Genomic DNA, 57671 nt, shown 5'->3' with positions numbered 1-57671 from the left:
GCGCCACAACGGCTCGGGCGCCGACGCGAGCGCGTTGGCCGAGCCGTCGTTCGACGTGAGGCTCGTGTCGTGGCCAAGCACGCGCTGCGCGATCTCGCTGCGGATCTGCGCGTCGCTCTTGGTAATCGCGTTGCCATACGTGGGCGCCCAGCTCGCGTCGTCGAAATAGACGGTGCGCTCCCACGCGGCGTAGCGCGACGCCGACAGCGTGCGGTCGCGCGCGTCGCTCAGATGGCCGAGCATATGCAGCGCGAGAAACGCGATGATGAGCGCACTGCCCGCCACCACGAGCACTTCGACCATCGCCTGACCACGCGCAGCGCTGCGGCTGCGCGAACGCGAGGCGTACATGTTGCGATGCGCTCTCATGGCGCCCCCGCCGATTGCGCGACGTCCGCCGCTTCGATTGCCGCGAGATTGGTGTCCACGAGCGACGATTGCCAGTAAGGGTTGAACAAGCTCGGGTATTCCCATTTGTTGTCGCTGCGCCGCCAGTGCGCGAGATTCATCAACGCGCCTGCCGCGCTGCCTGAGGCGTCGGCGGGGCGAATGAAGTACGCGCTCGCGCTGGAAACGGCACGCATCTGGTTGTTCGCGGTGCCGTCCGCAACCTGCAAGCGGCCACTCGCAATGCGAAGCTGGTCCGTGGTGGACACCGTGGACGACGCGCGCTGCACTTCCACCGTGATGGCCGGTGCGCGGTTGAAGTCCGCGCCGTCCGTGGGCGTCTTGAGCGACGCCAGCTCGCGGTAAGGTTGCAGCCCTGCTTCGCTCGACGAGAGCGAGCTGCCCGGTCCCTTGTAATACTGCTCGCGCGCGGCGATGCCCGTGAGCGCGCTGGTGAGCGAGCCGCCGAAGTTATTGAAGCCGCCATATCCGCGCTTGCCGGAATACGAACTACCGGGCCCGGTTGCCGCGCCGCCCGACCCCGCGGCGTCGATGATCGGGCCGCCTACCGCGCCGATCTCGAAGTAGCAGAGCCAGCCGCCGTTCACGTCGGTCGCGTCGAGACTCTCCCAGCCGCGCTTGTCCTGCCGAAGCTGCGTGCCGCCCAGGTGATTGTTGTCCGCCGCGATAAAGCTGGCGCCGGGGCACCATTCGATGATGCTGGCCACGAACGGATCGCGAATGTTCGCGCCGCGCTGTTGCACGAACTGATCGAGCGTCGTCTTGTCGGTCACGACGTCGGCGAAGCGGTCCTTGCCGGTCGTACCGGCGGGCGTGTTGGACTGCGAGAAGTTCAGCGTCGAGAGCAACGCGGGCGCGCCGCGCGTGGCGAAATACGTCTTGGTGACGTGCGAGTTCGGCTCATTCGCCTGCGCGACTTCCTCCGCCACCACCGGAATTTGCAGGATGATCAGATCGTGATAAGCCGCCTGCTCGAGGCTCAGGATCTTGTCCAGCCCGTCGAGCGCGACGGACGCGAGGCGCGTGCCGGTGTCGAGCGCGCTCTTCGCGACGTTGAGCACCGTGGAGCCCGTTTCTTTCGGCATGATCCACGGCTCGGAAAGCACGGCCGAGGACTCGATGAATTCATCGAACCAGTGCGAGTTCGAATAGGTGCCAGCGAGTTCGTCGACGTACGACTTGATGCTGACCATTTGCGCGACCGCCACCTGGTTGGCGATCATCGCGCGATTCGTATAGGCCGCGAAATTGAGGTCGCGCGCCTGTAGTACGCCAACGCTGTACGCCGCCGAATCCGCCGTATCCTGCTCCTTGGTTTTCGCGTGAGCCAGTTGGGCTGCGTTGAACGCCAGATACAACGCGGCCGCGCCGACCACGAGGAAAACCAGGGCGAACGGCAGCGCCTGCCCACGCTGCCTGCGTCGACCGCAATGCCGTTCGGAATGGAGTTTCATCGCTGTGCCGCACTCTAACGGATTAGTGACGGCTTAGTGGTTGCCGTTGTTATACGTGCTCAACGTCTTGTTCTGATTCGCCTTCGAGCTCGCATTGCCCGCCGACGTGTCGGCGTTCTTGATGGCGTTTGCCGAATTCGAATCGCCGGCCATTTCGAGTGCGAGGCCAGCCGTCTGGTTGCGGATGGTCTGGCCGAACGCTGCGTACACCCCAATGGCGGCGACCGCGATCAGCGCGACGATGATGATGTACTCGGTCATGCCCTGACCGCGTTGGCGGCTGCGGCGGCCAGGAAGTTGACCTGCGGGCTTAACTGCGCGACTGGTTTTAATCATGATGTGCTCCTACCGTTGGTTGACAGATGACTTTTTCGTTAAAACCGCCGTCACCCTGAGTCATTGCTTTATGCTTTAAATAGAGCCCTTCATCTAATTCGCTTAGTAGTGCAATTTAAAAAGGCAATATTTTCCCCTGCCCATAATCAAGGCATTGAAATTACCGGGTCGCGAGACAAACAGGACTACGTGATAGCGGGGCCGCGTTCAGAGCGGGAATTATTACCGCTCTACCTGGCTCCGGCGCGCAGATCATGCAACTATTTCTTGCATGGAGTGCAACGATCGAAATCGTCGTAAGAATAACGAGAGCGATTGGCCCCGGTCAACGGAATAATTTGTAACAAATGTTAATGATCAGACGAATTTTTGCATTACGGGATGAATGTTAAATACGCCATCAATATCAAGGTAATTGAAAGGTTTGGCGGAACGGGAAATTATTTAAAGCGGAATTATTTTTTTTATTTCACTGCCGTTTAACGCGACCTTGAATGTGCAATGCGCGCTTTGAAATTCGTGACAGTTCGACTCGCAAGCGCATCACGCACTATTTTTTGGTGTGCCGCTATTGCGCGGTGATGCTGAGTCCTGTCGCTTCCTTGATCGACAAGGAAAAGCGCGGCGCGGCAGTGGTTGCCGCGCAAGTGCGAGCGCCGTCGAACGCGGCGCTCGCTGTGCTCACAATCGTCAAATGCCGCGCTGGAGCGCGGCAATCGACTGCCACATCGCCACGGGATTCGAATACATCGGGAAATGTCCGCAGTTCGCGATCTCGGCCAGAACGACGCCCTGCTCGCCAATCGCGTCGAGGTACGAAAGCGATGCGTTTTGCTCGCCGTACATGAACATGCGCGGAAACGGCAAGCCGAGGAATTTATCCATCAGATCGCCGTGATCGGAAAGCGCGACCATCGAGCGGAAAATCGGCCCCACCGCTTCGGCCCTCACCTTGTGACGCAAACTCGCCGCATAAAGCGCGCTCGCGTAGGCGGGCGCGTGCCGCGTGCGTTCGATGAAGTCGCTGAAGAAGCGCTCCGCATTCTCCCGCGGATAATCAGCGATCTGTCTGCTGAGAAAACAATCCTCGGGTGCGATATTGCCTTCGATATCGACGAAGCTGAGAACCCGCTCGCGACACCGGTGCGCCAGCATCAACGCCGTCAACCCGCCCATGGAATGCCCCACCAGATGAAAGCGTTCGAACCGCACGCGTTCAAGCACGGCGAGCGCCGTTTCCACCAGAAACGCGATATCGATCTTCGCGAGATTCGCACAGCGCGTTTCACCACAGCCCGGCGCGTCATAGGCGACGAACGGATGGCCATCGAATTCAGCATGCCGAACGATATCGGCATAGTCCTCTTTCGTTGAACCGAAGCCGTGGAGAAACACAATGGGCGCTTTATCGCCTTCACGATGAATGGCCGAAATCTCGAGCGCCGTGCCCGCGACGGCGAATGCAAACGTCGACCCGCTAAATTCCGGTTGTGTCATGTCGCTCACTCACGCCTTCAGTACCTGGCAAAAGTTCTGGATCGCGGCGCACGCTTGCAACAGCGAGGCATCGTCCAGCGCATACGCTATACGAATATAGGGCCCCAGGCCAAACGCGCTGCCATGCACGGTCGCCACACCGGCTTCGTCGAGCAACGCGTTCACCACGGCTTCGTCGTCGCCGAGATGCGTCCCCGCCTTCGTCGTCTTGCCAATGAGGCCCGCACACGACGCGAATGCATAAAACGCGCCCTGCGGCGCTTCGCAGCGCAGGCCCGGCGCAGCATTGAGCTGCTCGACGACAAGGTCGCGCCGACGCTGAAACTGCTCACGCGAGCGCGCGATGAAATCCTGCGGTCCCGTGAGCGCGGCGAGCGCGGCATGCTGCGAGATGGTCGATGCGCCCGACGTCTGCTGCCCCTGGAGCTTCTCCATGGCGTCGATCAACCAGCGCGGGCCCGTGCCAAAGCCGATGCGCCAGCCCGTCATCGCATACGCCTTCGAAACGCCGTTCATCGTGAGCACGCGTTCGCGCAGTCGCGGCTCCACCTGGGCGAGCGTCGAGAATTCCAGTCCATCGAAGATCAGGTGCTCGTAGATATCGTCGGACAACACCAGCACCTGTGGATGCGCGAGCAGCACTTGCGCCAGTTCGCGCAGTTCGGCGCGGCTATAGACGGTGCCGGTCGGATTGGACGGCGAATTCAGAATGAGCCAGCGCGTGCGCGGCGTAATCGCGGCCTGAAGCGCGTTGGCGGTCAGCTTGAAGCCGCTCTCGACGCCGCACGGCACGATCACCGATTTTCCGCCGCACAACTGCACGATCTCGGGGTAGCTCACCCAATACGGGGCCGGCACGATGACTTCGTCGCCCTCGTTGAGGGTCGCGGCCAGCGCGTTGAAAATCACCTGCTTGCCGCCGTTGCAGACGAGCGTATCGCGCCAGTCCACGTCCAGGCCGTTCTCGCGCTGAAACTTCGCGGCGATGGCTTCGCGCAGGGCGCGCAGCCCCGCTACCTGCGTGTAGCGCGTATGACCGCCGCGAATGGCGGCGATGGCGGCGTCGCATATGTGCGCGGGCGTGTCGAAATCCGGCTCGCCCGCGCTCAGCGAAATCACGGCAGCGCCGCTCGCGCGCCGTGCGGCCACTCGATCCATCACCTTGTAAGTGGCCGAAGGCTTTGCGGCAGCGAGGAAGCGGTTGAGTGCATACCCGGTTGCGCTCATCGTGCCTGCCTCCACTGCGCAAGGCCAAGCAGGTCTATCGTCGTCTTGCCTTCGCGAAGCTGTTCCATGATCGCGGCCTCCTTGTCCGCCCTCGCCTGCCCCTTCGCAAGCGTCGCCTCGACATGGGCGGCGGGCAGAACGAGCACGCCGTCGTCGTCGGCCACGAGCAGGTCGCCCGGTGCAACCGGCGTACCCGTGAAGTTGATGGGCCGCCCCACCGAGGGCGCGCTGGCCTTGATCGTGCCGCGCATCGAAACCCCGCGCGTGAACACCGGAAAGCGGCGCGCCTTGAGCGCCGCAATGTCGCGCACGCCGCCATCGATGACCAGTCCGGCCACGCCCGCGGCCTCGGCGGCCACGGTCAGCACTTCGCCCCAATAGCCCGCGACGAAACCGCCTGTCGCCACCACGAGTATGCTGCCGCGCGGCGCCTGCTCCATGGCGATATGAATGGAGAGATTGTCGCCAGGCGAGCATTCGAGCGGATAGGCCGGGCCGGCGACGCTGGCGCCCGCCCAGACGGGACGAATGTCGGGATCAACCGAACTGGTTTGCAGTCCGCAGGATTCGAACAACGTGGAAGTACCGAGCTTGCGCGCCTGCTCCAGCCAGGCCGCGTCATAAGTGTTCATCGTTTCCATTAGCGCTTCCTTTGCAGCGTGTGGTAGCCGAGCACGGCGCGCGCCTCGCCCAGCGTCTTGCCCTGCGCGAGCAGTTCGCGAATGCGCGATTCGCTTTGTTCGATTTCGCGCGCCGTTTGCGCCACTTCGCGGGCACGCTCGCGCGGCACGATGACGACGCCGTTCGCGTCCGCCACCACGATATCGCCTGCCGCGACGCGCACCGTGCCGACTCCCACCGTGGCGTTCACCGCCTCGACCTGCACGCGGTCCTTGCCGGTGCGCATGAAGCGCCCCGCCGTGAAGAGCGGATAGCCGTCGCCCAGCGCCTTGTTCACGTCGCGGCAAACGCCGTCGATCACCGTGCCCGCTATGCCGCGCAACCCCGCGTATTGGGTCATGATGTCGCCCCAGACCGTGCAGTCGGTCCGACCGGCGTTGTCGATCACGATGACGTCGCCTTCGGCCACGTCATCGATGAAGTCGCCCACGGTGCCGGGCGGCACGCTGGCCGGTGCATAGCGCACGGTGAATGCGGGGCCGACCACGACCTTCGTGTAATCGGCCAGCGCCATGACACCCAGGACCTGACCGTGCAGGCCGAGCTTGTCCATGGCGTCCGACACGCCGGGCGTGTCGAGGCCTGCGAAGCACGCGACCAACGCCTGATCGTCCGCGCTGATCTTTCGGGGATTCGTCATATAAAGAACTCCTTATTGAAATGCGCCGCTCAACGAACGGCAATCGCCTCGAATTCCTTGTCGTGCATGACGTCGGCCACCGGCCGGCCGGCGCGCACGGCCGCCACCATGCCGTCCTGGCGTCGCGCGATCCGCTCGCCCAGGTCCAGCACCGCCTCGATATGAGCGGCGGGAACGAACACCGTGCCGCAGCGATCGGCGATCACATAGTCGTCCTCATGCACGGTGACGCCCGCCACCTGAACCGGATTACCCGAGTCGATCTGGACCACGCGGTTGCGCGCGCTGATCATCGTGATGCCCCGGCCATAAACGGGGTAGCCGATCGACTCGCTGCCTTCGATATCGCGGCTCAAGCCGTCGATGACCGAGCCCCGAATTTGCTTCGCGCTTGCGGCATTGGCGAGAATGTCGCCCCAGCACGAGATGCCCTGTGCGCCGCCTGCGATCACCAGCACGCGGTCGTTCGCGGTGACGGCGTCGATAACGGGCGAGATCAAGTGCACAGTGGGCTTCGCATCGGTCTTGGGGCCGAGCTGGATGGTGCTGGCGCGCCCGACGATCTTCGGGCAATCCCACAGCGGGCGCAGACCGTAGGTCGCGCCGGGCAGACCGAGAAAGTCGAGGGCGTCGGAAACCGTGTTGGTGTCCAGCGACGCGAGTCGATCGAGGGTGGAAGTCGGATTCATGGCGCTCAGTTCCGTTGAAAAGTGCGACAATCCTCGCGCTGCCCTGCTGATATGTAAATTTCGTATCAATTATCTTGCTGATACGATTTTCGGAACAGCACTCCGCCCTTCACGCAACGAGCCCGGCATGAACAATACGATCGACTTCCGGCTGATCCGCCAGTTATGGATGTTCCTTGCCGTCGCCGAGGAGCAGCATTTCGGGCGCGCGGCGCAACGCCTGAACATGTCCCAGCCACCGCTGACCGAGCAGATCAAGGTGCTCGAACAGTCGCTCAAGATGCAACTCTTTTACCGCTCCCGCCAGGGGACGCAGTTGAGCCCGGCAGGCGCGGCGATCCTGCCCGCCGTGCGGCAGTTCGCCGGGCAGGTCGAGCGGCTGGAGCGGGTCGTGCGCGAAGTGGCGGCGGGTCAGTCGGGCGTGCTGCATGTGGGCGCCATCACGTCCGCGATGCTCGAAACCGTGCCGCCGGTGCTGGATGCGCTCAAGCGCGCGCACCCGCAACTGACGGTGTTCGTGCAGGAAATCGACAGTGTCGATGCGATTCACATGCTGGAAGCCGGCGAACTCGATCTCGCGTTCGTGCGTATCGACGGCCAGGTGGGCGGCGCAATCGCCACGATGCCGCTTGCGGAGGATCGCCTGGCCGTGGCGCTGCCGCGGGACCATGCGCTCGCGGCGCTGCCGCGCGTGCGGCTACAGTCGCTGGCGAACGAGCAACTGGTGATGTCGTCTCGCCAGGTGAGCCCGGTTTATTTCGATCTGCTGACTTCGGTTTGCCGCTCGCATGGCTTGACGCCGCGCGTCACGCACGAAGTGCGCACGGTCACCTCGCAGATCGCCTATGTGGGTTGCGGCCAAGGCGTCGCGCTGGTGCCCTCGTCGATGCGCAAGCTCGCGCCGGCGAATGTGGTCGTGCGCCCGTTGAAGGAGAAAATCACGGTCGTCACGGCGGCGCTGCTGTGGAATACGCAACGCCATCACCCGATGGTCGATGAGGTCGTTGCGTGGTTGAAGAAGCGCAAGTCCGGCGGAAAGCAGGCGACTCAGGCAGCAGGTGCCCAAACGCCCCCGCTTTCCGCAGACAAATAGCGCGAGAAACCGCAATGCAGCCGGGAGCCTGAGTTTATCTCTCCGCCACCATGACCTCATGAAAACGCTGCCCAATAATCTGCCTGGCTTGAAGCATGATGCGATCGATGAGTTCCTTCACGCTCGGGATATCGTGGATGAGACCCGCGACCATCCCGCAGGACCAGGCGCCGGCGTCCAGGTTACCCTCCTTCATCACACGCGGGTAGACACCGCCGACTTCATCCGCGATATCGGCAAAGGTAATCTGCTGGCCAAGCCGCTCCTCCTTCTCCAGCAAGCGTTCAACGCCCCGATTGTTCAAGACGCGCTCCGTGTTGCGCAACGGACGCATCACAAGCCGGGTATCCAGTTCGGATGCCGAAACGATCGCGTCCTTGACCTTTTGATGGACCGGCGCCTCACGCGTCGCGACAAAGCGCGTACCCATGTTGATGCCCGCCGCACCCATCGCCAGCGCAGCAACGAGCGAACGCCCGTCGGCCATGCCGCCGGAAGCCGCGAACGGAATGTCGAGTTCGTCGGCGGCGCGCGGCAGCAGAATGAAGTTGGGCACATCGTCCTCGCCGGGATGTCCACCGCACTCGAAACCGTCCACGCTCACGGCATCGCAGCCAATGGCCTGCGCCTTTAGCGCGTGCCGAACGGAAGTGCACTTGTGGATCACCTTGATCCCGGCGTCGTGGAGCACGGGCAGCCACTGTTGCGGATTATTCCCGGCGGTTTCGACCACCCTCACGCCGCCCGTGATTATGGCTCGCACATAACCCGCGTAGTCGGGCGGATTGCGCGCGGGCAGAAACGTGAGGTTCACGCCGAACGGCTTGTCGGTCATCTCGCGGCAACGCTCGATCTCGCGCGCCAGTGCCTCCGGTGTCGGCTGGGTCAGCGCCGTGACGATACCGAGCCCCCCGGCGTTCGATACGGCGGAAGCCAGTTCCGCGAACCCGACGTAGTGCATGCCGCCCTGAATGATCGGGTGCTCGATCCCGAAGAGTTCAGTCAGTTGTGTTTTCACGAATCATTTCCTCTCAACCATTGGCCAAAGCCCGCGCGAATCAGAATTGGTCGGCGGGGAGACTCATCAGGCACGCCGAGCCCGTTTTCACGCGCTGCCCCAGCGCAGCCACCACGGGCAGTTCGCGTTCGAACCAATAGCGCGCGAGCGCGAGCTTGCGATCCAGGAACGAGGGATCTGCCGTTTCCGGCAACAAGGCCAGCGCGCTATCCGCGATGCGCAGCCACATCCACGCGCAGGCAACCACGCCCATCATCGTCAGAAAGTCGTGCGACGAGCCACCCGCGTCGTAGGGGTTGCGCGCCGCGTCGCGCAACCAGTTCGCATATGACCTGATTTCACCGGTTGCCTCGTGCAACGCGTCGGCGTGGGCGCGCAGCGCTTCCCGCCGCCCCGCTTCTCGCGCCGTGGTTTCCACGAGTTCAAGGAAGCCGGCCAGCGACTGCCCTTCGGCGGCCGGTAGCTTCCGCAGCACGAGGTCCAGCGCCTGGACGCCATTCGCCCCTTCGTAAAGCTGGAAGATGCGGCAGTCGCGCACGAGTTGTTCGACGCCGTTCTCGCGGATATAGCCGTGGCCGCCCATGAGCTGCATGGCGTCGTTGGCCGATTCGAATGAGCGGTCGCTGAACCACGCCTTGACGACCGGTGTCAGCAGGCTGCCAATCGCAGTCCGTTTCGCACGCAACGATTCGTCCGGCTCGTCGAGCAGCGTTCTCACGCTGAGCGCAAGCGCTCGCGCGCCTTCGATAAACGCGGCCTGCTTCAACAGCAGGCGGCGCACGTCGGGGTGGACCACAATCGGGTCCGCCGCGTCGCCCGTGCGGTCGGTCGGGTTGGCGGCGCGACCCGCCACCCGCTCGCGCGCATAGTTCGCGGCGTGACCGTATGCGCGATTGGCCGACGAAAGCGCCTGCAAGCCGGTGCCGAGACGCGCGGAATTCATCATGTCGAACATGCCGCTCATCCCCGCCGACGACTTCCGCGCCGACGCGCCCGGCTCGCTGGACTCTTGCAGCGGGAACGCCCGCGCATTCTCGAACGCCAGCGTGCAGGTGGCGCTGCCCTTCAACCCCATCTTGTGCTCGATGCCGGTCACGCTAACGCCGTTCGGCTCGCCCACTGCGCCCGTGGCGGGATCGACAGCCAGCTTGGGCACGAGGAATAGCCTGATTGTCGATAGATCGTCGAGCACGCGCCCGCTTTCATCGGGCACCTTGGCGAGCACCAGGTGAATGACGTTGCCGGTCAGATCCTGGTCGCCGCCTGAGATGAAGATCTTCGTTCCGCTCAAGCGCCAACTGCCATCGGCCTGCGGCACGGCACGCGTCTTCATCAGGCGCAGGTCCGTGCCGCAATGCGGCTCGGTCAAACACATCGTGCCCGCCCAGCGCCCTTCCACCATCGGCGGCACGATGTGCTTGAGCATCCACTCGTCGCCGGTGCGCCGGATCGTTGCATGCGCACCGTTCGTGAGCCCGGTGTAAAGCCCCAGCGAATTGCAGGCCGAGGCAGAAAACTCGCGCACGGCCTGGCCGATCGTATCCGGCAGGCCTGCGCCGCCAAACGTCTCGGGAGCCGACACGCTGTTCCAACCGGCCTCGCACTGCGCCGCGTGACCCGCTGCATAACCGGAGGGCGTCTTGACCGCACCGTTTTCCAGCCGGCACCCCTGTTCGTCGCCGGGAGCATCGAGCGGTGCCCAGACTTCCTCGAAAAAGCGCGCGGCCTGCTCCAGGACCTGGCGCGTATCGTCTCGCGACAGTTCGCCGGTCGCATGGGGCGCGTGCGGGCCGATCACGTCATGCAGCAGGAACAGATAGTCGGCAACAGGGGCGTGGTAGTTCGTAGGCACAGCGATTCTCTCCTGATTGATGCAATTTTTTCGCCGGGGCGTCACACATTGGTGCGCCGGATCGAATAGGGAATGGTGAAACTCCGCAACGCGTCGATCAATTCGTATTCCTCCATGTTTGGATCGCTCACGCTGACTTCCGCGAAGAACCCGCCGTTGCCCCGGTCCGTCGCGCGGACCGACGCGTTCGCGCCAATGCCCGCCTTGTCGAGCGCGGCGTGGAACATCCGCTCGATCGCGTCGAGACGCAGCACATTCTTCTGGATCTTCCCCACCGAAGTCTTGGGCATTTCCTCGAGCACATAGCAATGCTTCGGGACGGCTGCGCGCTCGGGCACGTGCTCGGCGGCATACTGCAAGACTTCCTGAGCGGCGGCGAGCGCGCCAGGCTTGATCACCACGTAGGCGACCGGCACTTCGCCCGCATGCGCGTCCGGTGCGCCGATCACCGCCGCATCCTGGATGGACGGGTGGCCGAACAGCGCCTCTTCCACCATCTTCGGGTCGATGTTGTGGCCGCCGCGAATGATGAGGTCTTTCGAGCGGCCCGTGATCCAGAGCCAGCGATCCGCGTCGAGATAGCCCAGGTCGCCCGTGTCGAGCCAGTCGCCGTCCACCCAGTGCGCGCTCTGGTTGTCGCCCAGATAGCCGGGAAATACCGAAGGACCGCGCACGATCACGAGGCCGGGCTCACCCGGCTCGCAGTCCGTTGCCGTACGCCCTTGCGCATCCAGCCGCACCACGCGCACCTGCTGGTACGGCAGTCGCACGCCGGAACTCCCCACCTTGATGTCCTCGACCGGCGGCGTGATGCAGGTGACCGCCGTGGTTTCCGTCATGCCCCAACTCTCGCGAATGCGCAGGCCCGTCATGCGATGGAAAGCCTGCGCGACCGTGGTCGAAAGCGGCGCCGTGGACGACGCCACATAGCTCAGCGTGGAAATGTCCGCACCGTTCAACGGGATCGACAGTACCTGGTTCACCAGCGTCGGCACGAAGGTCAGCATGTTGGCCTCGAACGCCTCCACGATGCGCCAGATGTTGGGCAGCACGGTGGGATTGCGGAATCCGGCCGAGGTCATCAGCACCACCGTCGAGCCCTTCGCCAACGGGCCATAGCAGCCCACCACGGCGCCCGCCACATGAAAAACGGGCACGCCGACCAGTCTCACCTCGTCGGCGCCGAACCCGGTCAGATACTTCGAAGCCCAGATCCAGAACACCTGGTTGCGGTGCAGATGGCGCGCGAGCTTCGGTGCGCCGGTCGTGCCGCCCGTGTGAAAGAGCGACGCCGTGTCGTCGGGAGAAAACACGCGGCCCGACACCAGCCTGTCTCCGGGAAAGCGCGCCATCGCCTCGTCGAAGTCGATCACCGGTACGCCGTTCACCGTCGCGGGCCCCGCTGCGCGCCCGCCCACGCGAATCAACGCGACGAGCGAGGGCACGCCGCGCGCCACCGCTTCGGCCTTGGCCCAGATCTCCGGATGTTCGTCGCCCGCAAAGGCGACGAGCACCTTCGCGCCCGCCGAGCGGAACATTTGCGCCAGGATATCGGGCTCCAGCATCCAGTTGGCCGGATTGACAATGCCGGCCGCCTGCGCGCCCCACAGCACGAACTGCGATTCGGGCACCGCCGGCAACATCACAGACACTACGTCATCCTTACCAATTCCCAGATCGGCAAGTAGATTCGCGGTTTGATGGACCTTCGTGCGCAACTGTGCGAACGTCACCTGCACGGCCGTCTCCAGCGGGCGCGCGCCGTCGCTGAAAAACTGGATCGCCACGTTGTCCGGGTCGATGCCGCACCCATCCATCAGCATTTCATAAGTCGACGCCGGCAGACCGCGCTCCGCCAGGGGAACGCGCTCGAAGCGCTCGACGTCGGCCTCGGTCAGCAGCAGATCCGAAGTCCAGTAAGCGGGCAAGCGGGATGACACGGAAGCCATTTGTCTCGTCTCCTGTTCCTGCATGTGTTATGGAAGCCAATGCTGGCGCGCAGGCTTGTCCCGCGCGCCGCATCCGTGTTCAACGACCCTGGAAGCGGGCCTCGCGTCGCTCGACAAAAGACTGAATGCCTTCCTTGAAATCTTCCGAGGCGAAGACCTCCTCGCGCACATGCGGAATGACTTCAATGGCCGCCTTCTCGCCGTGCTCGATATAGGTCAGCGCGGCAGCCTTGGTCGCGCGCAGCCCGATGGGCGCGACTTTGCAGATCAAGCGGGCGATCTCCATCGCGCGTTCGCGATGCTGGCCGTACGGAAGCACTTCCTGCACGAAGCCGCAGCGCAACGCTTCCTGCGCCGAAAATTCGTCGCACAGGAACAGGTGGTACATCGCGTTGCCCCAGCCCGTGCGGGTCAGATAGCGAAAATGCGCGCCACCGAGCGGCGCGATGCCGCGTTTCGATTCGAGCTGGCAAAAGCGCGCGGTGTCCGCTGCGATCACAATGTCCGACGCGAGCATCTGTTCGATGCCGATCGTGTAGGTAATGCCGTGCACCACGGAGATCAGCGGCTTGCGGCAGCGCTTGCGCAGGCCGAACGGATCGACCTGGTCGTCGGGAATGGGCTTGGCCGTCGCGGTCGGGCCGAAGAACTTCGGCATGTCGAGGCCCGCTGTGGTGTGCTCGCCCGCCGGATCGAGCACCGCAACCCACAGGTTGTCATCGTTGTCGAATTCGGTCAGCCGTTTGGAAAGCTGCTGCATCAAGTCGGGCGTGATGGCGTTTTTCTTGGCGACATTGTCGAGTGAAATAACGGCGATGTGGCCTTCCACCGTCATGCGGACCTGCGGCGTTTCTGCGTCGTGGCTCATGGTGTGCTCCTTCATTTCGAATTGGGTTGTTGCTTGCGGGTTCATACCGCCGTGATGCCGCCGTCGACCGCCAGAATCTGCCCGGTGATGTGCTTGCCGGCGTCGCTTGCGAACAGCAGCGCCGCGCCCTTCAGGTCGTCGTCGTCGCCGATGCGCTGGAGCGGCGCGCGCTCCGAGAGTTTTTCCACGCCCATCTTTTCGATGGTCCCGCGTGTCATCTTCGAAGGAAAGAAGCCTGGCGCCAGCGCATTGACCGTCACGCCGTGCTGCCCCCACTCGCCCGCGAGCGCGCGCGTGAAGTTCACGACGGCGCCCTTGCTGGTGTTGTAGGCGAGCGTGGCTTGCGACTTCGGTCCGTTGCCTTTGAGCCCCGCGATGGAGGCGAGATTGATCACACGCCCGTGGCGATTGGGAATCATCGAAAGCTTGCCGATCTTCTGCGTGAGCAGAAAGATCGAGCGCACGTTCAGGTTCATGACCTTGTCCCAGGCGGCCAGCGGATGATCCACGGTCGTCGAACCCCAGGTCGCGCCCGCGTTGTTCACGAGAATGTCCACCCGCCCCAGGCGCTGCATGGCCTCGTTGGCGAGGCGCTCGACATCCTCCTCCGCCGCGCTGTCGGCGGCGATCCAGCTCGCGTCCACGCCGAGCGCCGCCAGATGCTCCTGCGCCGCCTGAAGCGAGTCCGCCTTGCGCGCGGAGATCACCACGCGCGCGCCCTGGGTGCCCAACGCCTCGGCAATTTGCAGGCCGAGGCCGCTCGAGCCGCCCGTTACCAGCGCGGTGCGTCCCTTCAGGTCGAAGAGCTTTGCCACAGCAGTCATTTCCATCTCCTTGTCTAAAGAACTTCGAACAGGCCTGCGGCCCCCTGGCCGCCGCCGATGCACATGGTCACGACGACATACTTCGCGCCCCGGCGTTTGCCTTCGATGAGCGCGTGACCGGTCAAGCGCGAACCGGTGACGCCGTAAGGGTGTCCCACCGCGATCGCGCCGCCATTGACGTTCAGACGTTCGTCAGGAATGCCAAGCTTGTCGCGGCAATACAGAACCTGACACGCAAACGCCTCGTTCAACTCCCACAGGCCGACGTCTTCGAGCTTCACGCCCGCCCGCTCCAGCAGCCGGGGAACGGCGAACACGGGGCCGATACCCATCTCGTCCGGCTCGCATCCGGCGATCGCGAATCCGCGGAAGATGCCGAGCGGTTCGATACCCCGCTGCTGCGCGAGCTTTGCGTTCATCACCACGCATGCCGACGAACCATCGGAGAACTGGCTCGCGTTGCCTGCCGTCACGACGCCGCCCGGCAGCGCCGAACGGATGCGCGCCACGCCTTCCAGCGTGGTGTCCGGGCGAATGCCTTCGTCGTGTGCGATCGTCACCTCGCGGGTCACGACGCGCCCCGCCGCATCCACCACGCCCATGGTGGTGGTCATGGCGACGATTTCGTCAGCGAATTTCCCGGCCGCCTGCGCGGCGGCGGCGCGTTGCTGGCTGCGCACTCCATAGGCATCCTGATCTTCCTTGCTGATGCCGTAGCGGCTCGCCACCTGCTCCGCCGTCTGCAACATGCTCCAGTAGATCTCAGGCTTGTGCTCGACTAGCCACGGGTCGCGCCGCATGTGGGTGTTCGCCTGGTTCTGCACGCAGGAGATAGACTCCACACCGCCCGCGACAATCGCGCTCGCGCCTTCCACCATCACGCGCTGTGCGGCCATGGCGATGGCCTGAAGGCCCGACGAGCAGAAGCGGTTGACGCTCACGCCGCCCGTGGTCACGGGCAGCCCGGCGCGCAGGGCGATGGCGCGGGCGATGTTGCCACCCGTCGTGCCTTCGCCGAACGTGCCGCCCATGATGCAGTCCTCGATCTCGCCAGGATCGAGCCGGGAGCGTTCCACGGCGTGTTTGACCGCGTGCGCGCCGAGCGTCGCGCCGTGTGTCATGTTGAAGGCGCCCTTCCAGCTTTTGGCCAGCGCGGTGCGGGCGGTCGATACGATGACGGCCTCGTTCATGATGTCGTTCCGTGAGAGTGAGTGAAAAATCAGGCGTTGAAGGCGCCGCCTTCGTCGGCGAGTCGATCGATCAGCGACGCGGGTTTCCAGCTCGCGTCGGCGGCGGCGAATTCGCGCAACGCGCGGCGCACGTTGTAGACGCCCACCGTGTCGGCATAGAACATGGGGCCGCCGCGCCAGGCCGGGAAGCCGTAACCGTGCAGGTACACGGCGTCGACATCGGATGCGCGCGCCGCGATGCCTTCTTCCAGAATGGCGGCGCCCTCGTTCACCAGCGCGTAGATCAGGTGCTCGACGATTTCCGAGTCGGAGAAGCGTTTGGGCGTCACGCCCTTTTCCCGCCACCACGTCTGAAGCATGTCGCGCGTGCGCGCCGAAGGCTTCGCCTTGCGCTCGCCGGGCGCGTAGTCGTACCAGCCCGCGCCCGTCTTCTGGCCAAAGTGTCCGGCCTCGCAAAGCCGGTCCGCCAGTTCGAAGCGCGGCATCGACGGATCTTCGGCATAACGCCGCTTGCGAATCGCCCAGCCGATGTCGTTGCCCGCAAGGTCGGCCATGCGGAACGGCCCCATCGCCATGCCGAAGCGTTCGACCGCCTGGTCCACCTGCTCCGGCAGCGCGCCTTGCTCCAGCAACTCGCCGGCGCGCCGCGCATAGCGGGCCACCATGCGATTGCCGATGAAGCCGTCACACACGCCCGACACCACGGCCACCTTGCCGATACGGCGCGCGAGCCCCATGGCGGTTTGCAGCACATCCGGCGCGGTGGCCGCGCCGCGCACGACTTCGAGCAGGCGCATGACGTTCGCAGGACTAAAGAAGTGCAGGCCGATCACATCCTGGGGCCGCTTCGTTTCAGCCGCGATGCGGTCCACATCCAGCGTGGACGTGTTGGTGGCGAGAATCGCGCCGGGGCGAGCCACTTCGTCGAGCGCGCGGAAGGTTCGCAGCTTGAGGTCCATGTCCTCGTACACGGCTTCGATCACGAGGTCGCAATCCGCGATCCGTTCGGGCGAAACGCCGGGCTGGAGCAATGCCATGCGCGCCTCCATGTCCGCGTTCGCGAGCTTGCCTTTCTTCACGCTCGCCTCGTAGTTGCGGCGTATCGCGTCGACGCCCTTTTGCACCGCGGGCTCCGATACATCGAGCAAGACCACGGGCATGCCCGCATTGAGGAAATTCATGGCGATGCCGCTGCCCATCAGGCCCGCGCCCACCACGGCCACCCGGTTGACGGAACGCGCCTGGGTGCTCTCCGGCACGCCCACCAGTTTGCTCGCCGTGCGCTCGGCAAAGAACGCGTGACGCAGCGACTTCGAAACCGGCCCGTTCATGAGTTCGAGGAAGAAGCGCCGCTCCAGCGCCAGCCCCTCGTCGAACGGCAACTTCACGCTCGCCTCGATGGCGTCGAGACAGCGCGCGGGCGCGGGAAGATGCGCAAACTTCGCGGCAATGGCCGCACGCGCCACGGCCAGATAGCCTTCCGGATTCGGGTGCCGCACGGTCATGTCGCGCACGCGCGGATGCGGCCCGCTGCGTTGCGCGGCCTCTCTCGCGAACGCGAGCGCGGCCGGCAGCAGTTCACCGTGCGCGATCTGATCGAACAAGCCGGAATCCGCGAGCGCTTCCGATGCGACCGATGCGCCGTGCACGATCATGTTCGTCGCCACTTCCAGGCCGATGAGCCGCGGCAGACGCTGCGTGCCGCCCGCGCCGGGCAAGAGGCCCATCGTGACCTCGGACAACGCGATGCGCGCCTTCGGCGCGGCCACCCGGTAGTGGCAGGCGAGCGCCAGTTCGAGGCCGCCGCCCATCGCCACCGAATGCACGGCGGCGACCACGGGCTTGCGGCTGTTCTCGATCGCGGCGAGCACGGTGTTGAGCCCCGGCTCGCGCCCCGTCTTCGGCGAATTGAATTCGCGCATATCGGCGCCGCCCGAAAAGGCCTTGCCTGCGCCGGTGAGCACGATGGCCTTCACGTTGGCATCGGCAAGCGCGCGCTCGACGCCGTCGATGATACCCACGCGCACGGCGTAGCCCAGCCCGTTGACCGGTGGATTGGCGATCGTGATGACCGCGACGTCGTCGACGACGGTGTATTCGGTGCTCATGGAATGTCCTTTTCCGGTGGGAGACAGATGCACAGGCTCAAACGCGGCTCGACGCCGCGCCGGGCTCGCGCTGGAGGAATTGCTGGAAGATGTCCTGCGCCTCGCGCGAGCGGCGCAGCGTGTCGAACACGATGCCCTCGCGCTGCAAGCGGGCCTCGACGAGTTCGGCGGTCGATTCGCGAATCAGGCCGCGCGTGGCGAGCAGCGCTTCGCGCGGCTTCACGGCGAGGCGCTTCGCCACGGAAAGCGCTTCTTCTTCGACCATGTCGAGCGGCACGATGCGGTTCACGAGCCCGGCGAGGTGCGCTTCCGCCGCGGGAATGGGCGCGCCGAGCAGGAGCCATTCGGCGGCCTTGTTGCGGCCCACCACGTGTTGGAGCAGCAAGGTCGAAGCGAACTCGGGGCACAGGCCCAGGTCGACGAACGGAAAGCGCACGCGCGCGTCGTCGGAGGCGACGACGTAGTCGCAATGCAGCAGCACCGTCGCGCCGATGCCGACGGCGTGCCCGCACACGCACGCCACCGCCGGCTTGCGCAGCGACGTCATCGCATGCAGGAACGTCGCGGCGGGCAGTTCGCGATGCGCGGCCGCCTCATCCGTCACGAACATGCCGATATCGTTGCCGCTGCTGAAATTGCCGCCTTCGCCGCGCAGAAGGACGGCGCGCACGTCGTCGCGCCGGTCGGCCTCGGCAATCGCCTGGGCCAGCGCCACGTACATCTGCGCCGTGAGCGCATTCTTTTTCGCGGGCCGGTCGATCGTCACGACCAGCACGCCTTCGTCCAGACGTACCCTCACTTCCGCGCCCATCGCTCTCTCCTTCAGTACGACTGATTGAGTCGTTTCATGAGGAAACAGTGTGGACGTTGCGGGCGATTCTGGCTGTCGGAAGTGGCTCTGAGATTTGTCAGCGTTTTCTGAAGTTGCCGCTTTGACCGGCAACTTCAGCGCGGCACCCGCCGATCATCAATCGATCAACCGACGTTCGACGGCGTAGCGGGCAAGCTCGGCGTTGCTGGCAACACCGATCTTCTTGAGAATGCGCGTGCGATAGGTGCTCACGGTCTTCACGCTCAAATACATCTGGCGGCCAATCTCGGTCAGCCGGATGCCGCGCACGATCAGCAGCATGATTTCGTATTCGCGCGAAGACAGTTGCTGATGCAGCGCGCTTTGCGTGCCGCGCTCGAACCCATCGAGCAGGCAGTTCGCCACCGCGGGCGTCACGTATCGGCCGCCCCTGGCCACGCTGCGAATGGAATCGACCAGCTCCATCGCGTCCATGTCCTTGGTGACGTAACCGGAGGCGCCCGCCTGAAATGCCCGCATGGCATATTGCTCGGCGGGATACATGCTCAGCACGATCACCGGCATCGCGGGCCATTCGGCGCGCAGCGAAGGCAGCATGTCGAGGCCGCTGCGCCCCGGCATGTTCACGTCCAGCAACGCCACATCGACCGGCTGTTCGCGCAGCCGGCCAAGCGCTTCGGACGCGTCGCTCGCCTCCGCCACGACGTCGAATTCGCTTTGCTCCGCGAGCAGGCGCTTGAGCCCCTCGCGAAAGATCGTGTGGTCATCGACCAGCATGAGACGAATCATGGCTTGCTCTCCTCCTGTATGCCGCCCCGCCGCACCGGCACGCTGAGCCTCACGCACGCGCCCGAGCGGGGTCCGGTGCCGAGCTGCAAGGCGCCTTGCAGTTCTCTCGCGCGCTCCTTCATGCCGAGCAGGCCAAGATGCCCTTCCGCAGCAACGGCGTCCGACTCGAAGCCGAGGCCGTTGTCCGCGATCTCCAGCACGAGGCCGCCCGCCTGCCACGCGAGATCGACCGTGACTTCGGTGGCCTTCGCATGCCGCGCGACGTTGGTCATCGCTTCCTGAAAAATGCGGTAGATGCCGATTTCCGTGTTGCGGTCCAGCGCCAACGCGAGACCCGTGGTCTGAAACCGCGTGGCGATGCCGTAGCGCCGCTCGAAGCGTTTCAGGTCCAGCGAAAGCGTGTCGCAAAGACCGAGATGATCGAGCGCGCCGGGCCGCAACCCTTCGGAAATTCCGCGTACCGCCTGGATGGTTTCCTGCGTGAGCTGAAGCGCCTGCGTTGCCGTCATGGCGAGCGCGGCCAGTTCCGGCGGACTCGCCTCCCCAGGCTTCGCGTCGCGCTCGAACGCACGATCCACGGCCTCGATGCCGCGCGCGAGCCGCGAAAGATCGAACTTGATTGCCGTGAGCATGCCGCCAATCACGTCGTGCAGTTCGCGCGCCACGCGATTGCGCTCGTTCTCCCTCACGTTGTTGGCGCTCGCGACGAGTTCCTGCAATCGCTCGCTCGCCTCCACCAGTTCCGTGCGCTGGCGCTCCTGCTCCGTGATGTCGATGCCCACGCCCACAATCGCCGGGCGGCCGTGAAAAATCACCCGTGTGCCGTGAATCTCGAAGCAACCCGGCCGGCTCGACAGCGTGCGCCGGATCGTGAAGCGCTCCGAGGGCCCGCTGCCCGTGATCTTGCGCTCGTACTGCGACATCAGCGCAGCCAGTTGCGCCGGGTTGGCGACGTCCCGCAACCGCGCGCCCAGCAGTTGCTCGCGCTTGAGGCCGCACATGTGCGCGAACGTCTCGTTGACGTAGCAAAACCGCCCATCCTGAAGGATGTAGATGCCGGCGATGGATTGCTCCACGATGCCCTTGAAGGGAACTTCGTAGTCGTCGAGGTCGAAGGTGGAATCGGTCATTTCTACATGATGGTTGTCATCCACAAGAATGACGACCATAATCCAGAATGTCAATAGATCAAACCCGGACATGACCATGGGGCATTCGCAGGCGGACAAGGCGCGCAGCAGGGAACGCATTCTGGAACAGGCGGCCGGTCAGGTCAGGGAAATGGGGCTGGAGTCGGTGAGCGTCAGCAAGCTGATGAGCAGCGCCAATCTCACGCACGGCGGCTTTTACGGCCACTTCGCTTCGCGCTCCGACCTGCTGCTGCACGCACTGGAGCGCGCGCTCGACGACGGGCGCGCCGCCTTCGAGGCAAAGAACGGCAAGGGACCGCACGATTACAGCGTGACGGTGCGCGGCTATCTGAGCCGCAAGCATCGCGACGCGCGGGCCTCGGGCTGCGCGATCGCCGCGCTCGCGGGCGATGTCGCGCGCGCCGACGAGGCTTCGCGCGAAGCCATGTCGAGCCGTATCGAACAATTCGCGGCGAACCTCGGCGCGTCGATGAATCAAGAAGACGCAGACAAGGCGCTGTTCGCGGTCAGCGCGCTGATCGGCGCGCTGGTGGTGTCGAGGGTGATGGTCGACGAGAAGCGTTCCGATGCAGTGCTTGCCGCCGCGAAGCGCCAACTGCTCGCGCTCAACGAAGACAACTGAGCCGGAAACGCGTTGGCGCGCATCGATGATCGAATCGTCGGCGCCAATCGCGCTGTATTGCCACTCAATCATCAAATAGGAAATATCCGACAAGAACTCAAGACAACGACGACAGGCTCCGGACATTGCGCGTCATAGACTAAACCGGGTTTCCTTGCAGGAACCCGACAGGTTCCAAACCCGTATCGGCAAGGAACCCCGCTACAGACGCCAAACAATCCAACACGGAGACATCGCATGAGTTCTGAATCCTCGTCCGTTGCCGAGCCGCTCGCGCACGAACGCTTCGGACACCTGATATATACACGACAGCGCAGGCTGTATGTCCTTGGCATCCTCACGGTCGTCTACGTCTTCAACTTTCTCGACCGGCAGATACTCACGATCCTCGCGCCGTATATCAAGGCCGACCTGCATATCGGCGACGCGCAGATCGGCCTGCTCTACGGCACCTGCTTCGCGCTTTTCTATGCGGTTATGGGTCTGCCGCTCGCACGCTTCGCCGACAACTGGGATCGCGTTCGGACCCTGTCGCTCGGGCTGGCCGTCTGGTCGTTGATGACGGGACTTTCCGGACTGGCCTCGGGTTTTGCGGGCCTTGCACTCGCGCGTATCGGCGTGGGCGTGGGCGAAGCGAGCGCGACGCCAAGTGCTTTCTCGCTCTTGCAGGACTACTTCTCCGACAAGCGCCGCGCCACCGCGATCGCCGTGTATTCGAGCGGCATCTTCATCGGCTCGGGACTCGCCGGGGCTGTCGCGGCGCTCACGATAGGCTGGTGGCGCGGCTTGCAGGCGTCGGGCGCCGCGCCGCTCGCGTTTCCCGCATGGAAAATCACATTTCTCTCGCTGGGCTTGCCGGGTATCGCGCTCGCGCTCTTGCTGCTGTTCACCGTACGCGAACCAAGGCGTGCACGCACGAACGGCGCCGCCCGTATGGTGTCGTTCTCGTCGGTCATGCGCGCGGTGGGCGGCGACATCGCCTCCATGACACCGCCCTTCAGCATCGCGGCAGCATGGCGCAGTGCACGCTCGCGCCGCGGCGTACTCCAGAATCTGCTCGTGCTCGCGCTGTGCGCGGCGGCGGCGGCCACCCTCACCGCCATTACGGACAGCCTCGCCACCGTGCACCGGCACGCCGGGTTCGGCCACATCGGCCCGATCACGGTCACGACCAATCTCATTCAGTGGTCCGCGCTGGCGTTTGGCGTCTACGCAGCCTGGTGCTGGCTGCATCGGCTCACACAACGCGACACGCTCGCGAGCCAGCAGATTCTGCGCTCGCCCGTTGTGCGCGCAACGGTACTCGCGGCGGCACTGCAAAACACGGTCAATTATGCGGTGGCCGGCTTCACCTTCCTCTATGGCGTGGGCCACTTCGGACTCGGCTCGCGCGACGCGTTCGCGCTCGGCCTCATCATCGCGCTTTCGGGCTTTCTCGGCACGACGCTCGGCGGCATCGGCGCGGATTTTCTCGCACGGCGCAGCGCCGCGGGCCGGTTGTGGCTCGCCATGGCCGCCGCGCTCTGTAGCGGCGCACTGTACGCGCTGCAACTCTGCGCGCCCGACAAGACGACGTTTTTCGCCGCGTTCTTCGGCGCGCAAATGACCGGCACGGTATGGTTCGGCGCGGCCTCGGCCACGGTTCAGGGACTCGTCGCGCCACGGCTGCGCGGAACGGCGATCGCGGTGCAATGGCTGGTCGTCAATCTCATCGGGCTGGGTATCGGACCGTATTGCGTCGGTCTCGTGGGCGATGTGACCGGCGATCTCCGCATTGGCATGCTGGGCGCGCTGGTGCTCATTCCGGCGTCGCTCGTGTTTTACTTCAAGGCGGCGCGCCTGCTCCCCGACGCCGAGCGGCTGTTCCATTCCGTGGCCGCTCGTAGCGGCGATCGTTCAGATCAGACCGCTTGATCATCGCGTTGCATGGTTTTGCGAGGTGCCCGGTTCGCCGGAGCACCTCGCTGTCACTTCGTGTCGTTAGAAGTACAAACGGCTCAGTGTTTCAGCAACGCACACGGGCTTTTCGGCTCCCTGCATCTCCATCGTCACCGACCAGGTCAACGTCGCGCTCTTCCCCGCCGGGGATTCGTCGATCTTGACTTCGCGCAGCGCCGCCTGCAATCGAACGCGCGACGCCACCGGCACCGGGGCCGTAAAGCGCACGCGATTCAGGCCGTAGTTCACGCCCATGCGTACGCCCTGCACCTTGATCGTCCGGGACATCAGCACCGGCAACAGCGAGAGCGTGAGGAAACCATGCGCGACCGCCACGCCGAACGGCGACTCGCGACGCGCCCGCTCCGGGTCGGTATGTATCCATTGATGGTCGCCCGTCGCGCGCGCGAACAGGTCGATATCGTTCTGCTCGACCGGGAACCAGTCGTCGCTTTGCAGCGTTTGGCCAATCAGACCTTCGAGTTCGGCCAGGGTCGATACTTCTTTCATGCTTGAGTCTCCTGAAACGGAAGCGCCAATGCACCGCATCGGCGCTTTTTCGTCGATGTTAAAAAGCGATGCGAAAAACGCTCAGCGCACGCGCGAAAGGAAGTCGCGAAAAATGCGCTGCGCGTCCGGAGAATCGCGCAACGAGCGAAACACCTGCCGTTCCTCATCGATACGCGCCGCGACGAATTCACGTTGCGCCGACTTCAACAAACGCCGCGTTTGCACGAGGGCGTCATGCGGTTTTTTCGCCAGTACGCACGCCACGCGCCGCGCGTCGTCGAGCACCTGGTCATTGGGCAGGACCTGGTTCACCATGCCCGCGCGCAGCGCCTCGTCGGCCGGCACGGTCGCGCCAATCAGCATCCATTCATTCGCCTTGGCTCGCCCCACGGTCAGGGGCAGCAGCATCGTGGACGCGAATTCCGGGCACAGTCCAAGGTCGATGAAAGGAAAGCGAATGCGCGCGTCTTCGGACACGACGACATAATCGCAATGCAACAGCACGGTCGCGCCGATACCGATTGCATGGCCGCATACGCCCGCCACGAGCGGCTTGTCGAGTTGCGTCACGGCTTGCATGAAGCGCTCCGACGCGCGCTTTTCCGTCTCGCTGCCGTCGTCGGCAAAGTCCTGAATATCGTTGCCGCTCGTGAAAGTGGACGAGGTGCCCTGAAGCAGGATGGCGCGAACGTCGTCGTCGCGGTTGGCGTCTTCGAGCGCCAGCGCGAGCCGCAGATACATGTTCTGCGTGAGCGCGTTCTTCTTCTCCGGACGATTCAGTTTGAGAACGAGAATGCCGTCGGCGTATTCGGCATGTATGTATTTCATGGCGTGATGTCTCCTGGTGATCTCCGCAAGCCGTGCGAAGCGGATCGTTCATGAACCAGGAAAGCGTGAGCACCGACTGGCACGCTGCACGCGTGCCTGGCATGCTCGATTGAGTTTGGCATGCCGCCCGTTTGCAGCGTTGTAGGAAGGGGCTGGAAAATGCGTCGGAATATTCCGAGACTCGATCCTTACAGTTTTAATACGCTGCGGAAAACCCGGCGCTGCAAGCAAGACCGTGCGAATGTGCGCTACCGCACATTCGTGGACGACTCCGGCGCGCGCCGTCATGATCCGTCGCGTAATCTCCAGCAGACGCGAAAGGCGTCGATCGCACAGGCGGACACAGGTGCTTGTGCGCGCGACGCGAATGCGCGAAAACTTCCCGCTGTCCGTAGAATCAACCGCATCCCGTCATTTTCAAACTCCGCAGAAGCCGCAATCGAGTACGCTCATTGCGAGCGTTTCCCGATCCGGCAATAGCCACGAGGTCGTCACCCATGCACGCATTGAGTGGAATGGTTCGCGGATTTATCGAAGAGGTCTTGAATCAAGGGCTGATCGACAATGCCGACCGGTTCTTCCGGGAAGACATGGTCGAGCACGTCCCGTTTCCCGGTCAGGGTCCGGGCATCGAGGGCCTCAAGGATGTCGTGCGAGCGATGCGCCTTGCATTCCCGGACATGCACTGGCGCGTCGAGGAGCAACTCACCGAGGGCGACCGTGTGCTGACCCGCTTCGAGTGGACAGGCACGCATAGCGGCCCGTTCCTCGGCGTGAATGCCACGGGTCGATCGGTCAAGGTGTGGGGCATGGTCATCGACCGTTTTGACGAAGGCCGGATCAAGGAAACCCGGCTCATCATGGATACGCTCGGCTTGATGATGCAACTCGGCGCCGTTTCTCCACCTGGACAATGAAAGTTGAGGAATCACGCAAGTCACGGCGCGCATGCCGTGGCATGCGTTGACCTATACTCGATGCACTCTTTTATGCAGTCCCATTTTCCGAACACCAACAACTACGGAGCATGAGATGCGAGGAGCGACGCGATATCTGGGTTTTGCACTGCTGACTTTCTTTTTGTCAGGCGCCAGTTTCGTTGTGCAGGCCGGTTCGACCTGTAGCGGGTTGAACTGCTTTTTCCGCGGTCAACTGGTCGAGCAGAGAACCAGCCTGCGCCTGAGCGCGGCGGACTTCACGAAGTTGCTGGGGACGAGCGCAACGGGTCAGCAATTGCTTCAGGTTGCCGGCACGCCGCGTTGCGATATCGAAATCAAGTACTTCCGCTACCTCACCATAGGCGGCGCGGGCGAGCCCACGATGTCGAGCGCCGCCCTGATGACTCCCGGCGGCGGCACATCCTGCACGGGCGCTCGCCCCCTCATGCTGTATGCCCACGGCACGACGACTTACCGCAACTACAACATTGCCGATATCACGCAAACGGACGCCGCCAACGGCGACGGCGCGGGCGAAGGCATTGCCGTCGCGGCGATCTACGCGGCGCAAGGCTATATCGTGGTGGCGAGCAACTATGCCGGTTACTCGGGCTCGCCCTTGCCCTACCACCCGTATCTGAATGGCGACCAGCAATCGGCCGACATGATCGATTCCTTGCACGCGGCGCGGCTCGCCATGGCGCTTCCGGACCCCGCCAACAAGACACGCGAGAACGGCAAGCTGTTCGTCACCGGCTATTCGCAGGGCGGTTACGTGGCGCTCGCCACGCATCGCGCGCTTCAGGCGGCCGGCATCAAGGTCACGGCGTCGGCGCCGGGCTCCGGCCCGTACGCGCTGGGCGCGATGGCCGACGCGCTGGTCCAGGGCGAGGTCGATCTGGGCTCGACGATCTTTACGGTGCTCGTGACCACGAGTTACCAGCATGCGTATGGAAACATCTATCGCAAGCCCGGCGACTTTTTCGAAGCGGCCTATGCTCCCGGCATCGAGAGCCTGCTGCCGAGTGTCGTGTCGATGGATAAGCTTTTCGCCCAGGGCAAACTGCCCGAAACGCAGCTTTTCAGCCTTCAGTCACCCGCTCCCGCGTTCGATTCGCTCACGCCGCCCCATACGCCGCCTCTCGCGCCACCGCCACTGGTGCCGCTGTTCGCACTGGGATTCGGCGCTTCGAATCTCGTGCGCAACAGTTATCGTCTGAGCATGCTCGAAGACCAGATCGCCAATCCCGATGGCGCTTATCCCACGTCGACGGCCGCGATGGCCCCGGCGGCCAATCCGGCTCAACCGCTTCGCCAGGCATTCAAGCGCAATGATCTGCGCAACTGGGTGCCGCGCTCGCCGGTGCTCCTGTGCGGCGGCCACCTCGACCCGACCGTGTTCTTCTTCAACGCGGCGATCGAGCAGGCTTACTGGAAGAGCGCCCATGTGGCGCCGGGACTGACGAGCGTGCTCGACGTCGATTCCGCGGCGAGCGCGAACGATCCGTTTGCCGCCGTGAAGGCAGGGTTCGCACAGGCCAAAGCGGCGGTCGCCGCGCAGGCTATGCAGGCCGGTGCGAATGACGGCGGGCTCTCCGCCGTCCTCCAGAACTATCACGCCGATATTGTCGCGCCGTTCTGCATGGTCGCGGCGCGCGGGTTCTTCAACAACTTCTGAAGCGGGCATCGCGCCGGCGAGGGGTTTTCAAACCTCGCCGGTGCCGCCAAATTTAGAATCGAAAAACTCACGCTGAATATCATCAATTATTTGCACTTCTAATTACATGAATTCTTCGTTCCTGTCATTGTCAAAAACAGCGATTCGCCAGGACATTTGTTTTCCGAAATGACGCGATGCGCTGACCAATAACGCCGGCTCGCAACTCGTTACGTGGTGCTGTATGCTTTGCGCCTCGCGCCACCTTCAACGAGAAGAGAGCAAAGCACTCATGACACAGCCGTCCCTTCCTTTTCTGGCCTTCGTGCGTCCCGAGATCGACGAGGAAACCATCCAGGGCGTCGTCGACGTGCTGCGCTCGGGCTGGATCACGACCGGCCCGCAGAACCAGGCGTTCGAAGCGGCGCTCTCCGAGTATTGCGGCGGCCGCCCCGTGCGCACCTTCAACTCGGGCACGGCCACGCTCGAAATCGGCCTGCGCATCGCGGGCGTCGGCCCCGGCGACGAGGTCATCACCACGCCCGCTTCGTGGGTCGCCACGAGCAATGTGGTCTACGAAGTCGGCGCGACGCCCGTGTTCGCCGACATCGACCCCGTCACGCGCAACATCGACCTCGACAAGCTCGAAGCGGCCATCACGCCCCGAACGAAGGCGATCATCCCTGTGCACCTCTCCGGTCTGCCCGTCGACATGGACCGGCTCTACGCCATCGCTCGCCAGCACAAGCTGCGCGTGATCGAGGACGCCGCGCAGGCATTCGGCTCGATGTGGAACGGCAAGCGCATCGGCACGATAGGCGACATCGTGTCGTTCAGCTTTCACGCCAACAAGAACCTCACGTCGATCGAAGGTGGCGCGCTGGTGCTCAACGACGAGGCCGAGGCTCTGCTTGCGCAAAAGTACCGCCTGCAAGGCATCACGCGCACGGGCTTCGACGGTATGGACTGCGATGTACTTGGCGGCAAATACAATCTCACGGATGTCGCGGCGCGCGTGGGACTCGGCCAGCTCAAGCATGTCGAGCGCTTCACGCGCCAGCGCCACGCGCTCGCGCGGGCCTACTTCGCGGGCTTCGAGGGCGGCGCGGCCGTGAAGCTCGGCGTGGGCCTGCCGCTCGCCGATTTCGCCAACAGCAACTGGCACATGTTCCAGATCACGCTGCCGCTCGAACAGCTCGCCATCGACCGCGCAGGCTTCATGGGCGAACTGAAGGCGCGCGGCATTGGCTCGGGCGTGCACTATCCGGCCATTCATCTGTTCACGCTCTATCGCGAGCGCGGTTTTCAAGCGGGCATGTTCCCGCACGCGGAGCGCTTCGGCGCGAGCACGGTCACGCTGCCGCTATTCACGCAGATGACCGAAGCCGACGTGGCGCGCGTGTGCCGGGCAGTAAACGAGATCTGCGCTGAATTTGCCGCGCGCTCCATCAAATGCGGAACTTCGTGACCGACTCGACAAGCGACGCCGCCTGCTGCCTCAAACTCTCGGCGGCGGCGGCGCTCTGTTCGACGAGCGCGGCATTCTGCTGCGTCGTCTGATCCATCTGGCCAACCGCCGCCACCACCTGTTCGACGCCCACGCTCTGCTCGGCGCTGGCCCGGCTGATCTCACCCACGATGACCGACACGCGATGAATCGCTTCGACAACGCGGCTCATCGTGGCGCCCGCCTCGCCCACCAGCAGCGAGCCCGACCCGACGCGCGCCACGCTGTCCGCGATCAGCGCCTGGATTTCCTTCGCGGCTTGCGCACTGCGCTGGGCGAGGCCGCGCACTTCGCTGGCGACGACCGCAAAACCTCGGCCCTGCTCCCCCGCGCGCGCCGCCTCCACGGCCGCATTGAGCGCGAGGATATTGGTCTGCGCGGCAATGCCGTCGATGATGCCGATGATGTCCGCGATCTTGCGCGCACTCTCGTCAATGCCCTTCATGGTTTCCACAACCTGATTCACGACCTTGCCGCCCTGCGCCGCGATTGACGACGCGCCGGCGGCCAGCTCGCTCGCCTCGTGCGCGTGATCGGCGTTCTGCCGTATCGTCGCGCTGAATTGCTCCATCGAAGCCGCCGTTTCCTGCAAGGCGCTGGCCTGCAATTCCGTGCGCCGGCTGAGATCGGCATTGCCCGTGGCGATCTGCGTGGAGCCGCTCGCAATGGCCTCGCTGCCATGGCGCACCTGTTCGACGATCCCGGTGAGCGAGGCGACCATCGTATGCATCGCGGCCATGAGGCTGTCGGTGTCGCCGGGCCGCACATGCAGGTCGATATCGAGCTTGCCCGTGGCGATCTCGCGGGCGGCGGCGCGCGCGTCGTCGGGCTCGCCGCCCAGCTTGCGCGTGATCGTGCGCGAAAACATCACGGCGCCCGCAATGCCCGCGAACAGCGTGAGCGCCATGGCAACGACGCTTGCGAGCATCGCGCGGCGCTGCAAGTCCCTCGCGCGGGCGGCCGACGCGGCCGTTCGCTCGACGATCTTGCCGCCGGCTTCGCGCAGCAGGATCACCGGCTCGCGATCGAGACCGTCCATTGCGAGGTCGCCCACCGCCGTATCGAAGCCTGAAGCCTTGAACCGGTCGATGGCCTTGCGGTAAGCGGCGCCCATTTGCGCATGCAGCGCATTGAAGCGCTCGATCTTCGCGCGCGCCTCGCCGGGCGGCAGCACGCGCGCGAGCGCTTCCGTCGAGTCCTGGCAGGTCTGCTCGAACTTCTGGAACGCCCCCCAGTACTTCTCGAACAACTCGGGGTTCTTGCCGCGCAGCACGATGTCCTTGCCGTTCTGCACCTGGTTCTTGAACGCGACCAGTGCTTCGGAGACCTGATGTGACTGCGCGCCGTCAACGCGAATCAGCGTCGCGTAGGCATCGGCCGCGCTGTTCATTTCGGCAATGCCAAATGCGCCCGCCGCCGCTGCGGCGAGCAGCGCCGCGCCCAACGCCAGCGGGAGTTGATGGACCAGTTTCATGGATCACCTTTTCGAATGGCGCGGAAAAGCCATGCGCGCGCGATAGCGACACGCGTTGCCGGCGTGTCGCGTCTCCTGAATTTTTTTGGTGAAAGGTACGGGCCGCCCGTACCGAAGCGCAAAGGCGCTTGTTTTCAGGGGCGACGGGTTGCGCCGCCCTGTTGCACTCGCGTCACTTGACGAATGCGATAGCGACCGGCGTCGGCACCTCGACCGATTGCCCGGTATCCGACACCATGCCCGTGGCGGTATCGACGCTGAACACGTTGACCTTGCCGCTGCGCTGATTGGCGACCAGCAGCCACTTGCCCGACGCGTCGATGCCAAAGCCCCAAGGCTTCTCGCCGCCCGACGACGTGCGTTGAATCTGCGTCAGCTCACCCGAGGCCCGATCGACGCGATAAACGATCAGCGCATTTTCCGCGCGATTCTCGACATAGATAAAGCGCCCGTCGGCGCTCGCGGCCACTTCGGCCCCGCTCTTCACACCCTGGAATTCGGCGCTCGTGGTTTCCACCGTTTGCACGGGCGTCAGTTGCCCTTGCGTGGCGTCCCAGCGCAACACCAGGACCTGCGCGCTCAATTCGGTCAGCAGATAAACATACTTGCCATCGGGGGCAAACACCAGATGGCGCGGACCGCTGCCCGGCGGCAACGCGAATTGCCGCGCGCTCGCACCGTCGGCGGGCGTCAACGTGCGCGTGCCGCGATCGAAGGCATACACGAACACGCGGTCCGCGCCGAGGTCCGGCACGAGCGCGTAATGGCCTGAAGGATCGACCACGGCGTTGTGCGCATGGGCGCTCGCCTGGCGGCGATTCGGTCCGGAGCCGGTCTCCTTGACTGTCGAGGTGCGCGCGCCGAGACTGCCGTCCGCGTTCACCGCGATGCTCGATACGGAACCGCCGCCGTAGTTGGCGGCAAGCAGCGTCATCGAGGGCAGGTCCAGCGAGAGGTTCGTCGTCCCGCTGCCGCCCGTGGCGACTTCGTTGACCTTGGTGAGCGCGCCGCTGTCGCGATCGACGGCATAGGCCGTCACGCTGCCTTCGCGCGAGTTGTCGTCATCGACCGCGTAAAGCACCGGCAGCCTGGGGTTCGTCGTGACCCACGTCGAGCGCGGACCCGCGCCCACCGGGCCGATCGCCGTGAGCTTGCCGCTCGACGTGTCGAAGCGCAGCGCCCGCATCTCGCGCTCCTGCGTGCCGACGTAGACGAGCTCCGTGTGGGCGTCGACAGTCGGCGTCGCGGCGCCGCCTGGCGCGCTGCAAAGGCCGGTCGAGATCGCGAGCGGAATCAACGCCGCCATGAAACGGAACCGCGAGGGAAAACGCTTGGAAAAGCACTGAACCATAGTCGGTGAACAGGACGATTTGAGTGTTATTGTGCGAGGCGCGCCGACACGCGGCCACGTTGCGCGTGCCGGACTGTCGTGGCGAGCGGCGTCTCCTGGCCGCTCACGCGCTCACCACGCCACGATGGCGTGGAAGGCCCCCTGTCACGGCAGGTCCCCAACAAAGCGAGCACGCACACCAAGGGTAGCCGACCCGGTCGTGTTCGTCCCTGTACAAAACACGGGTTCGCCAGCACTTTTTTGATGCGCACCCGCAAGCCGCCGCGTATTGCGGCAAGCGCCGTGCGGGGTGCGCTCTTGCGGCGGCGGCTACTGTCGCTGTTGCGGCTATTGCGCCTGTTGCGGCGTCTGCGCCCGCGCGGCGACGCGGAACTGGCTCGGGGTCTGGCCCACTTCGCGGCGGAAAAACCGCGTGAAATAGGCCGCATCCGCAAAGCCGAGTCCGAAGGCGATCTGTTCGACCGACATTTCGCCGAAGATGAGATTGCGCTTTGCCTCGGTAATGATGCGCGTACGAATCATCTTCGTGGGGCTCTGTTCGCCTGCCGACGTGCATGCCGCCCGCAGTTGCACGAGCGACACCGCCATCATCGAGGCGTAGTCCTGCAACGGCAGGTTCTCGCGGTAGTGCTGGTCGATCAGCTTGCGAAAACGGTCGACGAGCCGCACGTTGTTGCGCGATTCGCCTTCGTTGCCGGTCTGGTCAAGGCGCGCCTCGCGCACGAGCATGAGCAACAGCGTGGTCAGCAAGGCCTCGGTGCCGATCACGTGACCCACGGCGTTGGATTCCGACTCCTGCTTGAGGCTTTGCACCAGACTGTAGAAGCGCTCGCCGCCGTCGGCCATGTCGCCGAGCGGAATCATGCGCGGCGCGGTCCACAGTTGAATGAAGTCTTGCAGCTTGCCGTTCACCTGCGCCAGATAGGCCACTTCGATGGTGACCACCCAGCGGTCCACGTCGATCTCGTAGTCGAGACCGTGGACGCATTCGGTCGGCAGGAGCAGCGCGCACGGGGCTTCGAACGGAAGCGCGCTGCCTTCGAGATTGATCACGCCGCGCCCGCTGCGCACGAAGATCACCTGGCCATAGGCCGGGTGCGCGTGGGGCTCGGTGCGCCAGCGGCCCCGGTCGGTCACGTGCCCGACGTGCACGAACCAGTTCTGCCGCTCGGTGCGTTCCACGTACAGGCGAACCTTGGGTACCGTCGTTCGCTTCGCCCTCGCCTTGCCATCGCGGCTGCGTGGTTCATTTGCCGTGGCGGTGTGTGTCATAAGGTCTCCTTGGCAGCCGCGCCGGTGTGCGCCGGCCGCCATTGAAATTCCGGGTTCGCGCCCCGGTTTGCGGGCGCGGGTGTCCGCGTGAATTTCATATTTGCCGGGCAAAGGCACGACGTCTTCGCCCGGCGCATATCGATTTTGCGTGGGGCTACGCCCCGTCTTGCCGCAACCGCTTCGACTGATTTCACGGTCGCGGAATGCGCAATATATCGCAAGCCAGTGCGGTCGGACAAAAGCATAACGCGCCCATGCGAACGCCGTGGCGCATTCGGGGCGGTCAATAAAGCGGGGAAACGGCTGGATCGTTGTCGAGACAACCAGATTGGCGCAAGCCCGGGCGCAAGCGCTTGATGTGCGCGGGAGCGCGCACGACTGGCGCGCCGCCTTGAGCCGCGCGAGCGCACGCGGCGCGGGTCCGGCCCAATCTCACTGCTGCGCGCCCTGCTGCGAAAAACCGTGTGGATCTCGCTGCCAGGGTCGGCCGCCCCCTTTGTCAGCATGCTGCCTCGCTAAAACCGCCCACAAGATCGCGGACGATCATTGCGCCCTCAGCGGCCCTGGAGGAAAGAGGCCGATTCTTTCATACCTTTCTGCAAGCCGCGACCTGCGGCTTACCCGAATCCGGGCGCGGGTGCAGGCGGACAAACGCCCGCGCCCGTGCCGTCGTCAGAACATATGGACGAGCCCCACCACCGCGCCGCGCGTGTTGGCGCCCGGCGCGCCCGCAATGCCGCCGTACGCGGTGCCGTTGAGCGTGAACTGGGCCTTGTTGCGGTTCTGGATAAAGCCCGCCGACGCGTACAGCGTTGTCGCCTTGGAAAAGTAATACTCGTAATTCAGGCCGATCTGCTGCGCGTTATTGCCGTTTCCGGTGCGGTCGTGCGCGTAGCCGTAAAGCAGCGCGACCTGGTTGGCCGGATCGATGCGATACGACGTGGAAGCTTCATACACGTCGCGCTTGACGCTGTTGTCCGTCTGCCGTTCCGTGTGATAGGCCAGATAGAAGCGCGCCGCGCCCACGCCCAGCGACGTGCCCGCATTGAACACCTTCAGCGTGGACGTGCCCGCCGCATTGGCGGCCTGCTCGTAACCGGCCGCCGCGCGGAACGTGCCGTTCGTATAGCGCACCGCCGCGTTATAGAACTGAAGCCCGTTGCTCGGCTTGGTGGTCGAGTCGCGCATGGCAACCATGAATTGCGCGGTCAGGCCATACACCGTTGGCGTGAAATACGAAATTGCATTGTTGACCCGCACGGTCAGGCTGTTGAAGTTGTTCATCGGCGACGCGATGCTCATGACCGCGAGCGGGTCCAGCTCCGGGTTCATGAAAATATACTGCGGCGTGTTTTGCAGGCCAAAACGCGTTTCGCCGAATGCGCCGGAAAAGCCCACCCACGCCTGGCGATTGAACGCTGCCGCCGCGTTCGACGCCGCACCCGTCACACCGTTGAAGCCCTGTTCGAGCTGGAAATTGACGTGTACGCCGCCGCCAATGTCCTCGCTGCCTTTCAGGCCGTAGCGGCTCGCGAAAAGGCCGCCCGACACCGCGCGCACGACCGAACCGGAACCCGCGTTCTGGTATTCGATTCCATTGTCGATGACGCCGTACAGCGTAACGGACGATTGCGCATGCGCGACGTTGATACAGCCTGCCGCTGCTACGCCCGACAAGGAAATCACTAGCCTTTTCATTTTGTCTCCATGAGGAATTGTTATTGGTTGCACGCGCGTCATCGATTGCGCGCTTAAAAATCAGTTCGTATACCTGACTGATTTGGTCAAATCGCCACAACTCGTCGTGTTGTGTTGTTCGGCGTTTCACCTCCTTTTGCGCCAGTGCGAGTGAAGGACGAGCCGCGAGATTAAGGCTGGAATGGGGCTTGAGAAGACTGTGACGGCGCGGCGCAGGCGCAGTTGGCCGCGCAGTTGGCCGACGAAAGAACAGCAGGCGGACATTGCATTCCGTACAACGGTGTCTCCTTCTTTCGCCATGCCGCGCGATGACCGGACAAGAACGTCCGGCCGCGCAAGCACGGTCTGTCTTATGGGTCAAGCGTAGGGGAGGATGGGCCGCGCGTCCCTACACATGACGCAGGTTCGCTGGCATTTTTGTGATCCCGTTGAGCACAAAGACACGATCTCGTCGCGGCAAAAACTTTCGCCTTGTCAGCAAAAAGTGCCAGCGAATCTCATTTTTGTGTAAAGGCAGGCGCCGACGCGCCCACTAAGATTCTTCACCACCGTGACAGCGTTTTCTGCGCCGGATGGTTCAACCATGCGGCCAGTGCGGACGGTGCGACCGCATCACGAGTCGTCGGGGTATCCCCAAGCGACCACGTCGAAGACATCAACATAAATATAGTCCGGATGGAGACATGAAAAGCCTAACGCTAGCCTTGCGTGCGCCAGCCCTTGGCGCGGCCCTCTTTTGCTGCCTTTCGCAATTCGCCCACGCTGAAGTCATTACCGCGCCGAACTCTTCCGCGCCGCCGCTGCGCCAGGAAGTCCCGAACGGCGCCGCGCCGCCTCAGACCATCGGCGAACCCGATGCGCCGCCCGCCATCTGGAACGACACGTTCATCGGCTATCGCTGGGGCACGGATTTTCATTATCCCGGCATCAACTCTTCGGTGATGCAGAACATCGGCTACCTCACCACGATCGGCGGTTTCCGGTTCGGCAGCTACGCATTCAACGTCGACTATCTCGTCTCCAATGCGGCCAACCCGGAGTCCGGTGGTCCGAAAACCGGCGGGGCGCAGGAGGTGTATAGCGTCGGCCGCGTCCAGTTCAGCGCGGGCAAGATCTTCGGCCGCTATCTCGGCTTCGGCCCGATTCGCGATTACGGCCTGACGATCGGCTATGAGTTCGGCGTGAAGAACGATTCGTACTCCGAGCGGGCGCGCATGCTCGTGGTCGGCCCCACGATCGAGTTCGCGATCCCGCGCGGCTACTGGAACTTCACGGCCGGTCTGCGCACGGAAAGCAATCACAACGGCATCTCGGGCGTGGACGTGCGCTTCAACACCGCATGGCACCTTGAAAGCTCGTGGCTCTATCCGTTACGCGTGGGCCCCGTGCCGCTCGTGTTCCGCGGCTTCGCGGGTATAACGGGACCGAAGGGCCGCGACGGCTTCGGCGTGGAAACCACGACCGAATTCCTCACGCGCATGGCGCTGCTCGCCGATCTCGGCTCGTTCGCGGGGCACCCGCGCGTGGTCTACGCCGGTGTGGGCTACGAATACTGGTATCACATGTACGGCACGCCGACGCACGCCGCCCCGGGAACCATCACCTCGGTGCCGATGCTTCAGGCCGAAATTCACTTCTGATCCGTTTGCCGCGCAAAGGAGCGGTCATGGGGAAACCACCACGTGGTTTCTTCATGACCGCTCGATGCGTTTCAAGGCGCTCATTGTCAACGGCCCGCACCGCCCGCATGAATGGCCCGGCTCTCAGGATCGCAAACGCTCGACCCTTCTTTCCCTTCTGCCTTTTTCTCTGGAGTCCCCATGCAGATTCAAGACCATAGCGCCGCGCACATTCACGCAACCGTCACGGCGGCGGCGGCGATAGCCGATGACTGGGCGCAGTCGTCCGCCCACACGCGCGCGGCACTATTGCGCGCACTGGCGAACGCGCTCGACACGCAACGCGACGCGCTCGTGCGTATCGCCGATGAAGAAACCTCGCTCGGCGGCGCGCGCCTGAATGGCGAGATCGACCGCACGCGCTTCCAGCTCAACGGCTTCGCCGATTACGTCGAGGCGGGCCATGCGTTCGCCCTGACCGACGACCCGGCCATTGCCCAGGCGCCGCCCGCCGGGCGGCCTCATCTGAGCCGCGTGCGGATTCCGCTCGGGCCGGTCGCCATGTTCTCGGCCAGCAACTTCCCGTTCGCGTTTTCCGTGCTCGGCGGAGACACCGCTTCCGCGCTGGCGGCCGGCTGCCCCGTGGTGGTCAAGGCCCATCCGGGGCACCCCAGGCTTTCGCGCAGCGTATTCGAGCTCGCACGCGCCGTGATCGCCGGGCAAGGCCTGCCCGCCGCGATCATCGGCATGGTGGAAGGCGCAGGCGTCGAGCCGGGCATCGAACTCGTCAATCATCCCGACATCGCGGCGGTCGCGTTCACCGGTTCGTTCAAGGGCGGCGCGGCGCTCTGGCGTCTTGCGAATGCGCGGGCGCGGCCCATTCCGTTCTATGGCGAACTGGGCTCGATCAATCCGGTTGTCGCGCTTCCCTCGGCGCTCGAAACCCAGGCGCGCGTGCTCGCACAAACCCTCGCGGCATCGATCGAGTTCGGCTGCGCTCAGGTTTGCACGAGCCCCGGCCTCGTCGTGCTGCTCGAAGGCGCGCCCGCGCAACGCTTCGAAGATACGCTGCGCGACGAGCTGCGCGAAAAGCCGACGCATCGCATGCTCACGCCCGCCATGAAGCGCAACTTCGACGAAGGCGTCGCGCGCCTGCTCGGCACGCCCGGCGTGCAGACCATCCTCGCGGGCAGCGACGACCACGACGCAACCGCCGCGCCGCGCCCCGTGCTCGCGCGCACGAGCGCAAAACAGTTCGTCGCCACGCCCGCGCTGCACGAAGAGATTTTCGGCCCGGCTTGCCTGATCGTGCGCGCCGGTTCGATCGACGACATCGTCGAGGTGCTGGGCGCGGTCGGCGGCAGTCTCACGGTCACGCTGTGGGGCGCGGACGAGGACACGCCCGACGTGCGCCGCGTCACGCGCCGCGCCACGCAGATCGCCGGGCGCGTGCTCTTCAGCGGCGTGCCCACGGGCGTAGCCGTCACGCGCAGCCAGCAGCACGGCGGCCCGTGGCCCGCCTCCACACAGCCGTTCACGACTTCGGTGGGCTACGAAGCGCTGGAGCGCTTCCTTCGGCCGGTTGCGCTGCAAAGCGCCCCCGCGTGGCTTGGCGCGCGTGAAGGACAGCCGTGCTGAGCACGCGGCACGCCCTCTGAAGCAACCTGACTCGCCGGACGATTACGGTCGCCGCGACACTCGCCTGCGCACTCGCGCGGCGACCGCGTTCGGTTCCCGGGATATCGCAGTGAGAAAGGAGCCACACCCATGGACATCTGTCCAGTCAAACAGCGGGCCGCCGAGAATCCGTGGGGCATTCTCGTCCTGCTCTCGCTCGGCCTGCTGATTTCGTTCGTCGATCGAACGAGCTTGTCCGCCGCGCTGGCCGACAAAGGTTTCGTGCACGAGTTTTCGCTGACGAGCGTGCAGCGCGGCTGGCTCAATTCGGCCGTATTCTGGTCCTATGGCCTCGCGCAGATGCCCATGGGCTGGCTCGTGGATCGCTACGGCGTGAAGCGGCCCTACTCGATCTGCTTCGCGATCTGGTGCCTGGCCGCCGCGGCCACCGGCCTCGTCACGACGCTCGCGGCGCTGATCGTCATCCGCCTGCTCATCGGCCTTGCCGAAGCGATCGTTGTGCCCGCAACCTATCGTTACCTCGCGAACAACTTCGAGGAAACCCGGAAAGGCACCGCGCTCGGCATCTTTTCCATTGGCGGCAAAATGGGGCCCGCGCTCGGCGCGCCGATTGCGGCGTGGATGATCGTCGCGTGGTCGTGGAAAGCGATGTTCGTCATGACGGGGCTGATCGGCCTGATCTGGCTCGTGCCCTGGCTGCTGATGGTCAGGAACGATCACCCTTCGAGCGCGGAACTCGCGGCGGCGGTCAGGCGCGCGCGCACGGTGCCGCTCAGCAATCTGCTCGCGAGCCCCGTTGTCTGGGGCGGACTCATCAACAACTTCTGCTACAGCTACTTCGCGTTCTATTGCATGACGTGGATGCCGGCCTATCTGGTCGAACAGCGCGGCCTCTCGCTGGAAAAGTCGGGCATCTATACGTTCTTCAGTTTCGCCGGCATCGCGATCGTCGCCGCTTTCGCGGGCTGGCTGGCAGACCGCATGATCGCGCGCGGCAAAGACGCCGTACTCGTGCGCAAGGCGTTTGTCGTCGCCGGCTTCATTGGCGGCACGACGGTGCTGCTCGGCGCTTATACGCCTTCGCCCGGCCTGGCGCTTTTCTGGAACGTGCTCTCGCTCTCGCTGCTGGGGCTCGCAACCGCCAACAATCTGGCGTTATGCAAGCTCACGCTGATCCCCAAGCCCGCAGTGGGACTGAACACGGGACTCCAGCAGGTCGCCACGAGTCTCGCGGGCGGCGTCTCCGCCAGCCTCTCGGGCTGGTTGCTCTACCTTGGCAAGGGCTCCTACACATTGCCCATGACGGCGATCTTCGCATTCCTGCTGCTGGGCGCAACGAGCACGGTGGTGCTGTTTCAGCGGAAGTGGGCGCCCAAGGTCAACGAACCCGGGAGCGCCCAATAGAAAAAGGCACCGCGCCAAAGCGCGGTGCCTTCGTCATTTCAGCCTGCCAGGCGGGCTTACTGCTTCGGGATATAGAGCGGCATCGAATCTTCCCAGACCGTGTCGGTGATCGCGTGCCGGTCGCTGCCGTCCGCGTTCATCACCCAGTTCTGGCCGTCGGGCTGGAACGTGTCGTCATAGAGCGAAAGCTCGTCGCGGAAACCATACTCGCCGGAGCTGTACGCAATGCGGCCGTCCCAGGTCCAGGTCGCGTGGGCCTGGTTCGAGCCCTGCGGCGTGAGACGCTGCGCATCCGAGCCGTCCGGGTTGATCGTGTACACGTCGAAGTGGAACTTGTTCGGGTCGGTCGGATTGACCTCCTTGCGCGTGAACACGATCTTCTTGCCGTCCGGCGACCAGCCCGGCAGGTTGTCCGGCTCGGTGGTCAGCACCGTGGTCTTGTGCGTGTCCAGGTCGAGAATCCGCAGACCCTTGTCCGTATCGCTCCACACCCGGTAGACAACCCGCGTGCCGTCCGGCGAATAGCTCGGGAAACCCGCGTTCTCCTTGCCGTCGGTCAGAATCTCCGGCTTGCCGTTCATGCTGCCGTCGGCCTTGATGCGCATGATGCGGCCCGGCATGTGAGCGCGCGTGAAGAACCAGCCGCCCACGCCGAATGCCACCCACTGCTTGTCCGGCGACCAGGTCGGCTGGAATGCGCCCGCGAGACCCATCTTGATCATCTTCGGATCGAGGCCGCTGGTGAGCGGATCGTAGATATGGCGCGCGTCGCTGAAGTCGGTATTCGCCACGACGATCGACGAGCCGACCGCTTTCTCCGTGTACACGAGCGATTTGCCGTCACGCGAGAGTTGCGGGAACACGTCGACGAAACGGTAGTTCCATTGCGGATCGAAATTGTAGAGCGGCGTGCCGTTCGGGTGGAACGGCTTGCCATACACCACCTTCTCGTAGACGACCTTCTTGCCGTCCGCCGAGTAATGCGGCGAGCGGATACCGCTTCCCGCCGTGGCATGCGAGGCGCCGTCCGTCGTATAGAGGCCTTCCTGTTCGCCGTTCTTGATGTGATACGCCACGTTGGTCGCGCCCACATACTGCGGGAACACCTTGAATCCCGGCGTGCTCGTCAGTTCCTTGCGCTCGCCCGTCGCCACGTCGACCTGCACGATCTGCGTGCTGACCTTGCCGATCGCCTCGGGGCGGTGCGCGCCCCACGTCGATTCGACTGGCGTCTCATAGAACACCACGTGCTTGCCGTCCGCCGACCACGACGGCGAGCCTTCGGCGAAGCCCGCGCGCGCGGTGATCGGCTTGAAGCCCGTGCCGTCCGGATGGATCTCGTAGATGCCGGTTTCCTGCGTGCGCTCCCAGCCGACCGGCAGGTTGTGGCCTCGCCAGTCGGTGCCGAGATCGGACGACAGCGCGATCCACTTGCCATCCGGCGACCACGAGGGGCGGAAGAAACTATGCGGCTTGTCCGGATCGAACTTGATATCGCCGGTCACGTTGTGCAGCGCGCCGGTCTTGATGTTGAGCGTCCAGATGTTGGTCGTGCCGAAGGTCGTCTTGTCGCGACGCGACGAAACGAAGGCGATCACGTTGGGATCGGCCGGGTTGTAGACCGCGCCGTCGCTCACCCCGGTCCAGTCGGTCAAACGTTGCAGCCCCGTGCCGTCCACACGCACGCGGTAGAGGCTGGCGTGACCCAGACCATCGCGCTCCGAGGTAAAGACGATCCATTTGCCGTCCGGCGAAAAGGAACCGTGATAATCGAAGCCATCGGACTGAATCAGCCGATGTTCATCGCTGCCGTCGGCATTGGCGACATAGAGTTCCGAAGTCGTCGGGCCGATGCGATAGATCAGCAAATCGCCCTTGGTCGCCGTCGCGGCGCCCGCTCCCGGCACGAACGCGGCGGCTGCGGCGATCATCAGGCACGACAGGACTTTCATTTTCAACTGAGGCGAAGAACGCACAATACTAGTCTCCATTTTTTATTCGCATCACAGCACATGCTTTGCGCCGGCCCGGCATTCGGGCCGACGTGCACGGGACAAACGCGAGACAAACTCGACCATCAGCCGAGGCTGCCGGTCACATCGTCGAACAGCTCATCCACGGAAAGGCGGTGCGGAATGATCTTCTGATCGAGCGCCCAGTCGATGGCGAGCTGGATGCCCTTGCGGTTCGCTTCGAGACCGAGCGGCGGAAACACGGCGGGCACCCCGCCTTCCGTTTGCGCGCGGCTTTGCGCGACCATGCGGTAGATCTCGCGCACGACATCCGGACGCTCACGCGACACGCGCTCGTGCACCACGAACATATGGTTGATCGGCACCACGCCCTCGCGTGCGAACCAGCTTTTCGCCGCCGCCTGCGCGTCGGGCACGAGCGTGCGCACGCGCGGATCCTTCGGCATGTCCTCGCCTAGCAGCGCCGCGGCAAGTTCGCCGTCGAGCATCATCTGCGGGATCGATGAACCTGCGGGCAAGCGCTGGCAGTTGTTCGGATCGCTGTACTCGGCGAGATGGCCGTCGCCGAGCGTCATCCACGTCACCTTGTCGAGATCGACGCCGTATTCGTGGCGCAGGATGCCGCGAATCCAGAGCGCCGTCGTCTGGCTATAGGTGCGCACGCCGACCTTCTTGCCTTCGATGTCCTTCGGGTCGAGATGCCCGAAGTCGATGTTGAAGCCCGCGCAATGATGCTGGAAGCGGCCCGAGATCGGCGCAGGCAGCAACACATAGGGCTTGCCGTAAGCCTTGGCCTGCAAGAACGTGACGATCGCCAGTTCGCCCGCGTCGAAAGCGCTCTCGCGCACCATCGCCTTGAAACCGTTATGGGCCGGCGTGGGCCCGCAAAAGTCGAGCGTGACGAGATCCGATTTTACCCGGCCGTCGCGCATTGCCTTCGTTACCGCATATTCGGCCAGATTGGTGCGCAATGTCGGCACTCCGGTCAGCGTAGTCATTGATGCCACTCCTTGTGCATGATTTTGCTGGTGTTACTCACCCTGTTTCCTTGCTTGAACAGGACTACAGACGAACTTCGATCAGACACGGGCCGGGCTCGCGCACCGAGTCGGTCATGGCCTTGTGGAAGGCCTCCGCCGTGTCCACCGAGACCGAGCGCACGCCCATGCTCGTGGCCATCGCCCGCCAGTCGATGCGGGGGCGGTCGATGTCGATCATCGAGAGCGCGCGCTCGCCCGGCGTGCCCGCGCCCATGTTCGAATACTCGGCCTTGAGAATCGCGTAGCTGTTGTTCGCGAAGATGATCGTCGTGACGTTCAGGCCTTCGCGGGCCTGGGTCCAGAGCGACTGGATCGTGTACATCGCGCTGCCGTCGCCCACCATGCAGAACACGCGGCGCTCCGGGCACGCCAGCGCCGCGCCGGTGGCCACGGGCGTGGCGTAGCCGATCGAGCCGCCCATGTTGTTGATGAGATCGTGCGGCGCCGCGCCCATCGTGTAGCCCATCGTCTCGCGGCCCGTGGTGAGCGATTCGTCGACGACGATGCAGTTCTCGGGCAACGCAGCGGCGAGCGCATGCGCGATGCTCACCGGATTGAGCGCGCCGGTCGGCGCGGCGGTTTCCACGCGCGGCTGCACGAGCGGTGCCGTTGCCGTGGCGCCCAGCGCGTCGAGCAGCATTTCGAACGCGAGCGCACTGTCTTCATCGGCTTCGACGAGCGGATGCACGAGCGTGCCTTCCTGCTTGAGCAGGCTCGGCTTGTCGGGGTAGCTGAAGAACGCCACCGGCTCGCTCGTTTCGACGGTGATGATGTGCCTGAAGTTCTTCAGAAACGCCTGCGCCGGCGCGACCGCATACGGAATGCGCTCAAGCGGCACACGCCCCGCGCCGCGCTCGATGCGTGCGGTGAAGAACTGCGAGCCCAGGCGCGCGCCCGTGGTCGCCGCCACCTTGCCCGCGCGTTCGAGCGCAACACCGCGTGTGGCCTTGTTGCCGAGAATGATGAGCGCGGGCTCGCCCGAGCGCAGCACGCGCGCCACGTGCTCGATGCGCGCGGCATCGGGCGTACGCCGCGCCGCCGTTTCGCGCGGCGGCACGACGGTCGTCCCCGTCTCGCGCCACGACGTGTCGCCCGGCAGGATCAGCGTCGCGATCTGACCCGGATGCTCCGACGCCTTGTCGGCAGCCTTCGCCGCATCCCACGCAATCGCACTCGCCGAATCGGCGCGCCGCACCCAGTGGCTCAACGGCCGCGCAAGCCCTTCGATATCCGAAGTCAGCGGCGGATCGTACTTCAAATGCGAGGTCGAATGCTCGCCGATGATGTTGACCATGCCCGACGACGCGCGCTTCGCGTTATGGATGTTCGCGAGCCCGTTGGCAAGACCCGGCCCCAGATGCAGCAGCGTGGAGGCCGGCGTGTCCTTCATGCGGTACCAGCCGTCGGCCGCGCCGGTCGCCACGCCCTCGAAGAGGCACAGCACGCTGCGCATCTTCGGGTTTTCGAGCGCGGCGAGAAAGTGCATTTCCGACGTGCCCGGATTGGCGAAACAAATGTCGACGCCCCGATCGACGAGCGTAGCAACGAGACTTTCTGCGCCGTTCATTTAGTACCCTGCCATCTCGCGCGCGAGGCCCACGACACCGTAGCTGCGCGACGGCGCCGACATCAACATGCGGTAGCCTTCCTCGATCAGGCGCTTGTGATTCTTCGCCGTCACGTGCGGATGGCCGACCACGACGTTGTGCTTGTGGCAAGTCTCGACGATCTTGCGCATCGCGTCGATCACGATGGGATTCTCGTAGTCGCGCGGGCAGCCCAGTTCCTGGCTCAGGTCGCCTTCGCCGATCAAGATGAAGCCGATGCCGGGCACGTTCGCGAGAATGTCGTCGAGATTCTCGATCGCCGCCGTGCTTTCGCACATCAGGCCGACGAGAATTTCACCCTGCGGCGCGAGCGGCCACACGTCGGCCTTCTTGTAGTAGTCGGCCATGCTCAAGCCCCAGTAGCGCGAGGCGTTGGCCGGGCCGTCACCGCGCACGCCCTTCGGCTCGTAGAGCGGCGCGCCCTTCGGCCGCGCATAGCGGCACGAGGCCACGGCGTTGTACGCCTGCTCGACCGTCGAAACGTGCGGCCAGATCACGCCGTAAGCGCCGCGATCGAGCACCTGCTTCGCAAACGACTGGTTCATCTCCACGCCATTGGCGGGAATGCGCGCGATCGGCGTCACGCGCGGCGCGACCGAGCCCGATTCGGCAATCTGCTTGCGGCTGAGCATGTATTGCAGCGCGTCGCCGAGCGCGGCCACGTCGTAGGGGTTGTGCTCCATTTCGAAGACGATGCCTTCGTACGGCGCGTCGCTCATTTCAATGGCGTTTTGCTTGTCGAGCTTCGAGAATGCGGTGAACGCCGGTTTGCCGGATTCGAAAGCGCGAATGATGCTGTTCAGACGGGTGTCGCTCATGATCTTTTCTCTCGTTGAATGGGGTTGAGTGCGGCTCAGTCGGCTTTCCAGTACATGAAGCCCATGCCCTCGCCGGTTCCGGCGGGCGTGCGCCAGCACGGCACGTAATCCACGAGCGTCATTTCGGCGCCGGTTTCCTGGAGCGCCTTCATCACGCTCGCGTAGAGCTTGATTTCCGAAGTGCCCGACTGGTAGGAGCGGTTGTCCACGGCGGAGAGCCCGTCGTAGTCGTACGCCGCCAGCATCTTCATGATGCTGTGATCGAATTCTTCGTCGTTGACGAAGTGGGACAGGCCGCCCGAGGCGAAGATGCCCACGCGCACGTCCTGCGGCCACGCGTTGATCGCATCGCGCAGCACTTCGCCGAACTCGATGCAGCGCGCCATGGAAGGCTGCGTGGGCGGATAAAAGCAGTTCATGATGACCGGCACGTGCGGCGGCGGGTTGTCGCCCATGATCTGGTGATAGACGAAGCTATAGGCGTGCGGCACCACCGGGTACTCGGGCAACGGTTTCATCCACACGTTGTCGGGCCATGCGAACAGATCCGTGATGTCGAAGCCTTCGTTCTGGAAGCGTTCGATCAGGTACGTCGCAAGCTGCGGATGGCACGGGTGAGTGACGTGATGGTCCGGCGCGTAGACGGCGCGCTGCGGCGGGCCGTTGTGCACTTCCTCGCCCGTGTAGATCGCGATCGAAGGCGAGAAGTCGGTGAAGATCTCCTTCTGGTCCTTGCCGAGAATGATGGCGACGTCGATGCGCGCTTCGCGGTAGGCTTCAGCCATCTTGTCGAGCGCCGCGCGGCAGCGCGCGGCACGCGCGGTGCGCTCCTCGATCGTCAGGAACGGCTCGAACGCCGCTTCGCGATGGGCTTCCAGCTCCGGATACGTCCAGGTGCGATTGCGGAACCACAGTTCCGGGTTGTTGCGGTCACGTTCGCCGTTTTTCAGCCAGTCCTCAGGCGCCTGCCCGAGCATGCCGCTGTGCGGCACGGCCATTCCGAATACGATCTTCGCCATGTGTGATTTCCAGTCAATTACCACCGGCCATGCCGGTTGCCTTAAATTGGGTGCGCCCTGAAGCTCTTTTCATGCGGCCTTGGCCGCTCATTAATTCGGAATGCAAAGCAAACCGGGGATATCCTTCGATCGGAGTCGTGTTCGATGTCCCGACGCGGCCGGCATCGGCTTGCGGCCGCGTCGCGGCGCTCAGGCCTCCTGAAGCGAAGGTTTCGGGTCCGAAACCTTCGGGGCCCATTGCGGACGGAACAGCACCGCGGTCGCCGTGGCGCCGATCAGCAGGAACACCAGGATCACCATCATCGGCAACTGGTAGTTGTGGCTCACGTGCAGCAGCCAGCCCGAGAGGCTCGCCGCCACGCCGCCCGCGAGGCTCGTCGCGACTTGCTGCACGCCGGTGACGAGGCCGATCGCCTGCTTCGGAATCAACGTGAGCCGCGAGAGCACGAGGTTGTTCGCCGTCGTCAGGCCGAGCAGGGAAAGCGAGAGCACGTTCCAGAACAGCGCGCCTTCGAGCGTATGAGCATAGGCGCCCAGCAGCACCGTGCAACCGCCCACGAATCCCGCGATCGTGAACGACTTGCGCACGAGAATGGCGTTGTACCCTGCCGCGACAATCCGGTCCGCCGCCCAGCCCGCGAGCGCCGCGACGATCGCGATGCCGGCGAAGCTGAAGAACGTGTAGACACCCGAGCGCTCCAGCGACAACCCGCGCTGCTCGACCAGATACGCGGGCATCCAGGTCATGCAGTAGAACGTGAAGTAGCCGTAGCAAAAGTTCGTGATCATGCCGCCCCACACGACCGGGCTCGACAGAATGCTGGCAAGCGTGACGGTGCGCGCGCTGCCGCTCGCGCGTTTCAACTCGGCGCGTGACGGAAAGTCGTTGCGCACCAGCAGCAGCCAGGGCACGAGCCAGACGAGGCCGACCAGACCCGTCACGATGAACATCATCTTCCACGAATAGTTGACGATGAACCACGCGCCCACCGGCGCGCCGAATGCCGGGCCGAACTTGTTGCCCATGGCGAGAATGCCCACGGCGAGCCCGTTCTGGCGTTCGTCGAAGTTGTTGCGGATCCAGCGATAGCTCGCCGGAATCACGATCGCCTCGGTGAGGCCGACAATCAGACGCATGGCGATCAGGCTTTCGAGCGCCGTGACCGCGCCCATCAGCGTCGTGGCGAGGCACCACAGCGCAAAGCAGATCGCATAGGGCCATTTCACGCCATAGCGGTCGGCCACCCAGCCCATCGGCACCTGAAAGACGCCATAGGACCAGAAGAACGCCGCGTTGATCCAGCCGCGATCCACGCTGCTCAGATCGAATCCGTGAATGAAGCCCGTGTCCGCCAGCGCGCTGGAGATGCTCGTACGATCGACAAACGAAATCAGCACGCCAAGCGCCAGAAGCGTGAGAACGCTCCATCGGCCCGCTGTCGCGCTTCGCTGTGGTTGGGTTGTCTCCATCTGCTTCTTCTTTCTTGATCAAGCTATCTGTTACACAGCCACCGCAACGCCTGCATGCGCTGCGGCGGCTGTCCGGGTGCATCGCGATCTCAGGCCATCGCGGGATACAGCGCGAGCGCCGTTTTGCCGAAGATCCACTCGCGGTCCTGCTCGCTCAGGCTTTGCAGCCCGGCTTGCGCGGTCGCGAGAATCTCCTCGAGCTTGCCCGGCGAGGTCGGATAATTCGAACCCCACGCCATACGCTGCGCGCCGAACGCCTCGACCACGCGCGGGAAGAACGTTTCCGCGCTCGCCTTTTCCTTCTTCACGTCGCCGAAAATGCGCGGCGTGAGCTTCAGGTAAATGTTCTGGAGCGGCGCGAGGTCGAACAGGCTCTGCGCCTTCGCGTAAGGCGCGCCGTCCGCGACCTCGGGACGGCCGAGGTGATCCAGAATGATACGCACGTTCGGAAAGCGGCGGGCAAGCGTCGTGATCTGCGGCAGGCCGATCGGGCCGGTCTGGATGCACATCGGCAGGTTCAGCTCGGCGCACAACTCCCAGGCCGGGAACGAGCGCGGGTCATCCAGCTCGCTCGGATCGAACTCCTTCGTGCTGCCGCCCGTGAACAACCGCAAGCCCGCCAGGCCTCGCTGCGCCCACTCGCGAATGCGTAGCGGCGCATCCGGTTGCAGCACGTCGACCGAGCCGACCGCGACGAGCCGGTCCGCGTACTTCGCACAGCCGTCGACGACATAGCTGTTGTCGAAGCCATACGTGGTCGACGAATGCACCACCGCGGCCTTGGCGACGCCCGCCTCGTCCATCGCGGCGATCAGCGTCTCGACCGTGGTCGGACGCTCTTTCGACCACTCCGAGCGCTTGCCGAACAACGGCGCGGGCGGATAGCGCGTTTCGTCGTCGGAGATGATGTGAGGATGAATATCAACGATTTGTGAAGCCATCAGTGCCTCTGTACGAGTCTGTTTCTTCGCGGCTCGCGCCGTGCTTATTTGCCGCGCGCCTTCAGGCGTGCGTCCAGGCGCGGATACACGCGGCGTGCGTTACCTTCGAAGATCTTGTAGCGGTCTTCGTCGCTGAGCGCCGGGCACGCGTCGATGTAGCGCTTCGTGTCGTCGAAGTACTGGCCCGTGGCCGGGTCCTTGCCGCGTACCGCGCCGATCATTTCGGAGCCGAACAGCACGTTGTCGGCCGGGATCACCTTCGTGAGCAGCTCGACGCCTGGCTGGTGGTACACGCACGAGTCGAAGAAGATATTGTTAAGCAGTCCTTCGAGCGGACGCTCGCGCATTTCGAGCGACATGCCGCGATAACGGCCCCAGTGATACGGCACCGCGCCGCCGCCGTGCGGAATCACGAGGCGCAGCGTCGGGAAGTCCTTGAACAGGTCCGATTGCAGGATCTGCATGAACACCGACGTATCCGCATTCAGATAGTGCGCGCCTGTGCCGTGGAAGCACGGATTGCAGGAAGCCGCCACGTGGATCATCGCGGGCACGTCGAGATCGGCCAGCGCTTCGTAAAGCGGATACCACTCGCGATCGGTCACCGGCGTGCCGGTCCAGTAGCCGCCCGACGGGTCCGGATTCAGGTTGCAGCCAACGAAGCCCAGTTCCTCGACACAGCGGCGCAGTTCGGCCACGCTGTTCTTCGGCGCGACGCCCGGCGACTGCGGCAACTGGCACACCGGCGCGAAGTTCTCGGGATAAAGCTCGGTCACGCGGTGCACGAGGTTGTTCGACACTTCGGCCCATTCGAGGCTCGTGCGCTCGTTGCCGAGGTGATGGCTCATCAGGCCCGCGATCGGCGAGAACAGCGTGAGGTCGCTGCCGCGCTCGCGTTGCAGCTTGAGCTGACCGTTGCCGATCGCGTCGCGGATCTGGTCGTCGCTCACATGCGCGCCGTCGAGCGACGGCGCATTGGCCGGATCGTCGGCGAATTCAACCTGCTTGGCGCGCCAGTTGCGAAACGACGCGGGCACGGTCGTGAAGTGGCCGTGGCAATCGATAATCATGATGTCTCCGTTCTTGTCAGCGGGCCTGCGGATCGACGAAAAGCTCGTCGATCGCCATGCGGCGCGGCGTGAGGCCTTGCTTGAACGCGGTCTGCTCGAGCGCCTCGATCGTCTTGAGGTTTTCCTTGAGGCCGTACGGCAGCGGATCGTGGCCGACGACGCTGCGCAGCGCGAGGTACTTCTTGTCGCCCGCGGTCGTCGCTTCGCCCGCGTCGAGACGCGCGAGCCACTGCTTCTTCGCTTCGTCGAACGCGTCGTAGATGGACTTCGCGATCCACGGATGCTCGGCGAGCACCGAGTCCTTCACGACGATCGTGCCGTGCATCGGGTAGATGCCGGTGCGCGCAAAGTATTGCGCTTCGAGCTCGGCCGCGTTCGGCAGCAGATCGGGGTAGTCGGCTTCGACTTCCTTCCAGCCGCCCGTGGGCGCGCCGGTGCGGCCGATACCCGCGGCGGCGGCGAAACCGCCGACCAGCTCACCGCTTGCCATCATGTCCGCGAGCGACTTGCCGGCCGGCGCGTGAATCACGTTGGCAGGCAGCTTGAGTTGCGTGACGTGCTCTTCGTCGTCCACCACCCAGGTCACCTTCGACGAATCGAGGCCGAACTCGTCGATCAGGACCTGGCGCGTCCACACGCCCGTCGTGACCGAGTAGGCGCGCACGCCGACCTTCTTGCCTTCGAGATCCTTGGGGTGACGGATGCCGGCTTCGGGGCGCACGAGCAGGCCGCTGTGGTGGAAGCGGCGCACCACGAAAATCGGCAGCGCGACGAACGGCGCGCCGTAAGCACGCGCGATAATGTAGGTGGTCGGCGCCAGTTCGCACACGTCGAACTCGACGTCGCGCACCATGCGGCGGAATGCGCCGATTTGCGGTTGAACGGTAATGAATTCGGCGTCCACGCCCTCGATGGGAATGGAGCCATTGCGAATGGCCGACGTATGCGGATGCTCAGCGATTGCGATCTTGAGCGGGACTTTCCTCTTCAACATCCTCTCCTTTGGATTGCCCGGCGCGGCTCATTCGATGAGTTTCGCTGCGCCGGATGTATCGTCTCGATGGAGTAAGAATATGGGAGGCGCCTGATGCCGTCCCTATACAAAACGCACATTCACTGGCACTTTTGTGGAGCGCGGCGCGCGTTGCGGCGAGGGCTCGGGCGGCGAGCCGGGAAGCGAATCCGGGAGGAAGAACGGGCGCAGGCTGGGGGAACCGGCTCGTCCGGAACGGTGGAGCCGATGGCTGCCTGACCTGGCGGCCAGGAGGCCGGCCGGGCGCGGCTATCGGCGCGGCGAGCGCGGCAGGCGCGCCGGCGCCACTACGTTTCCGGCACAAAAAACGCGCTGGCCGGCATTTCGGTCAGGACCGCCGTCGTACACGATTTCAATAGCCGTGAATTGGCGATCTTGTCGGGACTGGAAATATCGATGTGGCGCTGCCGTTCGAGCGCACGCAAGAAGTCCGACTTCAACTCTTCGTCGTAAATCCCGCGCTGCTCGATTTTGCGGCGGATCGTTTCGAGGTCGTATTCGAGGGCTTGATAAGCGCTGATCGTCGTTTCGTATGCTTTAAGCGTCCTTCTGAACTGGATGGCCGGGCGAATGGCCGCGACGAAGGCGGCAAACGTGCCGAACGCTTGCCAGACGTGCTTGCCCATATCCGTCTTGAAGAACCACAGGCCGGCCACCGCCGAGGTGGGCGCCGCAATGACCAGCGCCACGTCCATCGCCATGTCCCAACGTTCCAGGCGACGCAGTCTTTCACTGTAATATCGGACATTGAGATGGGCGGTGCGAAGCTTGTCGTACACCGCCCACACTGGATGGTTCTCGCGTCCCATATCTCCCCCGTACACGTGCGGAGCAAATCAATGATAGTCAAGAAACACAGCCGAGGCATGCTCGTCTTGTTGCCCGCGCTCTTGTGCTCGTCGACGCTCGCGTGGGCAGAGACGCCCCAAGCGGGTGCACCCGCATCGGGGACATCGGAAAGCGTGACGGCGAAGCCGAAGGCGAAGGCAAGCGCAAAACCGGGCACAAAACCGCTTGGCGGAGCAAGCGGCGTCGCCGCGAATCCGGAGAAGGAGGACGCACCGCAAAGCACGCGCAGCCTCGTGCCGAATAGTCCTCACCCCAATGTCGATCCCACGCAACCCTGGCCGCGATCGGGTGGCGCGGAAGAATCGAAGTAGGCTTTCGAAGCATCCGGCCATTTCGCGTGCTGGCCTATACTCGCGGTGCCACGCCGGAAAAAGCTTCGATCGTTCGAGTGTGGTGCGGCCCCTTATATCTGGCGCAAAAGCGACTGCGTGATTCGAAATGACCGATGGTGTGGAGTACAAACGGCTAGCCGGCCTGCCCGGACTGGTGCTCGGCGTGGGGCGCTTCAAGGAGTTCAGCTTCGAGCGGCATTACCATCTTGACTATCATGTCGGGCTCGTCACCGATGGCGTTCAGCGCCAATGCGTGAACGGCGAGGCCGTATTGCTCGGGCCCGGTCGCGTTTCCTTGATGCCGCCCGGCGAGATCCACGACGGCGCGGGCGAAAGCGGCAACGCCTATACGCTGAAGACCTTCAGGCTCTCCGGCGATCTGCTGCGAGACGTCGCGGCCGAGGTGACGGACTCCGACCACCGTGAGCCCGGATTGAACGGCATGATGCTCGAAGACAGGACACTGGCCGCGCAATTGTTGCAGCTTCACGATGCGATGCGACTGTCGCCCGACGCGTCCGCGTTATGTGTGCAGTCGGAATGGCTGTCGTTGCTGCATTGCCTGTTCGCCCGGTCCGGCGCCATCAAACCGGTTGCGATTAAAGGCGCGCTCTCCCCGGTGCATTGGCAACGGCTCAAGGATTATTGCCTCTTCCATCTCGCCGAGAAAATCACGCTCGATGAACTGGCCACCTTGTGCGGTCTGGGGCGCTTTCATTTTCTGCGCCGGTTCAAGCAGACCATCGGCATGACGCCTCATGCCTGGCTCCTTCGTCTGCGCCTGGAGCGAGCTTGCAGCTTGCTCGCGCGCGGCAAGCCGACCATCGCCGAAGTCGCCCAGGGCGTGGGGTTTTACGATCAAAGCCATTTCAACCGGGCGTTCCGTCAAGCGTTTGGCGTGGCCCCGTCAGCCTACTGAGCCGATGGGCCTTTGATCGCCCGCCCTGCTCCAACGTCCATCGGGCCGGTCAATTTTTTACAAGCCAGCGCGCCCTTCGCACTTTAGGATCCGCACAAGTCCGGCCTCAGCCGGTCCGACTGCCAATCTGGAAGCTCAACGCCATGAATCTGCACTTCGACACCCCTTTGATGGAATCGCGCGCCTTGAGCGTCCCTGGTGAACAATCCATCTGGCTCAAGCTCGACGCCTTGCAGCCGTGCGGATCGTTCAAGATCCGGGGTATCGGCCATGCTTGCGCGGTCCACCAGAGCCGTGGCGCACACCGTTTCGTTTCCTCGTCGGGAGGCAATGCGGGGCTTGCCGTGGCGTACGCGGGGCGGCGCCTCGGCATTCCCGTCGTGGTCGTGGTGCCCGAAACCACGACGGCGCGCGCCAAAGAACTGCTCGGCCTGGAAGGCGCGGAGGTCGTGGTGCACGGCAGTTCCTGGCAAGAGGCCAACCAGTACGCACAAACGCTCCTGGGCGCGACGGACGCCTTCGTGCATCCGTTCGACGATCCGCTGCTGTGGCACGGCCATGCGTCGATGATCGACGAGGTTGCCGAGGCCGGGCTCAAGCCGGACGCCGTCGTGCTTTCCGTCGGCGGGGGCGGCCTGCTTTGCGGCGTGGTGGAAGGCTTGCAGCGCAATCATTGGCGCGATGTGCCGGTGCTGGCCGTCGAAACCGAAGGCGCCGCTTCATTCCACGCCGCTGTCGAGGCCGGCCGTACGGTGGAGTTGCCGCGTATCGCCAGCGTCGCCACGTCGCTTGGCGCGAAGCGGGTGTGCGAACAGGCGTTGCATTGCGCGCACGCGCACCCTGTGCGCAGCCTCGTGGTGTCGGACCGCAGCGCGCTCGCCGCCTGCGAGCGTTTTCTCGCGGATCACCGCATTCTGGTCGAGCCGGCTTGCGGCGCGGCGCTGTCCGTCGCCTACGACCGGCACCCGGCGTTGTCCGAATACAAAAAGGTCCTGGTTATCGTGTGCGGCGGCGCCACGGCGACCATCGATCAGATCCGCGCGTGGGCAGAGCAACCGGATTGCCGGTGAAACCTCGAACATCGGTCCCACGGCGCTGAGGCCCATCCGTTGATCTTGTGCCGGTCAGGGTCGCAGCGATAAAATCCTCACCGCCGAAAATAGAGTGGCAGGTTGGTATCTCCTGCACCCGACTCCTCTGTTGGGTTCTAGATTTGCCGCGGCGTCAACCTTACTTTGACCAAGTTGAGGGGACGCGCTGTGGACCGGATGCTGCGCGCCCCTGTGGATGAGGAGCCTGCACCGATGCGCAGCAACACACAAGAGCCGTCAGCCGAAGAAGGCACGCTGTTCAGCGGATTGACCTTCGAGCGCGAGGCGCTGACCCGCCTGCTTCGAGAATGCGGCGACCAGCCGACATTCGAGCACTGTAGTTTCAACGGCGAAGATCTTTCGAATCTGGATTTCCGCGCCGCGCGCTTCACGCAGTGCGACTTCGAGCACGCCATTCTGGAGCACTGCGAACTCGCCAGGAGTCGCTGGCTGGCGTGCAAGTGCGCGGCGGCGAGATTTCGTTACGCCAATATCAGCGATGCCCGTTTCTACCGCAGCGATCTGAACAACACCGACTGGACCGGCTCGAAACTCGGGTCGGCGGTTTTCACCGAGGTCAAGCTGACCGGAGCCCGCTTTGTCGACGCCCGCACGCTCGGCCTCAGCTTTCACGACTCCCTGCTGGTGGGCGCCGATCTGCGGGGCCTGTCGTTTCGCAAGCAAACGCTCGAAGCCCTGAACTTCTCCGACGCGGATCTCTCCGACTGCGACTTTCGCGACGCGGTATTCGAAGGCGGCAGTCTCAGCAACGCACAACTGCGCAACAGCCGCTTCGACGGCGCGGACCTACGCTCTGTAGACCTAAGTGGCTTGCGTCTGACCGACGTGCTGCAACACCTCAAAGGGACGATCCTTTCCGTCGATCAGGCCGTCACGCTGATTGGAGACTGCGGAGTGCGGGTGGTGTAACGCCATGACCGGCAGCAATTTGTCTGATCAATAACATTCCCCGGCTCCCGCCCTGACTGCGCTCGCGCGCAATGGGGGCGGACCGGGTTCTGTCCCGGTCATGGGGATGACCCGCGCTGCGCGCCAGCGGATATTGACTAAGCTATTCTTGTTGCACGCAGTGATCGAGCACCGCTTTGAATTAAAAATCTACCGGAGAGTGCCCATGCCATCCTGCCGCAGACTTTGGCTGAATCCCCTCGCGTTGCTTTTGTGTTCCTTCGGGGTCTTTAGTGCCATATCGAGCGCGTCGGCGTCCGCCGCGACCTTGCCGGACAAAACGCTCGTGTTCTGCTCGGAGGGCAGCCCGGCGGGCTTCGACTCGGCGCAATACACAACCGGGCTCGAATTTTCGGCCGCGTCGTACACCGCCTACAACCGTCTGGTCGAATTCGAGCATGGCGGCACGAAAGTCGAACCGGGTCTTGCCGAGTCGTGGGAGATTTCACCGGACGGCCTGACCTATACGTTTCACCTGCGCCACGGCGTCAAGTTTCATACCACGTCGTTCTTCAAGCCCACGCGCGAATTCAACGCCGATGACGTCATGCTGACGTTCGAGCGCATGTTCGACCCGAACAACGCGTTTCGCACGGCGTATCCCGTCCAGTTTCCGTATTTCAAGGACATGGGGCTCGACAAGAGCATCGCGAAGATCGAAAAGCTCGATCCCTACACCGTGCGCTTTACCATGAAGACGGTGAACGCGCCGTTCCTCTCGGAACTGGCCATGCCGTTCGCGTCCATCCTCTCGGCCGAATACGTCGATCAGTTGATGAAGGCCGGCAAGGCGTCCGACATCAACCTCTTCCCGGTCGGCACGGGCCCGTTCATTTTCGTCAGTTATACGAAGGATGCGACGATCCGCTTCGACGGCAACCCTGACTACTGGAAGCCTGGCGTCGTGCGGCTGGGCAAGCTCATCTTCTCCATCACACCCGACGCCGCCGTGCGCGAGCAGAAGCTCAAGAAGAACGAATGCCAGGTCATGAGCTACCCTCGCCCGCAAGCCATCGCCGGGCTGGAGAGCGATCCGGACATCCAGGTGCTCCACCAGGTGGGTTTCAATCTCGGGTTTCTCGGCTACAACACCACGCACAAGCCGCTCGACAAGGTCGAGGTGCGCCAGGCGCTCGACATGGCGATCAACAAGAAGGCCATTATCGAGTCGGTTTATGAAGGCTCGGGGCAACCGGCGACAAACCCGATGCCGCCAACCCAGTGGTCCTATAACAAGACGCTCAAGGATGCGCCTTACGATCCGGCCAAGGCGAAGGACATGCTCGCCAAGGCGGGCTTTCCAGACGGCTTCGAAATCACCCTGTGGGCGATGCCGGTGCAACGCCCTTATAACCCCAATGCGCGCCTGATGGCCGAGATGATTCAGGCCGACTGGGAAAAGATCGGCGTGCACGCGAAGATCGTCACGTATGAGTGGGGCGAATACATCAAGCGCGCGCATGCGGGCGAGCACGACACGATACTGATCGGCTGGACCGGAGACAACGGCGACCCGGACAACTGGCTCGGCGTGCTGCTGGGTTGCGCGTCGGTGAACGGCAGCAACTTTTCCAAGTGGTGCTATCAGCCGTTCGAGGATTTGATCCAGAAAGGCCGCACCACGACCGACATCGCAGCCCGCACGGACTTCTATATGCAGGCCCAGGTGATCTTCAAGCAGCAAGTGCCCTTCACGCCGATCGCCCATTCGACCGTTTATCAGCCGATGCGCAAGAACGTCACCGGCTTCAAGATCGACCCGTTCGGTCCAACCCAGTTCTGGAACGTCGGCTTCAAATGATGGCGCGCGAGCGCTCCTTCACGCCCCTTCATTCCCCTTCACGCCCTTTCATGCCGCGCCGGGCCGATACGCCGGATAGTCCGTGTAGCCCTTGCTGATCGCTCCATTCACGCCGTAGAGCGTGGAGCGATCGGCATCGGCCAGCGGCCAGTTGTGCCGCATCCTCTCCACCAGATCCGGGTTCGAAATAAACGGGCGGCCGAACGCGATCAGGTCGAGCGCCCCGCTCGCCAGGGCCGCCTCGGCGCTCATGCGCGTGAATCCGCCTGCCGCCATCAAGGTGCCCTGGTACGCCTCGCGGAACCGGGCGGCGAAGCCTTCGGGAATCGACTCGGCGCCTATGGTGAGTTGATCGCTCAAGTGCACATACGCGAGATCCATTTCATTCAACACTGCGGCCACGCGCAGCCACATTGGCGCTTCATCGCCGTAAGGCTGCATGTCGAACAGGCGGCCAAAGGGCGATAGCCGGACGGCGACGCGCGTATTGCCGATTTCGGCGGCGATCGCATCGAGCGTGTCCCGCATGAATCGCAGGCGGTTATCGATGGAGCCGCCGTAGTTGTCGGTCCGGGTATTCAGCGCGCCGTTGAGAAACTGCTCGAACAGATAGCCATTGGCGCCGTGCAGTTCAACGCCGTCGAAACCGGCTTCCATCGCCCGGCGTGCGGCCCGGACAAAATCGGCGGTAATGCGTTTGATTTCCGCTTCTTCCAGCGCTCTCGGCTGGCTCGCCTGAATGGGCCCTGCCTGACCGGGCGCGATCCACGCATAAGCGTTCGAATTGGCCGCTAATTGCGCAACGGAGGACACCGGTGCGGCGCCATCGGGCTGGAGAGACACGTGCGACATGCGGCCAACGTGCCACAACTGGGCGAAAATCTTCCCGCCCCTGGCATGGACGGCGGCCGTGGCGCGACGCCAGGCTTGCGTCTGTTCGTCCGTGTAAAGACCCGGATTGAACAGATATCCGCAGCCTTCGCGCGATACGGGAACCCCCTCGCTGATAATCAGGCCCGCCGTCGCGCGTTGCGAGTAGTAAAGGACGGTGTGCTCGTCCGGTATGTCGTCGAGCGCCCGTGCGCGGGTCATGGGCGCCATGACGATGCGATTCGACAGCGATGTGCCGGCCAGGTCATACGGTTCAAATAACAGACTCATTGCAATCCAGAAGAAGAAAGTGGGTTCAGCATGCGAGCGCGGCAATGCCGCCCGGCGGGTTGCTCAGTTGGGCAAGACCAGACCGTTTCCAGGGTCTCCGCCACCGCCGTTGGGCTGCGGCCACACGACGTCGAGGCGGGTTCGGCTGATGAGCCAGTGACCGTCCATCTGCCGATATTCGTCGGCATACAGGCCCAACAGCAAAAACGGACTTTCCGATGGCGGCCGCGTCGTCACCAGATCGATCAGGTAGCAACGCCCCTCGGCGCGATCATCGTCGACGAGCTCGACCCACTGATTGGCGATCGCGTGCAGAAATGGGTAGCGCCCGCAGTTTTGCGTATCGAAAGCCTTGAAGGCCTCCGATAGCCCTTCGCGGATTGCGTCCCTGCCCCGCCAAACGCCGCGATCGACCTCGCAGACCGCGTCAGGCGCGAAGAGTTGGGCGAGCGCGTCCATACGGTTCGCGTCAAGGTAGTGGCAATAGCGTTTGCGAACATTCTTGACGGCTTCGATCGCAAGCAGCTTCGATATTTC

The 57671-nt window shown here is 64.0% G+C and carries 50 protein-coding genes (2 of these 50 running past the window's edge); 14 read left to right on the top strand and 36 right to left on the bottom strand.

From position 1 onward, the window contains the following. The 8 genes from C7402_RS13030 to C7402_RS12995 form a co-directional block, all read right to left on the bottom strand. Positions 1-369, bottom strand: the beginning of a protein-coding gene (locus tag C7402_RS13030) for a hypothetical protein (protein WP_116610968.1). Its footprint begins 450 nt before the window's first position; 369 of the gene's 819 nt are visible here — the first part of the coding sequence; its start codon is at positions 367-369; the stop codon falls past the left edge of the window. Beyond that, positions 366-1862 carry a TadE/TadG family type IV pilus assembly protein gene (locus tag C7402_RS13025; protein ID WP_116610967.1) on the bottom strand — a complete coding sequence of 499 codons (1497 nt, stop codon included), beginning with the start codon at positions 1860-1862 and terminating at the stop codon, positions 366-368. Before C7402_RS13025 ends, C7402_RS13030 begins: the two co-directional genes overlap by 4 nt. Positions 1863-1895: 33 nt before the next feature. Further along, on the bottom strand, positions 1896-2198 hold the full coding sequence (locus C7402_RS13020) for a Flp family type IVb pilin (RefSeq protein ID WP_112173114.1): 303 nt from the start codon (positions 2196-2198) through the stop codon (positions 1896-1898). A gap of 690 nt (positions 2199-2888) precedes the next feature. Beyond that, the gene (locus C7402_RS13015; protein WP_116611062.1) at positions 2889-3695 is read right to left on the bottom strand and encodes an alpha/beta fold hydrolase; all 807 of its coding nucleotides are present in this window, start codon (positions 3693-3695) and stop codon (positions 2889-2891) included. Positions 3696-3704: 9 nt separating this feature from the next. Further along, entirely contained in the window at positions 3705-4922 is a 1218-nt protein-coding gene (locus tag C7402_RS13010) for a pyridoxal phosphate-dependent aminotransferase (RefSeq protein ID WP_116610966.1), read from the bottom strand. Next, on the bottom strand, positions 4919-5563 hold the full coding sequence (locus C7402_RS13005) for an RraA family protein (protein ID WP_116610965.1): 645 nt from the start codon (positions 5561-5563) through the stop codon (positions 4919-4921). Before C7402_RS13005 ends, C7402_RS13010 begins: the two co-directional genes overlap by 4 nt. Then, the gene (locus C7402_RS13000; RefSeq protein WP_116610964.1) at positions 5563-6243 is read right to left on the bottom strand and encodes an RraA family protein; all 681 of its coding nucleotides are present in this window, start codon (positions 6241-6243) and stop codon (positions 5563-5565) included. The genes C7402_RS13005 and C7402_RS13000 overlap by 1 nt, the downstream gene beginning before the upstream one ends. A 29-nt stretch (positions 6244-6272) precedes the next feature. Beyond that, positions 6273-6932 (bottom strand): RraA family protein, encoded by a 660-nt coding sequence (locus tag C7402_RS12995; RefSeq protein WP_116610963.1) that lies wholly within the window; start codon positions 6930-6932, stop codon positions 6273-6275. A gap of 127 nt (positions 6933-7059) precedes the next feature. On the opposite strand from C7402_RS12995, the gene C7402_RS12990 reads away from it, so the two are divergent. Further along, positions 7060-8025, top strand: a complete 966-nt coding sequence (locus tag C7402_RS12990; RefSeq protein ID WP_116610962.1) for a LysR substrate-binding domain-containing protein — start codon at positions 7060-7062, stop codon at positions 8023-8025. A gap of 34 nt (positions 8026-8059) precedes the next feature. Here C7402_RS12990 and C7402_RS12985 read toward each other — a convergent pair whose 3' ends face one another. The 10 genes from C7402_RS12985 to C7402_RS12940 all read right to left on the bottom strand — a co-directional run bounded on the left by C7402_RS12985 (position 8060) and on the right by C7402_RS12940 (position 20564). Continuing rightward, complete coding sequence (locus tag C7402_RS12985) at positions 8060-9043, bottom strand: NAD(P)H-dependent flavin oxidoreductase (RefSeq protein ID WP_116610961.1); 984 nt, start codon at positions 9041-9043, stop codon at positions 8060-8062. Positions 9044-9083: 40 nt separating this feature from the next. Continuing rightward, positions 9084-10895 carry an acyl-CoA dehydrogenase family protein gene (locus C7402_RS12980; protein ID WP_165841877.1) on the bottom strand — a complete coding sequence of 604 codons (1812 nt, stop codon included), beginning with the start codon at positions 10893-10895 and terminating at the stop codon, positions 9084-9086. A 41-nt stretch (positions 10896-10936) separates the two neighbouring features. Continuing rightward, positions 10937-12844, bottom strand: coding sequence for an acyl-CoA synthetase (locus C7402_RS12975; protein WP_165841876.1), 1908 nt, complete (start codon positions 12842-12844; stop codon positions 10937-10939). A gap of 79 nt (positions 12845-12923) precedes the next feature. Next, positions 12924-13712 carry a crotonase/enoyl-CoA hydratase family protein gene (locus C7402_RS12970; RefSeq protein WP_116610958.1) on the bottom strand — a complete coding sequence of 263 codons (789 nt, stop codon included), beginning with the start codon at positions 13710-13712 and terminating at the stop codon, positions 12924-12926. A gap of 41 nt (positions 13713-13753) precedes the next feature. After that, positions 13754-14536 carry an SDR family oxidoreductase gene (locus C7402_RS12965; RefSeq protein WP_112173104.1) on the bottom strand — a complete coding sequence of 261 codons (783 nt, stop codon included), beginning with the start codon at positions 14534-14536 and terminating at the stop codon, positions 13754-13756. A 14-nt stretch (positions 14537-14550) separates the two neighbouring features. Further along, entirely contained in the window at positions 14551-15726 is a 1176-nt protein-coding gene (locus C7402_RS12960; protein WP_116610957.1) for an acetyl-CoA C-acyltransferase, read from the bottom strand. Between the two features lie 29 nt (positions 15727-15755). After that, positions 15756-17834 carry a 3-hydroxyacyl-CoA dehydrogenase NAD-binding domain-containing protein gene (locus tag C7402_RS12955; protein ID WP_116610956.1) on the bottom strand — a complete coding sequence of 693 codons (2079 nt, stop codon included), beginning with the start codon at positions 17832-17834 and terminating at the stop codon, positions 15756-15758. 37 nt (positions 17835-17871) lie between these two features. Then, positions 17872-18645 carry an enoyl-CoA hydratase-related protein gene (locus tag C7402_RS12950; protein ID WP_116610955.1) on the bottom strand — a complete coding sequence of 258 codons (774 nt, stop codon included), beginning with the start codon at positions 18643-18645 and terminating at the stop codon, positions 17872-17874. A gap of 156 nt (positions 18646-18801) precedes the next feature. Next, on the bottom strand, positions 18802-19434 hold the full coding sequence (locus C7402_RS12945; protein ID WP_116610954.1) for a response regulator: 633 nt from the start codon (positions 19432-19434) through the stop codon (positions 18802-18804). After that, a complete protein-coding gene (locus tag C7402_RS12940) occupies positions 19431-20564 on the bottom strand; it encodes a PAS domain-containing sensor histidine kinase (RefSeq protein WP_165841875.1) in 1134 nt (377 codons plus the stop codon). Before C7402_RS12940 ends, C7402_RS12945 begins: the two co-directional genes overlap by 4 nt. Positions 20565-20640: 76 nt before the next feature. Here C7402_RS12940 and C7402_RS12935 point away from each other — a divergent pair, with 76 nt between their 5' ends. Both C7402_RS12935 and C7402_RS12930 read left to right on the top strand, forming a co-directional pair. Further along, positions 20641-21207: a TetR/AcrR family transcriptional regulator gene (locus tag C7402_RS12935; protein ID WP_112173098.1), complete on the top strand. Its 567-nt coding sequence runs from the start codon at positions 20641-20643 to the stop codon at positions 21205-21207. Positions 21208-21444: 237 nt separating this feature from the next. Then, positions 21445-23121, top strand: coding sequence for an MFS transporter (locus tag C7402_RS12930; protein ID WP_116610952.1), 1677 nt, complete (start codon positions 21445-21447; stop codon positions 23119-23121). Between the two features lie 66 nt (positions 23122-23187). On the opposite strand, the gene C7402_RS12925 is transcribed toward C7402_RS12930, so the two are convergent. Together C7402_RS12925 and C7402_RS12920 are read right to left on the bottom strand one after the other, a co-directional pair. Then, positions 23188-23655, bottom strand: a complete 468-nt coding sequence (locus C7402_RS12925; RefSeq protein WP_116610951.1) for a MaoC family dehydratase — start codon at positions 23653-23655, stop codon at positions 23188-23190. An 81-nt stretch (positions 23656-23736) separates the two neighbouring features. Further along, a complete protein-coding gene (locus tag C7402_RS12920) occupies positions 23737-24483 on the bottom strand; it encodes an enoyl-CoA hydratase-related protein (protein ID WP_116610950.1) in 747 nt (248 codons plus the stop codon). Positions 24484-24980: 497 nt separating this feature from the next. On the opposite strand from C7402_RS12920, the gene C7402_RS12915 reads away from it, so the two are divergent. The 3 genes from C7402_RS12915 to C7402_RS12905 all read left to right on the top strand — a co-directional run bounded on the left by C7402_RS12915 (position 24981) and on the right by C7402_RS12905 (position 28546). Further along, positions 24981-25400 (top strand): ester cyclase, encoded by a 420-nt coding sequence (locus C7402_RS12915; protein ID WP_116610949.1) that lies wholly within the window; start codon positions 24981-24983, stop codon positions 25398-25400. A gap of 115 nt (positions 25401-25515) precedes the next feature. Then, positions 25516-27099, top strand: coding sequence for an alpha/beta hydrolase family protein (locus tag C7402_RS12910; RefSeq protein WP_116610948.1), 1584 nt, complete (start codon positions 25516-25518; stop codon positions 27097-27099). Between the two features lie 271 nt (positions 27100-27370). Beyond that, on the top strand, positions 27371-28546 hold the full coding sequence (locus tag C7402_RS12905) for a DegT/DnrJ/EryC1/StrS family aminotransferase (protein WP_116610947.1): 1176 nt from the start codon (positions 27371-27373) through the stop codon (positions 28544-28546). On the opposite strand, the gene C7402_RS47985 is transcribed toward C7402_RS12905, so the two are convergent. From C7402_RS47985 to C7402_RS12885, 4 genes are all read right to left on the bottom strand, one after another. Further along, positions 28527-30059: a methyl-accepting chemotaxis protein gene (locus C7402_RS47985; protein ID WP_116610946.1), complete on the bottom strand. Its 1533-nt coding sequence runs from the start codon at positions 30057-30059 to the stop codon at positions 28527-28529. The two genes, C7402_RS12905 and C7402_RS47985, sit on opposite strands and share 20 nt — an antisense overlap. Before the next feature lie 172 nt (positions 30060-30231). Further along, complete coding sequence (locus C7402_RS12895) at positions 30232-31365, bottom strand: lactonase family protein (protein WP_116611061.1); 1134 nt, start codon at positions 31363-31365, stop codon at positions 30232-30234. A gap of 372 nt (positions 31366-31737) precedes the next feature. Continuing rightward, entirely contained in the window at positions 31738-32682 is a 945-nt protein-coding gene (locus tag C7402_RS12890; protein WP_112173090.1) for a helix-turn-helix domain-containing protein, read from the bottom strand. A 672-nt stretch (positions 32683-33354) separates the two neighbouring features. Further along, on the bottom strand, positions 33355-34380 hold the full coding sequence (locus C7402_RS12885) for a porin (RefSeq protein WP_116610945.1): 1026 nt from the start codon (positions 34378-34380) through the stop codon (positions 33355-33357). 683 nt (positions 34381-35063) lie between these two features. On the opposite strand from C7402_RS12885, the gene C7402_RS12880 reads away from it, so the two are divergent. The 3 genes from C7402_RS12880 (at position 35064) to C7402_RS12870 (ending at position 39041) form a co-directional block, all read left to right on the top strand. After that, positions 35064-36020 carry a hypothetical protein gene (locus C7402_RS12880; protein ID WP_133254480.1) on the top strand — a complete coding sequence of 319 codons (957 nt, stop codon included), beginning with the start codon at positions 35064-35066 and terminating at the stop codon, positions 36018-36020. A 180-nt stretch (positions 36021-36200) separates the two neighbouring features. Beyond that, complete coding sequence (locus tag C7402_RS12875) at positions 36201-37637, top strand: aldehyde dehydrogenase (NADP(+)) (RefSeq protein WP_116610943.1); 1437 nt, start codon at positions 36201-36203, stop codon at positions 37635-37637. Positions 37638-37766: 129 nt separating this feature from the next. Next, complete coding sequence (locus C7402_RS12870) at positions 37767-39041, top strand: MFS transporter (RefSeq protein WP_116610942.1); 1275 nt, start codon at positions 37767-37769, stop codon at positions 39039-39041. Between the two features lie 56 nt (positions 39042-39097). Here the strand turns inward: C7402_RS12870 and C7402_RS12865 are convergent, their stop codons facing one another. The 10 genes from C7402_RS12865 to C7402_RS12820 form a co-directional block, all read right to left on the bottom strand. Continuing rightward, on the bottom strand, positions 39098-40993 hold the full coding sequence (locus tag C7402_RS12865; RefSeq protein WP_224038786.1) for a hypothetical protein: 1896 nt from the start codon (positions 40991-40993) through the stop codon (positions 39098-39100). A gap of 125 nt (positions 40994-41118) precedes the next feature. Next, positions 41119-42012, bottom strand: a complete 894-nt coding sequence (locus C7402_RS12860) for a type 2 periplasmic-binding domain-containing protein (RefSeq protein ID WP_112173084.1) — start codon at positions 42010-42012, stop codon at positions 41119-41121. A 64-nt stretch (positions 42013-42076) separates the two neighbouring features. Then, on the bottom strand, positions 42077-43621 hold the full coding sequence (locus tag C7402_RS12855; protein WP_116610940.1) for an acetolactate synthase large subunit: 1545 nt from the start codon (positions 43619-43621) through the stop codon (positions 42077-42079). After that, the gene (locus C7402_RS12850; RefSeq protein ID WP_112173082.1) at positions 43622-44479 is read right to left on the bottom strand and encodes an HpcH/HpaI aldolase family protein; all 858 of its coding nucleotides are present in this window, start codon (positions 44477-44479) and stop codon (positions 43622-43624) included. It abuts the gene before it with no gap. A gap of 35 nt (positions 44480-44514) precedes the next feature. Then, positions 44515-45498, bottom strand: coding sequence for a DODA-type extradiol aromatic ring-opening family dioxygenase (locus C7402_RS12845; RefSeq protein ID WP_116610939.1), 984 nt, complete (start codon positions 45496-45498; stop codon positions 44515-44517). Positions 45499-45687: 189 nt separating this feature from the next. Next, on the bottom strand, positions 45688-46968 hold the full coding sequence (locus tag C7402_RS12840) for an MFS transporter (protein ID WP_112173080.1): 1281 nt from the start codon (positions 46966-46968) through the stop codon (positions 45688-45690). 89 nt (positions 46969-47057) lie between these two features. Further along, positions 47058-47909: an amidohydrolase family protein gene (locus C7402_RS12835; RefSeq protein ID WP_116610938.1), complete on the bottom strand. Its 852-nt coding sequence runs from the start codon at positions 47907-47909 to the stop codon at positions 47058-47060. Positions 47910-47953: 44 nt separating this feature from the next. Beyond that, positions 47954-48979 carry an amidohydrolase family protein gene (locus C7402_RS12830; RefSeq protein WP_116610937.1) on the bottom strand — a complete coding sequence of 342 codons (1026 nt, stop codon included), beginning with the start codon at positions 48977-48979 and terminating at the stop codon, positions 47954-47956. Positions 48980-48995: 16 nt separating this feature from the next. Continuing rightward, the gene (locus C7402_RS12825) at positions 48996-49973 is read right to left on the bottom strand and encodes a PhnD/SsuA/transferrin family substrate-binding protein (protein ID WP_112173077.1); all 978 of its coding nucleotides are present in this window, start codon (positions 49971-49973) and stop codon (positions 48996-48998) included. Positions 49974-50299: 326 nt separating this feature from the next. After that, on the bottom strand, positions 50300-50821 hold the full coding sequence (locus C7402_RS12820) for a hypothetical protein (protein ID WP_133254479.1): 522 nt from the start codon (positions 50819-50821) through the stop codon (positions 50300-50302). A 30-nt stretch (positions 50822-50851) separates the two neighbouring features. On the opposite strand from C7402_RS12820, the gene C7402_RS12815 reads away from it, so the two are divergent. From C7402_RS12815 to C7402_RS12795, 5 genes are all read left to right on the top strand, one after another. Next, positions 50852-51172 carry a hypothetical protein gene (locus tag C7402_RS12815; protein WP_133254478.1) on the top strand — a complete coding sequence of 107 codons (321 nt, stop codon included), beginning with the start codon at positions 50852-50854 and terminating at the stop codon, positions 51170-51172. Between the two features lie 127 nt (positions 51173-51299). Beyond that, the gene (locus tag C7402_RS12810; protein ID WP_116610935.1) at positions 51300-52112 is read left to right on the top strand and encodes an AraC family transcriptional regulator; all 813 of its coding nucleotides are present in this window, start codon (positions 51300-51302) and stop codon (positions 52110-52112) included. Between the two features lie 143 nt (positions 52113-52255). Further along, positions 52256-53182, top strand: a complete 927-nt coding sequence (locus C7402_RS12805; RefSeq protein WP_116610934.1) for a pyridoxal-phosphate dependent enzyme — start codon at positions 52256-52258, stop codon at positions 53180-53182. A 198-nt stretch (positions 53183-53380) separates the two neighbouring features. Further along, positions 53381-54133, top strand: a complete 753-nt coding sequence (locus C7402_RS12800) for a pentapeptide repeat-containing protein (protein ID WP_341869244.1) — start codon at positions 53381-53383, stop codon at positions 54131-54133. A gap of 205 nt (positions 54134-54338) precedes the next feature. Next, entirely contained in the window at positions 54339-55973 is a 1635-nt protein-coding gene (locus C7402_RS12795; RefSeq protein ID WP_116610932.1) for an ABC transporter substrate-binding protein, read from the top strand. Between the two features lie 48 nt (positions 55974-56021). Here C7402_RS12795 and C7402_RS12790 read toward each other — a convergent pair whose 3' ends face one another. Both C7402_RS12790 and C7402_RS12785 read right to left on the bottom strand, forming a co-directional pair. Beyond that, positions 56022-57134: an alkene reductase gene (locus C7402_RS12790; RefSeq protein ID WP_116610931.1), complete on the bottom strand. Its 1113-nt coding sequence runs from the start codon at positions 57132-57134 to the stop codon at positions 56022-56024. Positions 57135-57197: 63 nt separating this feature from the next. Then, positions 57198-57671 carry the 3' portion of a nuclear transport factor 2 family protein gene (locus C7402_RS12785; RefSeq protein ID WP_116610930.1) on the bottom strand. The gene runs 9 nt beyond the window's last position, so the window shows 474 of its 483 coding nt (coding positions 10-483); the start codon falls outside the window, past its right edge; the stop codon is at positions 57198-57200.

The organism is Paraburkholderia unamae, assembly GCF_003096875.1.
Classification (GTDB): domain Bacteria; phylum Pseudomonadota; class Gammaproteobacteria; order Burkholderiales; family Burkholderiaceae; genus Paraburkholderia; species Paraburkholderia unamae.
The sequence above is the reverse complement of the archived record's forward strand: the minus strand, read 5'-3'. Positions and strand labels throughout refer to the sequence as shown.

Excerpts from the sequence above, each read along its gene's own strand:
- C7402_RS12990 (WP_116610962.1), top strand. The coding sequence starts at position 7,060 with ATGAACAATACGATCGACTTCCGGCTGATCCGCCAGTTATGGATGTTC.
- C7402_RS12895 (WP_116611061.1), bottom strand. The coding sequence starts at position 31,365 with ATGGCGGCGTTGATTCCGCTCGCGATCTCGACCGGCCTTTGCAGCGCG.
- C7402_RS47985 (WP_116610946.1), bottom strand. The coding sequence starts at position 30,059 with ATGAAACTGGTCCATCAACTCCCGCTGGCGTTGGGCGCGGCGCTGCTC.
- C7402_RS12855 (WP_116610940.1), bottom strand. The coding sequence starts at position 43,621 with ATGAACGGCGCAGAAAGTCTCGTTGCTACGCTCGTCGATCGGGGCGTC.
- C7402_RS12940 (WP_165841875.1), bottom strand. The coding sequence starts at position 20,564 with ATGACCGATTCCACCTTCGACCTCGACGACTACGAAGTTCCCTTCAAG.
- C7402_RS12955 (WP_116610956.1), bottom strand. The coding sequence starts at position 17,834 with ATGAGCACCGAATACACCGTCGTCGACGACGTCGCGGTCATCACGATC.
- C7402_RS12810 (WP_116610935.1), top strand. The coding sequence starts at position 51,300 with ATGACCGATGGTGTGGAGTACAAACGGCTAGCCGGCCTGCCCGGACTG.
- C7402_RS12905 (WP_116610947.1), top strand. The coding sequence starts at position 27,371 with ATGACACAGCCGTCCCTTCCTTTTCTGGCCTTCGTGCGTCCCGAGATC.
- C7402_RS12825 (WP_112173077.1), bottom strand. The coding sequence starts at position 49,973 with ATGTTGAAGAGGAAAGTCCCGCTCAAGATCGCAATCGCTGAGCATCCG.
- C7402_RS12850 (WP_112173082.1), bottom strand. The coding sequence starts at position 44,479 with ATGAGCGACACCCGTCTGAACAGCATCATTCGCGCTTTCGAATCCGGC.
- C7402_RS12910 (WP_116610948.1), top strand. The coding sequence starts at position 25,516 with ATGCGAGGAGCGACGCGATATCTGGGTTTTGCACTGCTGACTTTCTTT.
- C7402_RS12920 (WP_116610950.1), bottom strand. The coding sequence starts at position 24,483 with ATGAAATACATACATGCCGAATACGCCGACGGCATTCTCGTTCTCAAA.
- C7402_RS12840 (WP_112173080.1), bottom strand. The coding sequence starts at position 46,968 with ATGGAGACAACCCAACCACAGCGAAGCGCGACAGCGGGCCGATGGAGC.
- C7402_RS12935 (WP_112173098.1), top strand. The coding sequence starts at position 20,641 with ATGGGGCATTCGCAGGCGGACAAGGCGCGCAGCAGGGAACGCATTCTG.
- C7402_RS12865 (WP_224038786.1), bottom strand. The coding sequence starts at position 40,993 with ATGAAAGTCCTGTCGTGCCTGATGATCGCCGCAGCCGCCGCGTTCGTG.
- C7402_RS12860 (WP_112173084.1), bottom strand. The coding sequence starts at position 42,012 with ATGACTACGCTGACCGGAGTGCCGACATTGCGCACCAATCTGGCCGAA.
- C7402_RS12960 (WP_116610957.1), bottom strand. The coding sequence starts at position 15,726 with ATGAACGAGGCCGTCATCGTATCGACCGCCCGCACCGCGCTGGCCAAA.
- C7402_RS12800 (WP_341869244.1), top strand. The coding sequence starts at position 53,381 with ATGCTGCGCGCCCCTGTGGATGAGGAGCCTGCACCGATGCGCAGCAAC.
- C7402_RS12885 (WP_116610945.1), bottom strand. The coding sequence starts at position 34,380 with ATGAAAAGGCTAGTGATTTCCTTGTCGGGCGTAGCAGCGGCAGGCTGT.
- C7402_RS12965 (WP_112173104.1), bottom strand. The coding sequence starts at position 14,536 with ATGACTGCTGTGGCAAAGCTCTTCGACCTGAAGGGACGCACCGCGCTG.
- C7402_RS13015 (WP_116611062.1), bottom strand. The coding sequence starts at position 3,695 with ATGACACAACCGGAATTTAGCGGGTCGACGTTTGCATTCGCCGTCGCG.
- C7402_RS12925 (WP_116610951.1), bottom strand. The coding sequence starts at position 23,655 with ATGAAAGAAGTATCGACCCTGGCCGAACTCGAAGGTCTGATTGGCCAA.
- C7402_RS12870 (WP_116610942.1), top strand. The coding sequence starts at position 37,767 with ATGGACATCTGTCCAGTCAAACAGCGGGCCGCCGAGAATCCGTGGGGC.
- C7402_RS12995 (WP_116610963.1), bottom strand. The coding sequence starts at position 6,932 with ATGAATCCGACTTCCACCCTCGATCGACTCGCGTCGCTGGACACCAAC.
- C7402_RS12950 (WP_116610955.1), bottom strand. The coding sequence starts at position 18,645 with ATGGGCGCGGAAGTGAGGGTACGTCTGGACGAAGGCGTGCTGGTCGTG.
- C7402_RS12805 (WP_116610934.1), top strand. The coding sequence starts at position 52,256 with ATGAATCTGCACTTCGACACCCCTTTGATGGAATCGCGCGCCTTGAGC.
- C7402_RS12815 (WP_133254478.1), top strand. The coding sequence starts at position 50,852 with ATGATAGTCAAGAAACACAGCCGAGGCATGCTCGTCTTGTTGCCCGCG.
- C7402_RS12795 (WP_116610932.1), top strand. The coding sequence starts at position 54,339 with ATGCCATCCTGCCGCAGACTTTGGCTGAATCCCCTCGCGTTGCTTTTG.
- C7402_RS12790 (WP_116610931.1), bottom strand. The coding sequence starts at position 57,134 with ATGAGTCTGTTATTTGAACCGTATGACCTGGCCGGCACATCGCTGTCG.
- C7402_RS13010 (WP_116610966.1), bottom strand. The coding sequence starts at position 4,922 with ATGAGCGCAACCGGGTATGCACTCAACCGCTTCCTCGCTGCCGCAAAG.
- C7402_RS12915 (WP_116610949.1), top strand. The coding sequence starts at position 24,981 with ATGCACGCATTGAGTGGAATGGTTCGCGGATTTATCGAAGAGGTCTTG.
- C7402_RS13005 (WP_116610965.1), bottom strand. The coding sequence starts at position 5,563 with ATGGAAACGATGAACACTTATGACGCGGCCTGGCTGGAGCAGGCGCGC.
- C7402_RS12875 (WP_116610943.1), top strand. The coding sequence starts at position 36,201 with ATGCAGATTCAAGACCATAGCGCCGCGCACATTCACGCAACCGTCACG.
- C7402_RS12820 (WP_133254479.1), bottom strand. The coding sequence starts at position 50,821 with ATGGGACGCGAGAACCATCCAGTGTGGGCGGTGTACGACAAGCTTCGC.
- C7402_RS12945 (WP_116610954.1), bottom strand. The coding sequence starts at position 19,434 with ATGATTCGTCTCATGCTGGTCGATGACCACACGATCTTTCGCGAGGGG.
- C7402_RS13025 (WP_116610967.1), bottom strand. The coding sequence starts at position 1,862 with ATGAAACTCCATTCCGAACGGCATTGCGGTCGACGCAGGCAGCGTGGG.
- C7402_RS12830 (WP_116610937.1), bottom strand. The coding sequence starts at position 48,979 with ATGATTATCGATTGCCACGGCCACTTCACGACCGTGCCCGCGTCGTTT.
- C7402_RS12970 (WP_116610958.1), bottom strand. The coding sequence starts at position 13,712 with ATGAGCCACGACGCAGAAACGCCGCAGGTCCGCATGACGGTGGAAGGC.
- C7402_RS12975 (WP_165841876.1), bottom strand. The coding sequence starts at position 12,844 with ATGGCTTCCGTGTCATCCCGCTTGCCCGCTTACTGGACTTCGGATCTG.
- C7402_RS12880 (WP_133254480.1), top strand. The coding sequence starts at position 35,064 with ATGAAAAGCCTAACGCTAGCCTTGCGTGCGCCAGCCCTTGGCGCGGCC.
- C7402_RS12890 (WP_112173090.1), bottom strand. The coding sequence starts at position 32,682 with ATGACACACACCGCCACGGCAAATGAACCACGCAGCCGCGATGGCAAG.
- C7402_RS12835 (WP_116610938.1), bottom strand. The coding sequence starts at position 47,909 with ATGGCTTCACAAATCGTTGATATTCATCCTCACATCATCTCCGACGAC.
- C7402_RS12930 (WP_116610952.1), top strand. The coding sequence starts at position 21,445 with ATGAGTTCTGAATCCTCGTCCGTTGCCGAGCCGCTCGCGCACGAACGC.
- C7402_RS13020 (WP_112173114.1), bottom strand. The coding sequence starts at position 2,198 with ATGATTAAAACCAGTCGCGCAGTTAAGCCCGCAGGTCAACTTCCTGGC.
- C7402_RS13000 (WP_116610964.1), bottom strand. The coding sequence starts at position 6,243 with ATGACGAATCCCCGAAAGATCAGCGCGGACGATCAGGCGTTGGTCGCG.
- C7402_RS12845 (WP_116610939.1), bottom strand. The coding sequence starts at position 45,498 with ATGGCGAAGATCGTATTCGGAATGGCCGTGCCGCACAGCGGCATGCTC.